This window comes from Lysinibacillus sp. AR18-8, from assembly GCF_001705465.1.
Classification (GTDB): domain Bacteria; phylum Bacillota; class Bacilli; order Bacillales_A; family Planococcaceae; genus Lysinibacillus; species Lysinibacillus capsici.
This window is the reverse complement of the sequence record NZ_MDGU01000009.1, coordinates 115,343-173,013: the sequence shown is the minus strand read 5'-3', so window position 1 is coordinate 173,013 and position 57,671 is coordinate 115,343. Positions and strand designations below refer to the sequence as shown.

Genomic DNA, 57,671 nt, shown 5'->3' with positions numbered 1-57,671 from the left:
CACCCCTGTTAATTCTTATTTAAATAACTTTCAACTAGTTCGTATATTATATCTGTGCCTGGTATACCATAAATATCTTTGGAATAAGCCCAATTTAATACCAATTCCTATATTCGATACAATTAATGCTTCAATATAATACTTATATAACAAACTTAATAATCCATATAAGTGATTATTTATTTGTTAAAATTGAAGCTTTCACTTATTAATTTAACTACGTTTTTAACTATGTCTGAATGCTACCAGATGAAATTCAATGACAAAAAAAGCCAAAACCCCTATATATCAAGGGTTTTGACCTTCATTGATTTCCATTAAAATCCGATGTATAGAGACGGCGGGTGTTCAGTCTACAAAACAGAGAAACCTTATTATATCAACGTTTGAACGGCTTTTTCAAGGGTCAAAAACAGCTCTTACAAAGGAATTAATAAGGTTTAGTAAAAATGCTTACGGAGACTTTAAAATCAAACTATTATCTCACACGTGTTGATTAGCGAAATTCAAGTATCACATTTTTGATAAATGAGTCGAGCTGCGGCTAAGATTTCCTCAAGATATGTTTGCCAACGGAAATCGAGCGTATACCAAAGAAACAGGCGTGCTATTATCTATTAAAAGGTTGTGTCTAGTTTTCCATCTAACTAACATATTTTGAACTTGCTCATCTATTAACTGAAGATTATATAACTTATCATAAAAATCTCTTGTCTCTTTTTGCATATCAATTTCAACTAACTTTGGATACAAATTTTATACTGTGCATAATACACAAAATGCATATTTCACACCATATATCGCAAAGTATAAACCTTAGATCCTTACAATGCTAATGAAATGTTTACTTGCTAACCTTAAGATAACACACATGTTAATTAAATAAAATGTTTTAATAAACACGTGATACATTAGATAGCTCCAAAAAAGTAATCGTTTCACTATGGCTCGACAAAATAGGCTGAATGTTTTTGCCGTTTTGAACGATGCGTAAACAAATACACCGCGATACCCTTGTTTTCGCCGTATGTGAAATTATATCAATTGTTTTTAATCTTATTGACTATGAACAATAAGTCTTCCGCTTTAATCGTAGACAATTCCTCACACACTGGATTTGTAATATTTATCACTCGTCTTGCATGATTCATAACCAAATCATCATAAAGATTTCTTACCAACCTACCATTTGCAAAATTTTCATCCTTCGATGATGTTTGCTCCTCAAAATACAAATGAATTTTTTGTTTTGCTTCGTTATCCAAGGTATAATCATTATTCTTACACATAGAGGTCAACATCTCACATAGTTCATTTGAACTATAATCATTAAATTCTATAAAAGTATTAAATCGAGATTTCAAGCCTGGGTTAGACTCAAAAAATTTATTCATAGGCTCCGTGTATCCTGCCACAATAACAACTAGATCTTCTCTATAGTCCTCCAAAGCCTTCGTCAATTCTGTCAAACATTCTTTACCATATGAGTCAGTTTGATCATTTTCTGTGATACTATAGGCTTCATCGATAAACAGGACACCACCTTTGGCTTGCTCGATTACTTTTTTCACTTTGAGTGCTGTCTGTCCTTGATATCCAGCAATTAAATCCGTTCTTGAAACCTCAACAAAATGCCCTTTTGAAAGCAATCCTATTTTCTCGTAAACTCTTCCTACAATTCTAGCTACAGTTGTTTTTCCTGTTCCAGGATTTCCGGTAAAAGCAAGATGTAATGTATTTTTTGCAGAATGAAGATTTTTCTCCCTACGCATTTTCTGTATCTCTTGATACACAATCAAATCTTGAACTTTATTTTTTACTTTTTCTAAGCCTACAAGAGCATTCAGTTCATCTAACAAATCCTTAAGCGTTCTTGTGTCCTCGTCTACTACCGTAGTTGATTTGCAAATATCTTGTATAGTCGAATAACCATAGAACTCAATCAAACTGCAATTAACTATCCGTGCAGTATGTTTAACCTCAATTTTATATTTATGATTATCAACAGTTTCCGAAATTTTTTTAAGAAGCGCAATCGTAGCTGCTTTACTGTTTTCTTCCACAATCACAGTAGCCAACTTTGTGATTTCACCACAAGCGTCAGTAACGGCATCCAATTTGGATGCATTATTTATTAGTGCTTGGCCGTACTTGTCCATCATATCACCTTCGTAAGAAGCAAAATTAACTCAACAATTGCTAGCCCTGCAGAACCTCCGGCAATCAAATACGCATACTTTACCTTTTTGGTTAAAGTATTAACAGTAGCATTGGTTTTCTGCACCGTAGCCGCAATTTTCTCATCTACTTCTTCCTTATTTTTCTGAATAGTAGCAGCAAGTCTTTCATCCCTTTTTTGAATTTCAGTAAGCTGCAATGTATATTTTTCAACATTTCCCCATATTATATCTACATCTTCTAAATGGGAGATACCACTTAATTTCTCTTTGTATAACTTCAAATGATTTATGTCACTCACATTTGAATCGATACGTTCAAGAATACTAGCATCTGAATGCTCTAATTCATCCAATTTATTTGCGTGAATTTTGCCTGCCTGTTCTAACCTATTTATACGAAGTTGATGTTCTTCATTTTTCCCCCAAATTTCATCTACTTCCATCAAATACTTTACCCCTAAAAGTTTTTCCATAAAAGTAAGAAATCTATTTATATCCTCTTGATTTTGGGACATCATCTTCTTAATTGAACCAAATTCAACATTAATATTACCAATAGAACTATGGATGGAAGATAATGACTTCCACATTTCATCAACGTCTTTCAAATGTGTGATCTGCTCTACTTCTATTGTAAAAGCAATAACGGAATCCAACTTTTCAATCAGACCATTTGACTGCTTAGACAAATCCTCAATTTTCTTTTCAGCAATTGTTAATGCGGTTCTTAGCGCTTCAACTCTTTTTACATTCTCTTGACTTCTTTCATTAGCCGCTTTTATAGACATAGAAAATGAATCGGATACGACACGAACTTCATTATGAATTGTTTTACAATCAGACCACATTTTATCTATATCTGTAAGATGTTTAAGACCATCAAGTTTTTCTTTGAATGCTTTTAACACACTAACAGTCTTTTTTATATTATCAACAATTTTATCGATTTCGCCCTGATGTGCATCCAATTTATTTTGTTGAAGCTGTTGTTTTTTATTGTGCTGATTCAATACTCCTTGTTGGATTCTAACATCATTGCTTGTTTTTTCTATAGCCTTCACAGATGCAACAATACTGGTTATATAATCTTTATCAAGGGCATCCAAAGCATTATATATTTCACGAAATTCTTTGATGGTTTTGTTATTTGTTGTATTAATATCAATTAAATGCTTTTGAATAGTTTCCATTCGATTATTAAGTTCATATCCAGTGACCTTGTGATCGCCCAACCCTAAAAAACCACCATCTGTTCTTACCTTATCAATTTTTAATTCCGCTTCTTTTTTCTCTGAAAACTCCTTCAACCGATTTTTAGCCAGTTCGAAATTATGCTTTTTAATTACTATTTCATTCATAATCTTAGCTCCTATTTTAGTAAATCATTTAATTCATCTGAAACCGAATCCAACTCACCATTATTAATAACAGATTCAGTTCTTTCCGCCATGTTCCACTGGCTCAATATCTTTGTAAATGTTTTCAAAGGCACTATTTATAATGTTTGAAGCTTCCGTATGTCTATCATGAATTGAATAAGCATTTGAATTCTTAGCGTCCATAATCTCTTATGTAATATTTGGTGCAGATACAAACTCCTGTTCAAAAATATTAGGTTTTACCCCATCATTTTCTATGGATTGATTCTTAGAAACATTAGATTTACACTTTTTATTAATCTAGTAGGCCGCAATACTCATAGCTACTTCTATCATTGAAGCATAATATATAATTTTCTTCATCCTCATTCTCTTTTCTATCATAAGTCATTAAGCAGTTTATCTAAGTCGTCGCTTACCTCACCAATGACACCATTGATTTCTACGTCCTTTTTATCAATTACAAGAACATCATTGTCATTAGATGATGGAATATTAACAAAATCCTCCATTATATTTGTAAATGACTCTGCCATTATCTCAGCTGCATCATGGTGTCGATTTAAAATATTCGATTGAACCTTTGTTTTATCATCCTCTAATTTAGCTTCTGATATTATCTTCTGCTGAGCCTGGATGCTTAGTGCTTTATTTCCTTTGTTTATTGTGGCCTCTTGTACTTCTTCCTTTTGCTTTTTAGCTATCAACTTGTCAAGAAGATTGATTGCAATGGCACCAATTATACCTGCAACAACAGCACCAAGAAAAATCCCCAAAATGTTTGCCAAACTACCAAGCAATGGAATCTCAAATGCAAAGATTGGAATAGCCATTAAACCTTTCTCAATTACTTCACCTAACAGCAAAGCACCCGCACCCGTTAATCCAGCCATAATAATCTTGCCAACTTCCATCATAAGGGTACTTACAGGCTTACCTTTATTAGCAGGATCCTTAATATATTTAACAGCACTTTTAAGCGAACCCCATCCTTGTTTCAATAACATCCAAACTTTTTTGATTGTCCCAAAAACAGGCCCTATGATAGCTGTAGCTATGGTTGAAAACACTGTATTTCCCGCATTAATCATATGGGTTTTCATTTTCCCGATAAATAAATGAATAGCTTCTTTCAAGCTATTTAACAGGCTGTCTAATGATTTTTTTGCAGACTTAAACCATTTAACCAACTTAGCAATAATTTCACGAACAAATTCAGCGAGTAACTGCATAAGCACTGCACGAAGAGCCTTGCCACCAATACGGAATGCCTCTTCTTTTTGAGTTTTACGTCCTTCTTTCTTTAGACGATCTTCTCCCTCTTTTTCTTTTTGTTTAATGTATTCTTCAGCTTTCTTGTCTGCCTTTTCCCAATGTTTATTTTTATCATTTTCACTCATCTCACCGGATGACTTATCGCTTTTTCTATTATTTCTCTCTGCTGTCGTATATCCTTGCAGGTTTTCAGGGTTATTTATTATATCAGCTAATTCTTTGTCACTATTTGCCATTTGAAGTGATGGATTTTTGTATACCTCTGCTGATGGCTTAACATGCTCTCTTTGGGCAGCCTTAGGATTATGTTGTCCGTTTTCTAATTTTGTATCAGTTGGAATCTGTCTACCAGTATATATATCTGTAACTGTGTCAATACCTTCCTTTTTTAAATTTCCAGCTCTTTTTAATGTAGCATTCATCCCTGGGTCTACATAATTATCCCGAAACTCTTTATGAGGTGTGTTCTTAAATCTATCGTAGTTTTGCTCCAATTGCTCTTTGCTTTTATAGTTGTGTGTAGCTATGTTACCTTTAGCAAAATTCTCAGGAGTTTGAATGTGCGCTTCATTACGTAAATCAAGGGTAAGACCATTATTCTCTTTAATGAAATCCTCACCTGCAACGACAGCAATTTGATTGGTAAACTGTTCCCAAATAACATCCTTAATTACACTACCTAAGTTTTCTGGATTTCCTATTTTTTCTTTTTCTTCTGCCAGAAACTGCATATCTGCAAGTTCCTCTTCCAATTGGCTTTGAAGTTTTTCTTCTAACTCATCGAAATTAAACGATTCCGTCAATTCCTCGTTTATCTCTTCTTCCTTGCCAAAGATAGCATTTTCCTTCGCCATAATTTATTCATCCTTTCGATATGCTTAGAAATTCTTCAGAGCTGAAAATGTGCGGTACATATTCATTTTGATTTTCTTTATATAAAATAAATAGTGTTGTACTTTTTAAACTTATTTCATATTTTTCAACTCTGCTTTTAAATCTAGTGGTGTTATTACTTCGACATGCTTCCCCTGACTCAACACCCACAGTTTAATGCCCTTCCCAAACACCTCAGCCTCAAAGATGACACCACCAACAAATCGCTCTACTATTTTAACGGTTGGCAGTCGGTCGAGTACTGCTTGTGGGGATGGGCCTGTGAATTTGAATTTTACGGTCATTAATTCGCCAGGGTACATGAACTGGACGCGCTTACGGAATTCGCCTTCTTGAAATCTTTGTTCGTATGGAACTTTGAATTGAGCGCTCGTCTGCTCAAATTGTTCAATTCGATTTACTCTGTACACAGCTGGATACTCCTTTTTACTGTCAGATGAATAGGCAATTAAGTAAAAGTAAAACTCAGAAAATATTAGTCCAACTGGCTGCAAAACGCTTCTTTTAGCTTCATCGTCAAATTCTCGTTTATAATCCACATATACATACCTTTTACTTTGAATCGCTAATGATATTTTCCAAAGTAGCTCAATCAGTTCTTTCTTATGCTGAAGTTCGACATATAGATGCTTTTCACTTGCCATCATCTGCTTAATGATTGGTTGATCTTCTTTTCTTGCTAATGAGGTTAATGAATCAATTAGGCTATGCATTTCAGTTTTTGGAAAAGCTCGCGGTTCGATTAGCACTTTCAAAAGGGCAAAGATATCTTCATTTCGAAGCCATTTTGGTGTCATTGTATTTAAAACATACGCTTTAATTGAACGATCATAATCCAAATATTCATTTGTATTATCCACTTCAAGAAAATCTCTTATGCTTTTAATATCACGCTGGATTGATTTTCGCTCGTTTGGAATCGCGCTGCTTCATCCTTCTTCACAATTTTTTCACCATTTTTAAGCGTTCATACATAGACAATTCACGATATATTTGTGACTCTCTCACATTGCCCATAATGTCACCCCTTGCTGTCTATTCTACATTTTCACCTGGACATAATATGACCTAAACAACACTTTTTTGTATAACATTCATACTAACATCATACCATTTATATACACTTTTTCGATTGTAAAGTTTATAATAAACTCACGTCTGTTGATTAGCTAGTATTTACCAAAAAGATTAATAAAAAAGGGAGATTTCATGTAAAATGTAAGTTACTACACAAACTTTTACGAGGAGGAATCCCTCATGGCTAAAAATACCGTGATTTCCACGTTACTTCAAAATTTTATTTCTCAGGAAGGAGCGCGGTTGGTATGCATCTACTTTATCTGGTATATATAGCTGCATTCCTTCGGGCGGTAAGAAATTTATGCAAGATGCTATCTCATTTGCAGTTATCTTCTCCATAAAAGTGATCTGAAACCCCGCGCAGCTGGCCGTTCTATCTGCAATGTGCAAAATAAAAGCAGCAACACTGTTTTCCAGATTAATGAATCCAGAAAGCAGTATTGCCACCTTCACAAACTTAGACTTCCACCATCGTAAATTCCATTCCCTTTACCTTCAACTGATTAAATAAATTCCCTAAGGCAGTTTCTCCAACATTACGATACTTGCCTAGTAGCACAAGTTCTTTCGGGAAATCTTTAACATGTAAGAACCCTTGCTCCTGTAACGAATTTAAAAAGCTTGTTTGACCGGGAAAGTTGTCCTTCGTTAAAGCAACATTTCCTAATGCTTCCGTTAAAATAACAAAATCAGATTTTAAGAATAACAGAACTTCTCCTCGATATTGCTCCATCAATATTTTACGCTTTTGTTCTTTTTCAATGAATAACCGTAATTCCTCAAAGAAGCATTCATCATTTGTTTCTTTAAAGCGTTTTATATGCGGATGTATACCCTCTAGTTGATACGGCAGTTCACTCATAATACGTGCTTGTTGTTCGCCATTCAAACGAATTAAAAACGTGGTTGATTTTGGGAACCGTTGTGGCAATAAGAAAGCATCACGCAAAAAATCCGGTATCTCAACAAATTGATCTTTATAGTAAATTCTACGGCTAACCTTTTGCTCGGTTACAACATTTTCTGGCATCGACTCTTTTTGCACAATCTTCTGCATTAATGCTTCAATATGTTCAATTAAGTATTCACTATCGGCCGCGCTTTTCTCAGGAACTGGCTCAATGTACGCTGGTGTTTCGATAAACCATGTCAAAATCAAATGTTGATACTCCCAACAAGTTAATGCTTCTCGAATTAACATTTTGCGCGTACCATCATGACTTGCTGTATTTCCTTGGCGACGAACGAAATGAATCGCATTATCCGTTGTTGGGGTAACAATGCCTTCATTTTTCAACTTCTTTTGTAATTCACCGAAATTGAACTCGCTATGTTCAAGCCCTTCCAATTGTGCAACTTGACGAACTAAGGTTTCCGCCATTGTTCGCGTTGTTTGCATCGCTGCTCTAGGTGAAACAAAAAGGAGCTTTTCGATATCTTGTGTTAGCTCAGCTAAACTTGGATTAATTCCTGTATAAAATTTCTTGTAATTTTTGTGACACTATTTCACACCTACCGACTTTAGTTTTTCAATTAAATATGGAATTTTTTCTTTATACTTGTCTTTATTTGCTAAGCGTAAAGAGTACTCTAGCTTTTTCAAATGATACATTGCATCTTTTGGTAATTGTTCGAGTATGATGTTGTTTTGATGTAATAATAGATTCATTTCCACTTCCGATGAGTATAGCTGTACTTCTTCAAGTGCTTGTTCAGTCCAAAAATACGCTCTTACTTGGAAATCATAATAATAACCTGTGATGATTTGTCCATTTTCACTTTTCAGCTCATGCTTAGGAGGAATATCTGTATGTTTTCCTTTTTTATCAAAAAAGCGATATTGTGTATCGGTTGCATATTCAAACTGAAGATTAGCATTCGAATCTTCCGCTTCATTTTTTACGATAGCAAAAATAATTTGTATGTGGTTTTCCCCGATTGATTGTGCAAATCGAACATCACCAACACTTGGATCTGCCCATGAATCGAACAGCTCATCATATGGATGACTATGATAATATGCTACAAAATCACTCGTCGTTACTAGCTTTCTCGCTTCTTGAAGCATGCTATTTACATATTCATCTGGCATTACACTATCTGCTGTTTTCTCAATGACATTCCCAATTGGAAACGTATATTCACCGATTAACTTTTCATTTTGTTCACCAAATATTAAACCAAAACATTCCTTTTGCTGACCACGCTTTGGTTAATGGCTAATGCAGTCAAATAACATGGTTGTTAATTCTAAGTGCATAAAAATTCCCTCCAATATATTTATAATGAAAGCGTATCAGTATAAAAACATGATACGCTTTCTTATTGTTATATTTGATCTAATAATCCCTTTAACGCTTTAAACTCTTCCTCCGACAACGTAACACCTTTCCCCATTTTTTCACGCCCTGGCGCCCATTCGCGGATGTCATATTTCGGTGCATTGCCATTCCAGCTGATGCGGTTTAGTTCTTTCTTCCAACCCTTCACTGATTCTGAAAGTACTCCGATATGTTCTACAACTTCGTATTTGATTTCTGCCATTGTTCTTTATACCCCCACTAATTGTTCCATTTTAATTTCTTCAATAATCTCTCCTCTTGGTACATAAATATAAATTAACCATTTAATTCTTTAATCCTCTAAAATAAATTGCTCATCCATTGCTATATAATATCTACACGTATGAAGTCGGCGGGTGTTCTATCTATCAAATAAGAAAACCTTGTAATATCAACGTTTACAAGGCTTTTCTAACCATCTGAAATTGCTCTTACAGTTTTAGAATTCTTCATTCAATAATTCAATATGTTCAATTGCAACGATATTGAATCTCTTAGCTAATACACTAATAATTAATCAATATCTAAATTCTATTCTTCCTAATTTTCAATTAAACCATGTTTTTCTACACAAAGTATTTTTTCAACCATCCATCCCCATTTACTTCTTTTCTTGTTAAATTTCTTCTTTTTAATATAGGTAATTTCGTCATAATCATCAATTCCATGTTCCTTTACTAAAGCAGGAGAAATATACGCATCATCTACAAAGGCAAATGGATTATTATTTCCTTTATCTACAGTACCGAAATCCTGTTGTATGAAATTATCAAGAAAGGCTTCATTTCCAGGCGCAATTTCATATATTTTAAATAAATTGGGCCTTTTTGAATCTGTTACCATTTTTACCTTCACAGTTTTTTCGATTAACCAATCACGCTCATCTTTAATAGAATCAGTATAGAAAAAGCCTTCTTTTAAACTGAAATTATTTTCAAAGTATGCAAAATTAACTACACCTTTTTCTTCGTTAATATAAGTTACATAAATATCCACGAAAGGAAGTGTACGATATAAAATCTCATCAGCTTTGTTTGCAAATTCTTCAAGGGCATTTCGATTTGTAACAGCATTCGTTTCAGTATACCAGCTTTCATTTTTCCATTGTTCTAATTGTTGGGGTATTCTTCCACAATTTTTCATTCGTGTAGAAATTAATTCATCTAACTCATATTTAGCAAATGTGAACATTTTCTTTTCGATAAAAAGAGCAATGATTTTTTTTTGTATCTTCACAATTAATTCTGGTTTTGCCTTACAAAGTAATGCTTTACATAAGCAATTGAATTTTTCACCGTCATCTACTAATTCACTAATTAAATCCCAAATCCAATATTCTTTGCTTTTCATTCTTGCAAATGAAGTAATCACTTTTAGTGCTTCTACTTTTCGATTTACTTTAATCAATAACTTTGTTTTATAATAAGGAAGCCATTCATAAGTAGGATTCTTTTCTATTTGAATATTCAAGATATCAATAAAATCATTAATTCTTTGTTCTGTTGCCACAAATTCATCACATGACAACAGTTTATTTGCATGTAATCTCATCATCTCTTCTACTAGGGGTTTTGCTTCACTTAATTCCCCATTTAAATTTGTATACGTCGATGATTCAAAATCACATTGACTAAACCAATCGAATCCAATAGCATCCATAAATTTAAAATAATTCATATTGTTTAATTTTTTTAATAGTTCTTTCAAAAGTAATCGTGAAGATGAAAGTTCATTATTATTCCATCTCTTTTCAATGAACTGCGAACTATTTCCACAGAATCTCATAAATTCTAGAAATACTTTATTAGCTTGCAGTTCTCCTTGCATTACAACCCTTCGAATAGACCATAAATAGTAAGTTACTAATGTTAAAAATTGATTGTTAGTAGAAAATAATTCAAGATAAGCTTTCTCAAAAGATAGAGTTACGAAATTATTAAATATACCTAAATTATTTACGTAGGTTTCAATGTTTTCTTCAGAACCCTTCAAATAATCATACATGATCCAACCAAAGGTAATAATAGCATCTTCATCATCTATGTTCGCTTGTAAATATGGAGCGATAGTATTAAACGCCTCTAGATTTCTACCCGCTTTTCTTAATTTAGACGCTATATCAATTGGATCAGGGTCTAGTTTTCCACCATTAAGACGGATTTTCTCTAAAATCCTTTGAAGCTCAGCTAATATTTGTTGAATCTCATAATTATCTTTTCTAGTCTTTAACTGCTCCACAAAATTTCTTTGGTCAATACGTCTATTTATAAAATCTTGCAATAAATTGTATTTTACATAATAGTTAGAACAGATATGATACAAATCTTTATTTAAATTTCTAGTAGTATACATTCTCGTGCCTCCATTAGCAAAGAATATAAATTTCTTTAATCAATTCCACAATTTCAAAGTAAAGTTCATTACTTCCTTCATTATAAAGGAAGTTTGAAATCATTCCATCGTTGTTATACCAAATTTGGACATTTACATCTATTTTATTTTTAGAAAAATTGAAAATCAAATTCCATTCATGATACTGAATAAGCTTCATTTGAATATCATAAGTCCTAAATAATTCAATTAACTCTTCGAAAAAGGATTTCATAACACCTACTTCATTTGGAATCGTATTGGAAGCTGGTTTTAATAACTGTAAAATTGTTTGATAATCCTCTTGTGTACCTGACTTAAACCTAGGTACCTTTATTTCACCTCTACCATTATAATCAAAAAACAATTCAACATTTCGATTATTCATTTCTAACGTGACAATCTCTAAATATGGTCTAGGATTTATATTTATAATAGATGCAACTCCATTAAGCTGCATCTTCAAATAGCTTTCTACTTGTTCAGTACTTGATTCTTCTCCATTCGAGAGATTGAGAATGACGTCTTTATTCACTCTTACGTTAGTTCCCTCCCGAAATTCTGTTCTCAAAAATGGAGAGATTGGTTTCCAATTAATCAAGTTTACATTATGTAGCCCAACGGATATCCCTGTATAAATCCATTTGAAATATTCTTTATTCGTTCTGCCACGATTTTCTTCTTGATCTGTATTAAAGAAAACTGTATCGAATGCATAGGCCATAGCTTTATGTACCGTCATAGCCCAAGCATACTTCACTTTCGAAGCATTTAATATTTTCCAATATTCGCCATTTGGATTATTCAGTTTCCTCAGTAATCGTTTTCTGTATTCTTTTTCATAATGAGTTAGCTTTCTTTTATCTTTAGGATTTCTATAAAGTTGTTTTCCCTCCTTTTCAACCTCCATATATTCGTTAGGATGTTGCATCATTTCTTGAAATTCAAAACTACTTTCAAAAGGTTCTTCATCAAAAATTAATTTTTCATAATGCGATAAAATTATTTGAATTGCTATCGTTTCTTCCTTTAGCAACTTATTTTGTGTAGATTTTAAATAATTCTCCAATACTAGTGTTTCAATGATTGTTTCATCTTGTAGTTTTATTTGGCAAGGGGTAAATCGTAATATTACTTTTTCTTTATTTACATCCACATGTTTCACAATTGTCTTATCAAGATTTACACTAATCACTTCGCCAAAATAACCATTATCAACCCTTTTAGGTTCAGTTAAAGAAAATGGCTGAGATAAATTTTTAAATGGTGAAAGATTACTTTCGATTAATGTAGGTCCATACGCATTAATTGTTGAATTAAAGACAATATGATCTTTTGCAGCAAGTTCATTACCATTTCGAACTAAATTCTTCTTAATCCAATGGTTTATTTTAAAGGCTTGTTCATTTGTAAAAACTAGAATTTTATTGTTGTATGGATTTCGAACAGCTTCAACTAATGCATTTCTACTTTCTTTTTCATCCAAAACGTATATTTCGTTATTTGAATGGATTATTAACTCATTGTATTGATTATTTCTTATATTCTTTGCAATCGTATTACATACTTTAATTATTTCAGAATCCCCTTCAGAATACGGTAACTCTGTAATCATAACTTCTGAATGAAGATTTTTATTTTCAAGAAGTGTTTTCAGATGTACAGGATGTAAAGCATTTTCATTTGGAGATCCATAGCTTAATTTATTTCTATCACCAATGAAAATAATTTTCCTGTTAGGATTGGCCGCTAAATCAATTTGATTTAATATATCGTCTAACAAGTGACCAGATCCAAATTTCAATAAATCTGTATCAAAATCTGTATTTGAAATAAGTTGACTGTCATCAATAATATAAATCGCTTTTTCTTGGTCATGGATTTCATCATTTCCTCTTAAAGGGATAATCTTCCTGTAAAACTCATCGATTGCTTCATTATTAAAATCAAAAAAGGAATTAAATAAAGACTCCACTTCTTCTAAATTTGGATGTTTTTTTAACATCTTTCTTCTCAATCTATTAGAATATGCAAATACTGGGACATCAGTAAAACCTGAATCAAATGCTAATTCTCGAATATCAGGAATTAACGCAGTCTTACCACTCCCCGTATTTCCAATTAAAGTCATGATTTTGCAATCCGATTCTAAGAATTCTCGAATTTGCTGTAACACATCTGTATTAACTTTACTCGTTTCAACAAGTGGTTGGTTTGTTAATTCAGATTCGACATGAACATCAAACAAGTATTCATCTACATTAAACAAAGTTTCTATAAAAACTTTTTTACTGTTTTCAGATAAATAATTAATACGTTTATTTTCTAAAACATCCATAATATCAACAATTTTATTAAGATAATTAGTTGAATCGACGACGGAAAAGCCTACTTTAAATTCTCTTGGAATTTCACCGATAATTTCTACTTTATTGTGAAAACAAACCATCGTTGAAATAGACTTGCGGTCAAAATCATGTAAGCGATATTTTAATTCATCTAACAACCTAACTCGTTGTTTACCAAGTTGACTAAATGGATTTGGAGAGCTACCTCCTTTAACTGTTACATCCCCATTTATTGTCCACCTACCAAATTTAAAATCTTCTTCTATTGGTAGTTCGAGTGTTCCACTATAATCTTTAAAATCAATTATGATAATCTGATTTTCTGTAACTAGTAAGCAATCAATTTGCAAATCCTCTCGAGTATTGCATTCTGGCATACCAAGTAAAATACCATTCCATTCTCTTTTTTCAAAAACTTGTGATAATTCTTTTGATAATTTTCTAAAAAATTCATTCTCATAGGACTTGGAAGACTTACCTTTACGAACCTCTAACACTTTTCACCCTCCTTTTATGTCTTTAATGACGTTTTTAACATCCATCTTTAATATAGTCATCCACTTCGGACTTTTCGGACAGCCCATATAAAAAATAGGATTAATTAAAAATATCATTCAATATATCGTCAGCATTCTGATGTTTCACTGATTTTTCAATGAATTCCTCAACCTTTACTTTTTTTTGAAGTCCTGAAAAGACAGGACTTTGCTCATAAATACGTTTTTGCAAGTAACCTAGCTTTGCTTCATTTAGCATGTAGCGCGGTTCGATTTGTAGGCCGACTTTTTTGTTAAAGCGACAGTGCAGACCGTAGTTTTCACTGTTGCTTAGTCGCCATTTTGCCGCAAGTGAAATCGGTTCATTTTGTTCGTATAAAACACCGAATAAAACAAATGAATGGCGATTTACGTCGGTGAGATTATGCAATGAAAATAAGCGTTCACTAATTTCCTCGTGCGTCATGGAATCATAAATGTACAAATTTTCGTATTCGATTTTCCCGCTTGCTAATTGGCGATAGAATCGAGTTGAACCTTTTATTTGTAAATTGAACTCCTGTAGCTTTTTTAGCACTTCTTGTATTTTTTCAGGTGTATCAACAGCGAAATCAAATTTGATCATCGTTGTATAGTTTTGTGCATGGCTGTAGTTTAATTTACGATCAATAATTGATTGGCAACGTTTAATGTCTTCCTGTGCATCCGATTTTCGATAAGCATCGATTGCTTGGGTAAATTTACCGAGCCGTTCTAATTTCTTTCCTTCTTCGAGCCATTCTAACGTACTATTAATTGTTGGAACGACTAAATGATCTAAACTTACAATTTCAAAAAGCTGAGGATTATCAAACAATTGGCTTTCTTGTTCCTCAATAAAGACAATTTCGTAAACAGCACGGGATGCAGCCACATAAAAGCTATGGAAGAACATACTTAAAAACGGTGTGTTTCTCTCTTTAGCTTCTTGCACATATTGTAACAAGTGATAACAATAAACTCTCTTATACTGCAAACCTTGTACTTCTTTCATTGTAAAGACTCGTTGAATCCCTTTTCGCAAGAAACTAATCTTATCCTTAATGGTTGGTACTATAAAAATTGATTCAATATCATTAGTGATGCGTGTATATGCATCGTCTGATATTAACTGTACTATGAGCTTCGGCTTTTCGGCAGGACGAATAGCAATTTCATAAAGTGCCTCTTTATGAGGGTCTAACTCCATTTGTAATGCCTTTAATTCATTTAAAACATATATTATATGGTCGCCAGAGCGGAAGTTTTTGTTCATTTGGTTCAAGCTATACATCATATGTGACCGTTTGAATGGATTCGTTAATTCCGATGTATTGAATAAATAATTGGACAACGCTTGATAAGTATCACCTAAAAATAACGCTTTTACTTGGTTTCCAATTAGCTGTTGGATAACGGCTAATTGTTTTTTTGTAAGCTCTTGTATTTCATCAACAATGATATAACGATTATAAGGAATGTTTACCTTTAACACAAAGAAGGCAAGATCATTTAAATCAACGTATTGATTTTGAGCAAGCCATTTTTCATATTGTCTGCTAATATGATACACTTCTCGTTTTGTTACGGTTGAAAGGTTACTATCTAATTTTAAATATTGTGACTCGGTCAATATTTTTTCAGTTGTAGCACCTTTTAAAACGGTGTAAATTTCTGCATATAGTTCTTCTGGTAATAATTCGTCATATTCTAAATGTTGCAGCCAATGGTAAAAATCTTCCTCGTAAATAACCGTATAAGATTCATCTAATAGGTTTTCAAAGAACTTGGCTAACGAATAAAAGCCAACATGACAATTCTCGGATTTAATGAATTCGTAGCGATGCTTTACATCGTTCATTAAATAAGGTGAAAACGTTATATAATCGACAGACTGATGAAACTCCTGTAGTAATTGAATTTTCCGTAGTGCAATATTGGTTTTCCCGCTGCCTGCACACCCAATAATAATCGTTAATGTGTCTTGATTTTGAAGGCAATGAAATTGCTCGCGTGTGAAAATAACTTGCTCTTTCGCTAATTGTTCATCTTCAATCACTAATGTAATGTATTCATCTTCATGCACTTCATTTTGTTCCATTTGAATGAGTTTGCTCGTTAATTCGTATTGAGCATAGTAATCGATTATCTCGTCGATTGTTTCGTTTTCATACTGATCGAAATTAATTTGTACATCCATGACGCTCTGTTCCACTGTCACTTTTTTAGCCGAGCGAATTTGGGTATCGTGTGTTTCAAAGCTTAAATAAGTAACGGTGCCATCTTCATTAAAGGTAAATAATATACGGTCTCCGCTATTGACGCGAAATTTATATATATTTGTTCCAACTACTTTACGAATCCAAAAACCTTTTGGGATTTCGTGAAAAACATTTGCATCTTGAATAAGCTGTGAAAAGCTTTGCAGACGCTCTAAAACAGCTTGTTGTTTTTCGCGGGGAACATGTTTAAAAAAGTCTTTCGTAATTTTCATATATACCACCTAAACGAGTGAGTTAATATAATCTGTCGCAGCGTCTACGCATTTTTTATCGTAAAGATCTATTTCTTGCATTGTCGGTATTTTAAATTTGAGATTTTTCGCTGGGGCGATTTGCTGTAAATAAAATTGTACAATATGTTTTTCTTCAGGACTAACGGTTTCATCGAGTAGTGCGTGTCCTAAATGATGCATTGTTTCTTCTACTTCATGCTCGGATTGGAGAGCGGTACGGTATGATTTCGCAGCGGCACGATAATCTCCTAAAATATATAGTACTTTGCCTAAGTTATAATAGGCAACGGATCGAGTAGGGAGTAGACGAATTGCTTCGATATACGATTGTTTTGCCTGTTCATATTGACCTGCACGCTTTTTGACAATCCCTTGATCGAGCATGGCCATATATTGGGTTTCAAGTGAAGGTCCTTTTGGTTGCTTCAGTCCAAGTATTATATGGTACATATTGCGAACTTCTTCAAGCAGATGCTGTGCTTTTTGCTTGTATTCATCTTCCTTTAAAATGTTCCAATTTTTGGTCTTGAAAAATGTTTTAAGCGCTTTTGTTTTATGCTGCTGTGGAAATGGGATTATTTCTGCTATTTCCATCGGAGTTATTTTGGACAATGGTGTATAAATTTGCACATGGGGATGGATGTCTAAAAATGCATTTGGTGCCAGTTCCTTCAGAGTATTCGGTATTAGCAATTGTTTTATGTGATAGCAGCTTGCAAAAGCGGAAGCATGAATCGATTGAATCGTTTTCGGAAGAATCACATGGCGTAAAGCAACGCAATAGGCAAAACTATTCATATAAATAGCTTCAACACCTTCCGGAATCCATACGAATTCTAACTCAGTGCATTCTGAAAAAGCGGCGTTTGCAATAAAAGTTAGTCCCTCTGGTAGTTCCACATAGCGAAGAGACGTTTCAGAAAATGCAAAGGCGCCAATATGTGTAAGCTGCTTTGGAAACTCCACGCGAACGAGGCTTGCGCACTCATTAAATGCATAGCTATCAATTACTTCTAACGATTCAGGGAATTGTATAAATCTTAAACTATGACAACCATTAAAGACATGCTTACCAATCTCAATAAGCCCTTCGTTTAATTCGATATGGATTAGGTTCGTACAATCGGTAAAAGAACGGTCTGCTAGTTGGGTAATCGTTTCCGGCAAAAAAACTGCCTGTATAATTGTATTATTAGAAAAGCCGCCTTCCGCAACGCCAATTACTTTTTCACCATGAATAGTTGTTGGAATTTTGACAAATGAGTCCTTGCCGATATATCGAACAAAACCTTGTTCGATTTCAAATTGATTTTCTGCCGTTACAAAATCTTCATCAAAGCTAATTTTATAAGGCGCATTTTGATAAATAGATTGTTTTTGTTCATTTACATTTGTGATGATTTTCATTAATGAACGAAACATCGTTTTCGGGAATTCCGAGATATAAATATATTCTATTTTTTTACATGCTATTGGGTCAGGTACGGTTTTTAAAACATGTTGTAAAGCCTTTTTACCTTCATTTGAAAATGTTTGAGCGACCAGTTTTGTAATCTCATTTTCTAAGTCGTCTATCATTTTTTCTAATGTATCGTCTAATTTTGCCATGCATAAATGAAGAACTTCTTCATCTAATACGCGTATGACTTCTAATAGTTGATCACGGGATATTGATCGAGTATTTTTGATTCCTTTTTTCTCACAGCATTTACGATACTCTAAGCCAGAGCCACAAATGCAAGGTGCTTTTCGTGGATTCATAGTGTAGTCCCCCCCTTTATACTAGATATATTTTCGAAATATTGTAGTAATAATTGACTGTTCGTTCCAAGAGCTATATTTTTCGATTTCCTTATTCAAAAAGGTTCATTAGATAATTCCGAATTATATCCACTCAATGTTAAATTTCCAATAATATGAATATACTTTGCATGAGCATCTTCAAAATCGCTACCTAATTCCTGTTTCCAACATTCAGTTAAAGTTTGTGGCATAATATGTTCAATTGTTGCCTTCGTTAAATCTACTTTCTCTTTATGACCAAAACTATCTTCAAGAACGCTTAAAATAAACTTACATTTTTCTCTCTTATCTCCGCCCCCATACAACTACGTTAAGACTATTCAAACACAAATTTTGTCGTCTTATCGAGCATCTTCTTCCGAAGTTGATCTTTTGTTTCATATCCCATATTAATATTTTCTGCTTTGATGATGGACGTGAGTATACAATTTAATTCCTCTTTTGTAGAAGCATTTTCAATTTTTTTATTATAAGAACGTACTTTATCAATTAACTTTTCAATTTCTTGATATGGAATTTGTGACAGCTCAGTTGCCTTTTGAGCCAGCTGCTTATTTACGTTTTCGTAGTACGCTGTTTGTTCTTTAATACTATCCTTTAACCAATAAGAGAAAGTGAAAAATTGTTTTACTTCTTGTGCATGGTCAATGAAATATAACAGACCAATACTAATAACCCCTGTAAGAAAAGCACTTAAAAAGATGGCAAGTGAATCACTAACATCTTCTAATTGACCGAGTCCTGGGATTTTTAAAACCGCCTCATGAATCAACGTTCCAAGTAACACAGTTGCAAGACCGACTAGAATCTTTGCGACAGCTTTCATCTTTTGAGAAAATGTCGTATGCTCGTCACTGAAAAATAGAATTTTAGTTATTTCAACAATGCTCGCCCAACATTCACGAATCACTTGTACGACACGTTTTGCTGTTCCTATAAAAATATTAACAATCGTCGTCGTAATTGAAGATAATATCCCTACAATCAGCCCTTCCTTAAACGTCTCAATAAATTTTTTATACTTACTGATGACGTTTTGAATAGTTGATTTAAAAATATCAGCGATGGCCATGAAAAACTCTTTGATTTGGAAGTTTTGTTTCATTTTTTGAATTAAATTTTTTATTCCCTTGCGAACAGACACCCAAATCTCTGTAAAAAGCAGACCTAAAACATGACGTAAGCCCATTTTATAGCCTTTTATTGCTGCATCTTTCCCAGCAGATTTTAAAAACTTGTCACTAGCATAATACGCTTTTCCAAGCTGTGCATTATAAACTGCTCGTGCATTTTTATCGGCCTTTTTCATTAGTTCAAAATCAGCTTTCAACAGATTTTCATACTTCTCAACTTGCTTTTGCTGTTCCGGTGTTGGTTTTTTGATGCTTTTTAACTCTTTTAGTTTATTCTCATTCGTTGCTTGACGTTCTTGTAGCTTGACAACTGCTTCATCCATCTTATCGGCCTTTTTACTACGGTTAATGGAAAAATTAGTTGCGTTCAAATTGGAATCTTGGTTCGCTAGCTCGACACCATCTAAACTAGCAAGTACCCGAGCCGGATCGTCGTGAATTTCTTTTGCTGATATGACATGATCTAAATCGAATTTCCCGTTTAATAATTCACCAGTATATGCATCTACTAGTGTCCCATCATCACGCATTTTGCTTAAAGTTGCATTTTTAGAACCATAGCCACTACTTTTACCACCGCCATGATAGTCGTTACTGTTGTACGTAGAGCGATTGGCATAAGCTTGGCTTGCTTGCTCTTCTTTAATGCCATACTTACGAGCTGTTACTAGTGTATCAACGTTGCCACCATCTTGATCATTAAATAATACCGGGTTTAATCCAAACGCTTTAAAAAGTGACGATACGACAAGATGTTCAAATTGCTCCATAATGGATTGGCTCGGTGGTTGGCTTTCATCGACTGCAATTGTATCCATTTGTTTTAAATTATTTGCTAGCATCTATAACACTTCCATTTGCTATTTACTATTTAACAAAGAACGATAAAGGTGATATCAATGAAACCTATAACCTATATAAGGTTCATACTGTGTATACTAATAACCCATGTGTAAGGTCGATTGCATACAGACGATTGTTATGGTATAAAATTTCGTGGACATTTGAATTTTCAATGCCGATTTCAATCTCTGCTACCATTTCATCTGTATCAAGATTAAATTCTAAAATTCGTTGCTTACAACTTATACCTTTATGACTTCTGAAATCATCACAAAGTAAGCGATATTCCCCCGTTTCAGAATAATAATCTAACACAAACATCCGCTTACCAAAAATCGTAACTTTGTTAGCTAAGCCGAAACCTAAATATTTATATAAATAATTATCACGAATTAAGTTTGAATCTTCATTATTCGCATTGAAGGCAAAGTTATTAATATATTCATTAACATTCTTTTTATCTAACATAACCTTTGCCGGTGCCTGTATAGATACCGCTTCGCCATTTTTGACGCGATATAATGCAATTGGTTGTTTGCGTTGATTTGTATACGTGTTGTCAATAAACGATCGCTCAGACGCCATATAAACAAAGCCATCTAGCTCATCGCTTGGCTCAATATGAACAATCGTTTGATTCTCCTCTAATGCATTTAATACTTGTAACGTATTGTCCCATAGCTGTCCACCTTCCTCTGTTAAGCGACCGTTTTCATAAATATATCTGTTATAGTAAACATTTTGCATTCTACCTGATAAGCAGCCAAGTAAAATGATTTCAACACGATTTTCTCCTACCGGGTGAATAGCAGCGCTTATTAATTGATAGGCTGGATCAAAATAATTGAATTCCCCTAAATTTAAGTCAAACTGTGCTGACTTATTGTTTTTCGCATCGTAGATTACAAAACGGTCAAAGCCAAACGTTTTCCCGATTGTTACAATCGAATATCTGCCAGAATGATCTGTATAGATATCGTGGTTACTATTAACTTGGTTAATGCTTGCTTTCCAGTAATCTTTATCGAAGGGTACAAAATATTCATAAGCATCTGTAATTAAGCTCGAATGTCTATAATCTGCAAAATCCTGATCATAGCTTTGTCTTTCAGAAACTAACGAATAGCTCGTTGCATTCCCATTATTAAAATGACTAGGATAACCTACTAATACGTCCTCAAAAGCACGTCTTACACTACGACCGCCTGTCATTTTTTGAACACTTACTAAGGCACGGTCTTCAAAATTAAGCGATGTATAATCATCATATTGCTCCTGTAACGAATTTAGCCTCTCAGCACCATAGCTTTCTATTAAATTATGCTCCAAATCTGTAATGACTTGGTACGCTATATCCGTATTTAACTCATTACCCTGCTCTTTCGAATAAATTGGCGTATTTAACAGACGTACAGCTAATGCAACCATTTTTAATACGTTATCAATTATTAAATCCGCACGCTCATCGTATAACTCATAATCTGTTCCATACACATTCATCACATCCATAAACTCTTCAATTTCGGAATCTAAAAGTACTTTCGTTTTAATGATCTCACTATTTAATGAATGCGTTAATTCATACAGTTTTGTTAAACCATGATTAATTTTTTGTACGTTGTGGATACAGCTCACAACTTCGCTCATACATTGATTGACTTCTTCTGTTAAAGATTTTTCACGTAGCTTTAAAATAGCTGATGTAAACGGACTTTGTTTGAACAGCGATAACACATTAAAATCATTGTCGTAAATTTTTAGAAGTGCTGAATCTAATTTAGAAAAGTCTATCCCTTGACCATGATCAATCGCCAATTTTACATTTAACTTTGTTTCAATACTTTTCAGCTTATACTCTGGTTTGTTATGTAATTTCTCAAACTCAGATGCAAAGAATGCTAAGCTATTACGGATATTTTGACGAACTATTCCGCCGTTTTCAAATTCAATAGCTACTCTACGCTCTAACACTTCTTTATCATCTAACATGCTATTTAACTCGTTTACTTTAGCTGTTAAATTCGCATCTAAATCTTTTATACGTTGTGCCGACAACCTTGCCTCACTACCTGGGAATAGAAGACCTACTAGCTTATCAGCTGGTGTATCGCTCAATCGATATTTTAACTGGCTAATTGTACCTGAAGGATCATGTCTTAAGTCCGAAATGGAATCTTTCGTATCTCGCATTTTCCATCTAGCTTCAAATAATGCATTTTCTTTTATATGATCCACTTTGTAATACGTTTTCGTAAAACCTTCTTCTATTTTGTCTTTCACTGCCTTTCCCGCTTTACTAGCCTTCCATGCTACTTCGTCTTTAACAGAACCCAACTTATACCAAATACTCATTTTCACCATACCTACTTTCAAGTATTTTAACTCTCAATAATCAATTTCCGAGTATTTCTGTTTGATTTTCTTATGTATGATTGTAAATTCATTTCGAAAACTTTCCGGTCCCAACACTTCCACAAACTCCCCTTGACTCAACAGCCACATCTTTATCCCCTTACCAAATACTTCAGCTTCAAAAATCAAGCCATCGTCCAGCTTTTCTACAACTTTTGCTGTTGGTAATCGGTCAAGAACGGATTGCTTTGAAGGACCAGTGAACTTGAACCTTACATTTATCAGCTCACCAGTATACATAAACTGCACGCGCTTTCGAAATTCACCTTCTTGGAAACGTTCATGGTACGGCACTCTGAATGTAATAGATGTTTGCTCAAATCGCTCAATTCGATCAATCCGATAAATCGTTGGATAGTCGAAGTCTTTCCCGATTGGATAAGCAATCAAATAAAAATAGTACTCTGAAAAAATAATGCCGACTGGTTTTACGTTTCGCTCACTTGCTTGCTCGTCAAATTCGCGTTTATAGTGCATAGTGATGACTTTTTTCGCCTGAATCGCTAATGATAGTTGCCACAACACATCAAGCAATTCCTTTTGATGAACCAACTCGACATACAAATACTTTTCATTCGCCATCATTTGCTTAATTATTGTTTGGTCTCCTTTTTTAGCAAGATGAGTTAGCTTATCAATTAAGCTGTCCATCTCACCTTTAGGAAATGCTCTAGATTCAATTAAGACTTTTAGGATAGCGAAAATCTCTTCATTTCTTAGCCAGCTTGGTGTCTTCGTTTCTAAAACATAAGCTTTTTTCGAATGATCGTAATCGACATATTCATTGCTTTTTTCTAATTCGAGAAAGTTACGGATACTACCAATATCTCGCTGAATCGACTTTTCACTTATTTGGAACCGCGCTGCTTCTTCCTTTTTAATAAGTGTTTCGCCGTTCATAAGACGCTCATACATAGACAAAATACGATGAATTTGCGGCTCTTTCTCTTGGCTCATTGCATCACCTCGTTAAATCTATCTTACTTATGTAATTGGACATAATATGACCATCCAAACAAATAAAACTATACAATCTAATTATGCCATTATTTTCATTTTTTATCATGACATTTTGCATAGGTGATTAAGGGGATATTATACTATAACGGTACAGACACAATTTAAATACTATTCCAATGATATTGATATAAATATTACTTTGGATATTCGGCTGAAAGTAATAAATAGGGGATTTGGTGAGGTTCTAATGTAGAAAAGCTATTTAAAAGAACGATAAAAGTTCTTTAGACGGGTGTTCTACCTATCAAATCAGAAAACCTTATTATATCAACGTTAACAAGGCTTTTCTAACCATCAGAAATTGCTCTTACAAAGGAATTAGCAAAATTTGTTAATAACACTTACGGAGACAATTACTTCAAAATATATTCCCATAAATATAAATTTATAGTTAAATGTAAGTTATAAATACATTATCTAGGAGGTTACAATGATTTGGACAATAGTTGCAATAGTATTAATTGGAATTTTAACAGGTTTGTTTTTTAGAAATTTATTACATAGTTGGATTTTATCTATAAAGTTGAAAAAAATCCCTAGTTGGATAAGCCCTAATTCATTGTTAAATATAGTGAGTGTATTATTAGCAATTTTATCTGTTGCTTTCACGATAGATGTATCACTTATTGAGTCAATAAATACTCACTTTACAAACAATGGTCAGATGTATTTAATAATATTTCTAATTACTTTAGTCATAACTTTTTATAATATGAATATTAAAGCTGATAAAATTCAATATCTTGAAAAACAATTAGATTCTGAAACAAAGAAATTATGGGAAAATTACGCTGAGTTAAATGAGTTTTATAGACAAAAATCTTTATTTAATGCGATGGAAATTTTTATAAACTCAACCCCAACAGTAGTCTCTATACAAAGATATAAGTATCGAATACTAAAAAACCATAAATTCTTAAAAATCATTATTAATGGTGATCATACAACCGTTAGAGAAGGGGACGATTTAAATCTTGTTTCACAAGCATATTTTGAATTCAATCTTGAGGAAATTAATGCAATAATAAGTGCATATTTAAAAGCTACTGTTAGCTTTAAGACTTATAATGAAAAAGACGATGACATAGAAGAATTAGAAGATATCTATTTAAAATTGCTTAAAGAATTAGACAATTTACCAATTGAAAAAATTAATAATTCTTATACTTATAAATTTGAGCTAGTTAAACTGTTACATCCTTTGTTAGAAAAAAGCATGAATGTAAACTTTGATATTGAATTATCTCAAGAGAAAATACAAAAACTAAATGGACGTAAGTCAGGTATTGATATTGCCATGTTTTTACTTAAAGACTATATGTCAATTAAATCGAGTCTTGACCTCTTTAATTACAAAGGTACTTCTGATTCGAAAAAAGCAAGGATGTATTCCAACTTACAATTAACAAACAACCTTGGAGAAAATTTTGTATATGTCATAGCCCATCAAACAGATGACAATTGGACTCAAGATAAAGTAATTCAAAAAATTGAAGAAGACACAAAAAAATTCCTTGAAATAATAGATGCAGAAGTCCATTTCATTTCATAAAAATATGATATCATATCCTTAGGAGGTGTTTTGTATGAGTCATTCCATTTTTAATGTCGAAAAAGCAATTAATGCACCTGTAAATCCATCCATTCAAGAAGAACGTCGCAATCGTTTTAAGGATAAATACAAAAAAACATTCAATTCTGATTTAAATATGGTTACGAATCCGATTTCTGCCCCTAAGCAGGTAGTTGTAAATGTATATGGAATTAAATCTAAATGGATTTAACTCTCCCTCTTTACCCATCCTTAACAAAATAAGGATGGGTATTTTATATAAGAAATAACTAAAATTTCCGGAATGATTTGCATATTACATTCAGTAAACTCATAAATGTTTATGAATTTTTCCCCAATGTCTTTTAACTTGCTTCTTAATCAAGCTCTTCACTGGCAACTGACACATTTTATTATGAGCCTTATAGGCATAGGTAACAAAATTTCCACGCTTTTTATATTCAAATCCAAGATGCGTATATAAATCATACAATGACCTTTTTGGTCCTGGTCGTTCTGTTGCATATTCAATACGTTTGACTGTTTTGGCTTTGCGATATGCTCTTGTGTAATAATTAAAAAGGCTTTTTTCCCTTAATTGAATCATCTGACCATCAGTTACAAATCCTAAGTAATCTAATTTAGATGGCTTTAGCTGCTCATCTAGTATATTGTCACCATTCCATAACCGTATTTCTGTTTTTTTCTGTTGCACATCTAAACCATCACTTTTATATTTATTAATGATTCCAAATAATTCATTTCGAATTGTTGCGAATTCATTTGTACTTTGTTTTTCAAGAGGGATAATTACAATTAAGTCATCACAATACCTTCTATACATTGCATTTGCGGACTTTTGCTTGCACCACTCGCTTATTTCTTTATCAAAATCAATTAGATGTACATTAGAGCAAACTGCACTCATACTTGATCCTTGCGGAATTCCATAAGAATCCAAATTAGGGTTTGGCTTTAAATACTTCTTTTTAGATTCCCTAAACTCACTAGAAGTCATGATTCGATTAATTTGATGTGTCTTGATTTTTTTATTTAATGTTCTTCCATATTTCTCTTCTAAAAACTTATCAATGTCTTCCCTATTTACATAAGTAAATTGTGTAAGGTTCTTAAACACTTGATACCAATCTCGTTCTAAGGTTTTTGCACCTAAAACCCTTCTTATATTCCGCTTCAATGTTTTATGTGAAATATTATCGAAATACTTAGTAAAATCACTTGAAATGACAACTGCATTTTCAAACTTAAATAGATGATCAAATATTTCAAATGCAAAATCGATATTATTTTTTCCTAGTTTATTATTTCTATAGGCTACGACATTATCATCAATTTCATTTTCAGATGCGTAGATATTATAAGCATTGTTTAATAAGTCGCCGTAATATTTATAAATATAGCCATCCTTATGAGCAGAATAAAAAATTTTACGTTTTTTAGGTTCCCCTCGTTCTTTTCTTTTAGTTACTTGCCCCTGCTCATCGATCTCTTTAATCGTTACAAATCTTTTAAAATTCATTTCAAAATGGATAAATGGTAAAAAAGCATATGAAGCTACCCAATCCTTATTCAAGAGGTTAGCTTTCATATGCCCTATGTGTATTCGTTCATCAAAATGTAAATAACCTTTAGATCTATACTTCTCCCAATTAATATTAGAAGAGCTAGAGAGGTTATGTAATTGTTGTGGCCCATTACTCCATTTCATAACAGAAAACCTCCTAGCCTAATTTGGTGTCATCCATCCGTAGATGAATGCTCTGCTGACCACGCCCTCCCGCATATAACGGAATTCTTACTCTTAAAACATTACACTATACTCACCCTATGGAGGTAATTACAATGTTGCTAAGTTTGTCTAGCAATCTAGAAATCCAGCTAGTGCTGTTCTTGATAGAAGTTACTAGTTTGCTTGTTGAGGTTCTAAATATTTATAACCTTGACAAGCGTGAAACTTAACACTTCTGCAACTATTTTCACAGAACAATTATATTATCCTATTTTATTAAATAGAAAGCAAATTTTTCATTTTCAACAATAAAACCCCAATTTTTCAATCACTATTTTTTTAGCGATTCCATAATCACTCGTATTAAATTCACCAATACGTTTTTTTAGTTGCTGATAAATCGCTTGATGAATATTCCTCGTTAACCAGCCAATATCATCAACCTCATTATCCAACTGGAAATCGTAGCGAACTTGTAATTCTGTACCTTTTTTATCTAATTTACTTTGTACAAAGAAATCTTCAATTTTTATATTTAGCCATGTAATGTACTCTTTTCTTAGACCTTGTGCCTTTAAATAGTCTTCACCTTCTGAATAATTTACTTGAATATTTTCATTAGCTTGTGCTTCTTTCTTTTCAATTAGCATTTGTGCTTCTTCCTCTGAAATTGTTCCTTCTTCTTGTAATCTATGGATTCGTTCTATTTGAGCCTTTAAATTATTTACCACTTCATCATTCGTAGCTTTTTTGGCCGCTAAATATCGATCAAATCCGTCAGTTGAAAATGAATCTTCATTTCCAATTCCTTTAGAAGAGTATTTTGTAACACTTCCTAATTGCTGTGGAACTACTACTAGAATATCTTCATCAATGCCTATTTTAGACTTCCTAGAAGATGACCTTGCCTCTACAAACCCCATCTCTTCTAGCATATTAATTTGGACACTCATACTTTCTCTTTGGGATTTAATCACTTCTGAAAAGGATTTTTGCTGTTTGTAATACTCCCACAACTTTTCAAGCCCCAGTTCCTTGTGATATATGACATTACAAAAGTTATCTAATTCGGAATTGGCATTATGAATTTTTCTTAAGCCCCTACCTATCGCTTGAGCATATGGCGTCAATGATTTAAATGGTCTAAATATAGAAATAATAGAAATATCCGGATTATTATAACCCTCTCCAAGCATTTGAATACTAACCATCACATCATATTTACCTTGTGCAAAATCTGTTAAACGAATATCGTTCTCTCTTTCATTATTAGAGTTAGTACTTACATAGGTTGCAGTTAAACCTGCTTCTTTAAACCATCGGCAAATTGATTGGGCATGTTCGTCATTACAAGTAATTGCTAACACGCGATGGTTAGGATAGCTTTTTCTTTTATCTATTAGTACTTGCTTTGTTTGTTGAATGATTTGTTTGGAACAAACTTCTGACAATGCTACGGATTTGTTTATCCAGTCATTATTTAATTTCTGCTTTGCTTCTTCTAACGTCAATTTTTGACCAGTTTCATTATGAACAAATTCTAATTCTCCCGGGATTTCAACTTCTTTTATTACATCTTTTAATAATCCATCTTTAATAGCTTCACCTAATGTATATTCATAAATTGGATCCAATGGATTGTTTGTAATCTCTTGTTTATCTGCTCTAAACGGCGTAGCAGTTAACTTAATTACTTTTGATGCTTTAAAATATGCCAATGCCTCTTGCCACATGGGTGCTGCAACATGATGAGCTTCATCAATGATAATCATATCGAAAAAATTCTCATCAACTAAATTCATTAAGTTAACTTCATCACTACTGCTGTTTATTCGATGGATATTAGTAATAACTATATCTGCTTCTTTTAGCTTTCGAATAGCAATACTTCTTTCCTGTTCACTACCCTTTTTAAAACCTTGATATAGTAAAGCTTTCGGAAGTCGATCTGACTTTAAAACAACGTTATGTTTATACAAAAATGAATTTTGAGGATTAAACACTGTATCAAATTCATCAAAAACCGTTCTTCTAACAACTTTTCCTGGAGTAATTAATAGTACTTTTCCTTTACAATTAGCAAAAGGTAGAATAGACATTAAACCAGTTTTACCAGATCCAGTAGGCATAACAACTAACACTTCTCTTTTTTCAAATTCCGGAAATTGTTCGTAATAATTTTGAACGGCCTGATATGCATCAATTTGAGCTTGATATAGTTTGCTATTTTCTATAATGTTTGCGTAAGTAGAATTAAAAATTACCATAATATACCTCCTCTTTAATTCTATAATACCATATTTATACCTTTAGATATTATATTGTTTTAAAATTCCCAACTTTCTGCTTTACAATAACGAACAAAGGTTTTATATAATCTTAGATTAATAAAAAGCAAGGGAAAATCCCCAACTCATGAAGTGACTCACACTGTCACTTTATTAGAGTTGGGGGTTTTTTGCCTTGAGTAAATTCATATTAATAAAACGTTAAACAATCAGTAAAATGACTGCTTAACGTCCATGTATTAAAAATAAATTTTAGTAATAGTAGCTTTTCCTCGAATTACGTCTTCCTTCCCTTTCGCTTGACGAACAGTTTTCTCTAACTCTTTAATGTCAGTCGTAGTAGCATCGCCAGCAAGTTGCAAATCAAAGCCAACGAAATTTGAAGAGTAGCCCTTAGCCTTCACTAACTCTTTTAATTCAGTTAAAAAATCGAGATTAATAGCATTGTGAGCAGAGTTGCGTTCTTTTGTGCCATCTTCTTGTGCTTCAACAATTGTACTTAACTGAATTGTAATTTGACCGTTGTACCATTTATGCATTTATAAGACCTCTTTCATTTTAGAATCAAGTTTTAATCCATCCAGAAAGCCAACTAGATAAATTTGCTGCAGAATATTATGCTGATACTCAAACACTAAATCATGAATTTTTTCTGTAAATTCATCCTTTGCCTCTTTATTCAAGGATAAATTAGATTGATTTAGCAATTTATCGATACTCTGCGATAAACCTTCTTTTTTTACGTTTGAACTGATTTCATACAATACTCCATCAACGCGTTGATTCAAAAATTGTTGCATTGCTGCATTAAAATTATCGATAATAGCCATCTCCTTTTATGCAGTTTTTTATAATTCTCAATAATAGTATAAATCAATAAATATTGATTGTAAAACGGAATAATTGTACGCTTAAACTAATTAATTAACTGGAGTTGATAGGACGATGAATGCGGTCTCAATCGGACGTACAATAAGAAGTTTACGAAAACAAAACAATATGAGTATGCAAGAATTAGGCGATAAGGTCGCACTATCTCAGGCCTCAATCTCGAGACTAGAAAGCGGTGTCACTGATATAAACTTTGCACAACTATCAAATGTATGTGAAGTATTTGAACTTACACTAACTGAATTTTTTGCTATGGTCGAGAAGCAAATGGACTTAAAATTAAATGTCTCTCCTGTAGAAGTTAAAACAATCGACGACAAATTAATTGATATCATCCAACAGTTATCAGATGATCAAAAAAAGGGGCTGTATGTTTTATTACAACCATATGTAAAATGAAAAAATCGCTACTTAGAATCTAAGTGGCGATTTTTTAGTTTCAAAACACTAAATTTACTACTAAAAAAAGTAAAAATTGAATACGCAAAATATACTCAAAGCCGAACTATTTAAAAAAATCCTTATTTACTCTAAAGACTGTTTAATATTACAATGACAAAATGGAAGAGCAGCGTTAGAAATTGAGCTTATTCCTTTACATGCTGTATATAGAGTTAAAACTTTATTTACTATAGGTAAAACCAAATGATTGCCTTTAGGAGAGACTCTTAATAGTTACCAATAGTGGTTACCATTACTGGCTCTTTTATAGTAACCAATAGTTTCAATTGATCATATTAAACATATTGCAACTTGACTAAACTGGTCATCCCCCCTTTATAGAAGGGATTCTGAATAGTCACCAGTAATGGTTACTATAGCATTTTTTATAGTAACTATTATTAGTTATCATATTGGCAAATAAGTACTTTCAATAGTATCTATCCGATATTTAGGATTTCAAATGAAGCGGTTTCTCTAATTATTAGGGATCTAGCTATCTGTTATGATGTAAATATAATTACCAATATTTTCCTTACATATTAAATGATAGAAGGCAATAGCGATTTTTAATAGTGGCAAAAATAAATTATCCATTCTCTTCATAAATTGAATAACTCAAATTTATATAATCATCTACCGTTGTTCCTTCTTCTGGATTTTTTAATGCCCATCCAAACTTCTGATACTCTTTGCCTCCATCCACAAAAATCGAGCCACATTTACAGTACCTAAAATCATAATTATTCTTAGATTTAATTATGTCATTACATTTTTTTCAACGTACTTTATTGCGAATGATTATTTTCATTAATTAAGCCTCCATATTATAATTTTTTTTATAAATTTCTAATTTCTTTAATCTATTCAACCATCGTTTCATACACTTAAGGGGGTATAGCTAAGTATACCCCTTTAAGTGTATGAACGACTTCATAACCCCAAACCTATATAAGGCCTTTATACGTCTATGTTTCATACGTGCAATTACATGGCTTCCGAGCAGACAAATATCTCTGGAAAACCCCTATAATGATCAAAAAAATTTATAAGTCACTTCACATTTTGGGGGACTATTTTGTAATATTTATAGCTTTAATCAGAGTCTTTTAGTGACTTCAAATACCTAAGAATTAAAGGTATTCTATTTCTCAAAGGCACTTACAATTTAGGTATTTATTATTTTATTTATTTTCACTCTTCTTTAACTACAATAATATAAACCACCTTTTTAGCAAATGCTATCAACTTTTATTCCAAGTCTCTTATAAAGTGAATGTTCATCCCCTAACACATCCTGCGACATTTCTTGTTGGTGCTGTTTTGATAAAACGAAGTAAGTAAGGATTAATGGCATGTTTGGCTAATAGTGGTTACATAGAATACAATGGTCCTAGCAGCACTGAAAAAAAGAAAAGCAGTTACTAATCTCTACACTCCGGATTACCGAATGACTAAACTACCAAACAACTCCTCCAACTTATCTATAACTCAATGTTTGCAATAGAACGATCTCTTTTTAAATTCAAGAACCAAAAAAAATTCAATTCAAAGTACTTTGTATTACCTAAAAAAGGTATTTATACAGTTATTTAGAACCATTTTACCGTTTCCACCCCGTTTCCTTCTTGAATAAGGACTTAATAACTATTATCATTTCATTATTATTAATTACTTTAGAAAAAGAGGTCTATATAATGAATGATGACATCTTCTTAATATTGTTATCAACAGATTTTAAAGACATAAAGTCCATTACTCATCTAGCTCATAAGTTACCTTTTAAAGGCGAGTATATAAGTATGGAAGATTTTTTTCCTTTGCTTTATAAACTACTTCCTCCAGAAGATCTGAAAAATATCACAGATAAACTTACAGTTGAAAACTTTATTTTTATGTCTTTTAATAACGCAGGATTCCTAAATAGTCTAACTAATGAAATTAAAATGTTATTAGATGACTTAAAAAAGAAAAGTACATCTGGAAATGCTATAAACCGAATATATAGCTTGATTAACTCAGAGATTTCTGTTGTTAATCCTTAACTGCAAATTGTACCAATACTTACAGATGCTTCACCTATACTTACTTTTAAATTTAATACTGTACGAGAATATCTCTTTTTTATTACCGCTAAATACATCCACATGAAAAAAGAATATTACATTTGTAGCTTCTGTAAAGAGCCTATTTTTAATGTTACACCAAAACAAAAAAGTAATTTAAGCAATCATAGAACCATTCTCCATCCTCACTGCCGAGATGAATATAAAAAACAAAAAGATCGTGAAAGAAAAAGAAAAGCTTCAGAAAAACAAAAACTAATTTTGAACAAATAGGAGTCTATAACTATGCTAACTAACAAACTCATTCAGGCTGATATAAATAGAGTCATTCTTAATCCCAAAAATCCTAAAAAGGACCCTAATTTCAAATCAAAAGAAATGAAACAAATTCTTAAGACTAAAGGGTTTGAAGAAGCTATCGTTGCTTATAAATCTGGTCCTTTTTATTGCATACTCAGTGGTCACAGAAGATGGCAAGCGAGTCAGTCTCTTGAGATGAATATTAATAAACAAAAAGATCGTGAAAGAAAAAGAAAAGCATCAAAAAACAAAAACTAATTTTGAACATATAGGAGTCTATAACTATGCTAACTAACAAACTCATTTGGGCTGATATAAATAGAGTCATTCCTAATCCCAAAAACCCTAGAAAGGACCCTAATTTCAAATCAAAAGAAATGAAACATATTCTTAAGACTAAAGGGTTTGAAGAAGCTATCGTTGCTTATAAATCTGGTCCTTTTTACTGCATACTTAGTGGTCACAGAAGATGGCAAGCGAGTCAGTCTCTTGGATTGAAAGAAATCCCTATTTATTTAGTTCCAGAACCTAAAAACACCTTGGAAGAATTAGAAAGATTGGGATCAATTCAAGGTAATCAAACTGATTGGAGTCCATATGAATGGATTACGCACACTATAAATTTATTTGAAAATGATTTAAATTCTAAAATCGAAGATATTGCAATTAAATTAAGTGAGTCTATTCCCACAATAAAAAAACGCATTGCTGTGGGTAAATTTTACGAGAGAAATGAAATTGAAGTTCAGTTAAACAATAATACCTACTCTGTAAATATGTTAGATACCATTCGCCTATGGTGTTTAAGAGTGAAAAAATTCCATCCTAACTTGTACCATGATTTAGGCGAAAAATATATTAAAGAGATAATGCTTAGAAAATTTGAAAACAAGTGTCTACACAGTGAAATTTTAAAGGGCAATTATATAGAAAAGGCTACCCAAAATGAGTTAATGACTTTTCTCTTTGACCCAAACAAGAAAATATCTTCTTTTATACAGGAAGTAAATTTATTAAATAACACAACTAAAAATTATGATGTCAAAACAAATGTATCCATCATAAAAAAGGCGACAAAAAACATTAATGGTATTAAATACAACAGAAAAAATGAAGCATCAAAAATACTAGAAGAAATCAGGAACTTAGAGAATCAAGTTGAAACCTTATTAAAAAAATTAAATTCTAATTAATAACAGATAGGAGTAATCAAATGACACGTTTACATTTAAAATTTATCCCTATAGAACAAATAAAACCCAACCCTTTAAACCCCCGCAAAGACTATAAAATTGACTCTGAAAAATTACAACGTATTCTTGAAAATCGTGGATGGGAAACTGCTATCACTTGCTATCCGAAAGATGGAAAATATATTATTTTATCTGGTCATCGTAGACATTATGCAGCTAACCAAATTGGAATGAAGCAAATACCAGTATATGTTGTTTCTCCTCCTGAGAGTATTGAAGAAGAATTAGATAGACTTTCTTCAGCTCAAAGAGGTAAGGAGGATTGGACTACCTATGAATGGGGGAAATATATTTTTGACCTTTCTAATAATAGTACAGAAAATTGGACTATGAAAGAGCTTGCATATAAAACGGACAAAGGAGTGAAAGTTGTACGAGAAGCTTTAAAAGTTTTTAATTATTATCCTCATATGGATATTGAAGAAAAACTTCAGAAAAAGAATCTTTCCATTACTATATTAGCAAGAATAGTAGATTTTATTGGGCAATTAAAACAACATCACCCTGATATTGTAGAGGAACTTTCTGAACAAATGATTCGTGATAGTTTAGTTAATAAAGCTGAACATAAAAGAATTACTTCTAATCATTTGAGATCAGACAAATTGTTAGAAAATGCTCCTAAATCCGTTCTAAAAACATTTTTTAGAACACCTAAAATGAATTATATGGAAGTATATTCTTTGATTGAAGAAGATGAAATAATCATCGATTCAAAAGTTAAAAGAGAGATTAAAACATTACAAAAAAGAACTACCGAAATTTCTCAAATGGACACTAATAATACTGAAGACTCCATTAAATTGTTTAAAGAGCTAAAATCACTAGACATTTTTATTAAGTTGAAAAAAGAAGAACTTGAAGAATACTTAAATAAATAACTATATTTGTACATGTGCCAAATCTTTAAAGGCATATGTACTTTTAGTCAACCCTTTAATATATCCTTCTTCCTTCGTAACACTTACTGGAGGCCAGAACCGATGAATAGGTAATTAGGTTATCTTCTTACACTTTATTTGCTTGTAGCATATTTTCTTCTTATATATATTTCTTTATACTAGAGTAACACTAATTTAAGCCCTCCCTATCAGCCTTTACTAACCTTAAATCTCAACCTTTGTAAACTCCATTCCCTTCACCTTCAACTGATTAAATAAACTCGCTAATGCCGTCTCGCCGACATTGCGGTACTTGCCTAATAGGACTAGCTCTTTCGGGAGATCTTTAACATGTAAAAAACCTTGTTCTTCTAACGAGTTAAGCAAGCTCGTTTGCCCAGGAAAGTCGTCCTTCGTTAACGCAACATTTCCTAATGCTTCTGTTAAAATAACAAAATCTGATTTGTAAAATAACAAGACTTCTCCACGATATTGCTCCATTAGTATTTTGCGTTTTTGTTCTTCTTCAACGAATAATCGTAATTCTTCAAAGAAACATTCATCATTAACTTCTTTAAATCGCTTTACATGCCGGTGCATACCTTCTAATTGATATGGCAGTTCACTCATAATACGTGCTTGCTGTTCGCCATTCAAACGAATTAAAAACGTTGTGGATTTTGGGAAACGCTGTGGTAATAAAAATGCATCTCGTAAAAAATCAGGTATCTCAACAAATTGATCTTTATAGTAAATTCTGCGACTAACCTTTTGCTCGGTTACAACATTTTCTGACATCTGCTCTTTTTGCACAAACGTCTGCATTAACCCTTCAATATGTTCGATTAAATATTCACTATCAGCCGCGCTTTTCTCAGGAACCGGCTCAATATACTCAGGTACCTCAATATCTGGTGATGCATATGTTTCGATAAACCATGTCAAAATCAAATGTTGATACTCCCAACAAGTTAATGCTTCTCGAATTAACATTTTACGCGTTCCATCATGACTTGCTATGTTTCCTTGGCGGCGAACGAAGTGAATCGCATTATCCGTTGTTGGGGTAACAATTCCTTCATTTTTTAATTTCATTTGTAATTCTCCAAAATTGAACTCGCTATGCTCAAGCCCTTCCAATTGTGCAACTTGACGGACTAATGTTTCCGCCATCGTTCGCGTTGTTTGCATCGCTGCTCTAGGTGAAACAAAAAGGAGCTTTTCGATATCCTGTGTTAGCTCAGCTAAACTTGGATTAATTCCGTATAAAATTTCTTGTAATTTTTGTGACACTATTTCACACCTACCGACTTTAGTTTTTCAATTAAATATGGAATTTTTTCTTTATACTTGTCTTTATTTGCTAAGCGTAAAGAGTACTCTAGCTTTTTCAAATAATACATTGCATCTTTTGGTAATTGTTCGAGTAAGATGTTGTTTTGATGTAATAATAGATTCATTTCCACTTCCGATGAGTATAGCTGTACTTCTTCAAGTGCTTGTTCAGTCCAAAAATACGCTCTTACTTGGAAATCATAATCTTTATAATAACCTGTGATGATTTGTCCATTTTCACTTTTCAGCTCATGCTTAGGAGGAATATCTGTATGTTTTCCTTTTTTATCAAAAAAGCGATATTGTGTATCGGTTGCATATTCAAACTGAAGATTAGCATTCGAATCTTCCGCTTCATTTTTTACGATAGCAAAAATAATTTGTATGTGGTTTTCCCCGATTGATTGTGCAAATCGAACATCACCAACACTTGGATCTGCCCATGAATCGAACACCTCATCATATGGATGACTATGGTAATATGCTACAAAATCACTCGTCATTACTAGCTTTCTCGATTCTCTAAGTATGCTATTTACATATTCATCTGGCATTACACCATCTGCTGTTTTCTCAATGACATTCCCAATCGGAAACGTATATTCACCGATAGACTTTTCATTTTGTTCACCAAATATTAAACCAAAACATTCCTTTTGCTGACCGCGCTTTGGATAATGGCTGATACAGTCAAGAAGCATGGTCGTTAATGTATTATTGATTAGTTCTAAGCGCATATAAATTCCCCCATACATTTATAATGAAAGTATAAAAACACCAGACTCTAAAACTTTGAATTGATTTGTATTTTTACGCCAGAAATTTATTTTCTCTCTATAATTTCCCCCAGCTAAATCTTGAAACCATTCCCTTGATGTAACACCAATATACCCCTTCATTTAAATCAATATATTCATCATTTATTTAAACAATCATAACAAATCAAATAACTGATAAGCTATATTTTGTTAGATTATTCAAATAAAATTAAAAACCGTTCCTTAACTTCATGTTAAGAAAAGATTTTATTCTCCAATTAACCTGCGTACTAAGGAGACCGAATTTAAAATGCATTTGCTTTTATACACATTATATTATCTGCTACAGCAAATACTTCGAAATGAATAATCAACCATAAGATTTCCAATAACAAAATAAAGCATTAAACACTTTTTAAAGAAAATATGACATTTTCAAGTTATATTGAAGCAAAAAAATGCTTGCACTTTATTATTAACTAAGATGGGGATACTGTGAAAAAGTTACTTTAGCTTCCGCTTCCCTACTATAATTTTCTCTTGCTATATCAACATTTATAAGGAATTTATAATGACGTAGATGTTTGGCAGAATTATAAAAACACTTTATAATATGTTTTACAAATAGCTTATTTTACTACCCATAAATCTCTTTCTTTCTTAAATTCAACAAACTATTTAAATTTATCCCACAAAACAGTAAAATTATGCAATAATAATAACGTTGTATAACTTTCTTCTTAAATAAGGGAGGGTCTATTTGCTTAATTTAAAGGAAATATTACACAGAGCAGACGAAATAACAATTCAAGAAATTTTAGGTACTCAAACTTTAAAAATACTTAACCTAATGAGTAATGAAGGTATTTATATTGGAGAGATTAAGAAAATAATTCTAGACCTCCATTCCGAGGAAGAAATGCTCTCAGATAGTAACTTCAGAAATTTAATTTTTGATTTACTTAGACCTGACGAGGCAAAAACATTAGCAAAAATATTAGGAGTGTATGCCCCTCAAGACAGCACCCAAACCATATATAACAAACTACAGAGCTTAAACTTCCGAAAAAACTCTGAAATTTCAAATACACTGTTCTCAATATTTAATGTTAAAAAGAACGTCATTGTTCTTCCTGACCAAGAGCCAATTCAAAAAATAATTAATACACACTATGGCCTTTTCGAACATCAGCGTATTGCAGCAGCTAAGGTTAAAAACATTTTTAGCTCAGGTGGCGATAGAGTTTTATTACATATGCCAACAGGATCGGGCAAAACTAGAACTTCCATGAACATTATTACTGACTACCTAAGGGCAAATGAAAATGCAACAGTTATTTGGCTAGCAAATACAGAGGAGCTTTGTGAGCAAGCTGCACAGGAATTTGAAAAAGCGTGGTCTGCGTTAGGTAATAGAGATATTACTGTCTCTAGGTTTTGGGGAAATTACGAACTCGATATTAATAATTTAGAAGAAGGCTTATTGGTAACAGGTTTACAAAAGCTAATAAATAATTCTAAAGGGATTGTTGGTCGAAAGTTTATGGCTAATTTAGCTAATAAAGTCTCATTTTTAGTATTCGACGAAGCTCATCAATCTGTAGCACCTATTTATAATGATATGGTAAACATATTACTTAATGTTGGTCCTCCAAAGAAACTATTAGGGCTAAGTGCTACCCCTGGACGCAGCTTTGGTAATATTGAAGAAGATATGGTACTAGCCAACTTCTATCATCGTAAAAAAGTGAGATTAGAAGTGAAAGGTTATGATAACCCAATTGATTATTTGACCGACTATGGTTATTTAGCAAAAGTGAATTTTATTTCACTTAGCCATAAAAATAAAAACTTAGTAAATTTACAAACTTCTTCAGACAATCTAAATTATAGAAAAGAATATCCAAAAGAAATCTTAAATAAACTCGCAGAGGATGAGCGACGAAATTTATTGTTAGTCAATGAAGCAATTCGACTAACAAAACATCATAAAAGAATTATATTATTTGCCCCCTCTGTTGAATGTTCCAACGTGATTTCGTTTATTTTACAATCTAAAGGAATCCACTCTCGTTCTTTAACAAGCAATACTGACAACACAACTAGAAAAAACATCATTAGTGATTTTAAGAATGAAGAAGAAATTCCTAAGGTTCTTTGTAACTACGGCGTTCTAACGACTGGATTCGATGCACCTAAAACAAGTGCTGCAATTATTGGGCGACCAACAACATCATTAATCCTTTATAGTCAGATGGTAGGGCGGGCAATTCGTGGTATAAACGCTGGAGGTAACCTAGATGCAGAAATCATCACTGTAATTGATGAAGATTTACCTGGATTTAGATCTATTGCGGAAGCTTTTGTAAATTGGGAGGATGTATGGGAATGACAAATTCAATGACAGATAATCAATCATATGTACCTGCACACTTAGCTATTGAGGCTATGCGTGACAATGGATATAAAAACACAGCATATGCGGTGGCCGAATTAATTGATAACTCTATTCAAGCTAATGCGAATTACGTACAAATCATTTGTAAAGAAAAAGAAGTTGCTGGTACTAATCGTACCTTATTAAAACTTCATCAATTAGCTGTGTTGGATAATGGTGAAGGTATGCCTTCAGATGTATTGCAGCTATGTTTACAATTCGGAAATGGTACCCGTTTAGAGCGTAATAAACGAACTGGTATCGGACGTTTCGGAATGGGCCTACCAGCTTCATCTATTTCGCAATGTAAAAGAGTTGATGTCTGGAGTTGGCAAGATGGTGTTGAAAATGCACTACATACCTATTTGGATATTGAGGAAGTAAAAAATAGACACTTACAAGAAATGCCTGCGCCAACTAAAAAAGAAATTCCGGCAATTTGGTTGGAACAAGGTGCAAATTTTGAAAAGACTGGTACATTAGTAGTTTGGTCTGAACTTGATCGTTTCATGTGGTCAAAAGGGCAAACTTTAATTACACATTCAGAATTAATCATTGGTAGAATGTATCGAAAATTTTTAAATGATAACAGTTTAAAAATTGATTTTACAACGATTAATGAAACTCGTCTATTTGATGGTGCTACTCATCATTTTGCATTACCCAATGATCCACTCTATCTAATGGAAAAAACAAGTTGTCCAGAGCCGTATAACAACAAACCGATGTTTGAGCCTGCCTTTGGAATAGAGAATTATGAAAAAGAATTTAACGTTACATTTAACGGTGAAACTCATCCTATTTACGTAAGATTTTCTCATGCTACTGACGAGGCAAGAGATGGAATCAATACAGGGGCCAAACCACATGGGAAACACGCAAACTCAAATTTAGGTATCTCAATAATTCGAGCTGGCCGCGAACTTGATATGGATACTACATTGGTCAACAGCTATGACCCAGTTGAGCGTTGGTGGGGTATTGAGATAGAATTCCCTCCCGCATTAGATGAACTAATGGGTGTAACTAATAACAAACAATCAGCACGTAACTTTTCTGATGTTTTAGCAATAATGGATAATTTAAAAAAGGAGCAAGAAAAAGGGACAACACTTCTTGATATTATTGAACAATATAAAGAAGAAGGTGACCCCCGTACTCCATTAATAGAGATTTGTGACTTCATTAATCGACAACTAGTTCTTATCCGTAAAATCATTAAAAATCAAAATCAAGGCAGTCGATCAACTGTTACGTCTATAAAAAATGAAAAAGTTGAAAAACAAGCTACCGAAATCACGAACCAACGTAAAGAACTAGGCTTTATAGGCAGTAGTGATGCGGATGAAATAAAACCTGCTGAACAACGTAAAGAAGAAATTACTGAAACACTTATTGCAAGTGGTGTTGATAACGCAAATGCTCAAATTGTCGCTGAGCATTCTGTTACACATAATTCTAAATACAATTTTATCGAAAATGCTTTTGAAGGAAATGCCTTCTTTACAGTTCGAACTAAGGGTGGAGCAATTAATATTATTTTAAATAAAGACCATCCTGCATTCGAAAATTTATTAGAAGTACTAGATGAGGATTGTGCTGATAATAGTACATCAAGACTAAAAGAACGTTTAGAAAAAGCCTCTTCAGGAATCAAGCTGTTATTGGCTGCTTGGGCGAGATATGAAGATGAGACTCCAGATGGTATTCGCCGTGATCAAGTTCAAGCTGTTCGTGAAGATTGGGGTAAATACGCAAAACATTTCTTAAGATTAGAAAAATGACACAGCAAATCTTACATTCAAAAGAAATAATGCCTTTCCTCAGGGGTAAACTTGTAAAAGTTTCAAATCAACTTATTGTTGTTTCAGCATTTGCGAAAATAGAAGCTTTAAAAGAATTAGATGCACATTTAACAAATCGTCTGGAGAAGATTCTACTTGTTCGTTTCAGAAAAGGAGATATTCTCTCTAATAGTACAGATATCGAACTCTATGATTATTGTGTTAGTAATGGATGGAAGATGTACTTCAATTTCGATTTGCATTCAAAAATATATGTATTTGATAAACAAACATATTTTATCGGTAGTGCGAATGCTACATTATCTGGCCTAGGTATAAAGGAACATTCAAATATTGAGAGTGGCGTTACTGGCACCTGTAATCAAACAGATTATACAAAAATACTCGAGGTTTTTGATAATGCGATACTGATGAATGCATCTCTCATGTTAGAATTTAAAAATCAAATTATCGAAAAAAATAGAGATATCATTTTCCAAGAATGGTTCTTACAAGAATTAAATCTTACTAAAACCTATTCTATAAAAAATCTTTGGATATGTGATTTTTTAATTAGTTCCAACACGTTCGATATCAAGAGTAATGATTTAACTTTACTTGGCTTAACGCGTGAAGAATCCTATGATGCTCTGAAGCTTAAAAAAAGCTTCAGAGCATTAAAGTGTTTTAAATGGCTCATTAACGTAATTGATGACGAAATATATTTTGGGGAATTATCAGCAATGTTGCATAATGCATTAATTGACGATCCTACCCCATTCAGAAGAGAAGTTAAGGATATATTAGCTACCTTACTAATTTGGATTCAAGAGCTTGAAATTGATGAAATAATAATTGACCGTCCAAACTATTCACAGCGAATAAGGAAAAATAAGAAAATTTTATAATGATAGTTATTTGGCATTATTTGTTTTTCATTTGAAAGGAGTCGCTTTATTTATGTCTATAGATTCTATTAATAAAGCAAAAACTAAAAAAACCGGAAGTGGCTCTAATGCACTAAGTATTTTAAATGCAGGTACACTTGAGAATAACCATAACCGTAAACATGTACACGTAGCAATGTTTAGCGGAGGAGCTTCCTCTGCATATGTTGCCTATCATATTGTTCAAAAATATGGGAAGGAAAACTGTGTATTATTCTTTACTGATACACTTTGGGAAGATATCGATAATTATCGTTTCATGGAGGAAGTTGCTGAATATATCGGTATGGAAATCACTTATCGAACAGATGGTCGTACACCTGAAGAAGTATTTCATGATGTACGTTTTTTAGGAAATTCACGTATGGCAAAATGTTCTGAGGAATTAAAAGTCCGTCAAACACTGATCTATTTAGAAGAACTGCGTGACGAACATAACTTAGAACCAATTCTTTATTTTGGTATTGGTCCACATGAGTCTCATCGTGCGATTAACCTACAAAATTTCTACGAGCATAATCCAATTGAACCGATTGCAACACGTTTTCCAATGATAGAAACATTTACAGAAGACCTTGATACGAAAAAAATCATTCGAGATGAGTGGAAAATTGCCTTACCACGCATGTATGGCTTGGGCTTCTCGCACGCAAATTGTGCTGGACGTTGCGTACGTGGCGGACTAGGTCACTATGCTCTACTTTATAAAGTTTGGCCAGATCAATATATGGAACAAGAAGCTATGGAAGAACGTTTCCGAAAGAAATTCGATAAAGACGTTTCAATTCTTAAAAGAAACAGTAAAGCTTTTACATTACGTGAGTATCGTGAAATGATGGAACGTGATGGTATTGAGAAGTATTTGAGTGAGAAAGATGATACTATTCCTTGTGTTTGTTCTTACTCTTGAATATATTCCCAAATCAAATTAATGAAAAGATAATTCTAATTAATACTTTCTTTAATAATTGAAGAGGTGGTATGAAAAGTATTTTTTGAGGGTGCTCATTTTGATACGACTTTCTCAACAATACTTTCAGAGATACATTTATTAAATAGTAAGAGGGTGTCCAAGAAATTCCCCAACTTTCGGACACCCTCTTTCCCAATTAAGAAGTAAAGAATTTAATATTTCTTGATGAAAATGAAAAATTTATATTTCTCATATTAAAAGACATATTCAAACTTTTTATAATTACATTTTAAATTAGAAAATATGATAAAAAATATGACCTTCTAAATTACGAGTCATTTTGGAACTTTAAAGTTTTTGAAGTAATTTGAATAAAATATACTTCACTTCTTCTCCATTCATAGTACGTCCACCAGCATTTACAATCCTCTGCAACTGATTGTAAATGGTATTTCCTTTCACTGAAAGCTCCATTTCTTGTATTGTCGTAATAACTTGATTTCCATCTACTAAGCGAATTACTTCAGTATTAGAAACAGTTAAATACTGATTAAGTGTTGTGAAATACGAGTTATAAGTTACATCTGACCAATTCTCTAACCTAATCCCTACTACTTTTAAAATAACTTCATTTATATCTTCTGTTTGTTCGAATAACGTAACAATTTCTTTAAGCTGTGGTGAATTTTGAATTGCATCATTATGACGCTTTCGAATTTGTGCAATTTCATCTACATTGAATAAAGACAGTGTTTCTCTATTAATTTGCTCTTTAAATTGCTCACAGAAATTTTCTAAGTTATTTTTCATTGATTCTAAATTTATTTGTGATAACTGCATCTCAAAAAGCTTCTTACTTGCTGCTAAAGGATCTGTTTCACTTGCACGAATAATTTCCTTAAGTTTGATTATGTCATCACCCTGCTTATTCGAAATTTGCGTAAAACGAGGCAAGCTTAACAACCACTTGTTCAACTTCTTAAATAGTATATTTGGATGAATTATATTTTCATCCTCAAAAAAGATTGTATTCGTCGTTTTTAGCACCTGCTGTTCTTCATAAGCAAGTACATAAATTTCATATTCATAAAATTCCGCTTGCTGTTCTATGATTTCATAAAGCATTTCTGCCGTTATAGATGTAATACTAAAATCCTTTGAATAAAAAGCCATTTGATTCCACTTGTCTTTTAGTAACGACACTACAAGTAATGGAACAAGTGGTTCGCGAATCCCAAATGGTTCATCTAATGCTATAGAGAATAAACGATAAATAGTACTACGACTATTAGTATTTAAAAATTCTATTAATCTACTACGTAATTCTTTTAACTCTATGTTTATTTGTTCATCCAAGTTTTCGAAGTTGAAATTTAAATTTTTAAATGTTGTTGCATATATTAAATAATCAGGGCCATAACCTGAAACTTCAAAATCCCCTACAAATGTTGGGTCCAAAATTTGATTTAACAATTCAATTGAAGATTTACGTTGTATTTTCATTATATTTCGTTTGTTGAAGCTTTCGTTACGTACTTCTGGTGTTAATGGATATCGTTTAAACATCCACCTATCTAGGTACTCATCAAAGTTATTAGTGTTTGAAATTAACACAACTTCATTATTTATATAAAACGTAATATAGTCTTGATTAAATTCCTTTAAAGGTTGCAATTGTTTTTGGATACGGTATGATACTGCATCAAGTCGAATTAATATTTCTTTCTTTAAGTTGGCATCCTCATGTAATATCTCTGGCATGAACAGCATTTTATTCAGCAATACATATTGATTTACATGTTCTAATAACTTGTCCAACTCTAAGTCAACAATTCCAAATAAAACATCCCCTGAATTATAGTGACTAATTAACTGTTTGACTTGTTCCCGCTCCTGCTCATTTTTCGTAAAAATGTACATTAACGTTCCATCTGCTGATGTATTAACCTTAATATCTTGAGTAGCAAAAGCAAATTGTGTTTCAATGTAACGTGTCATACTTTTCGCAGTATTATAACCTATCGGCAAATAATATTTTTCTCCGTATATTTCTTGAATTGCTTCAATACGTAATTCATTGTTAATTATTACTTTACCTTCAACATTTTGATAAAGATCTTCAAATATTACCAAAGAACCTTCGTACAACTCATAAGCATTTACAAACGGATTAAAACGCAATAATTTTACATTTAAAAGTTCTTGCATGATTTTATCTGCTTCGATTTCATCAATGCCTAATGCAAACTGAATAAAGTCTTTTGATAGTGTAAAGCGATTGTTGATAAGGTTTAATAACGTCCCTAACTTAACAAGACGCAGAGCATTTTCTGACAACTTATAATTAATCGCTAAACGATAATATTTCATTGAATCCAGCGTGAAAATTAATGAATCATCTGGATAGAAATAATCAAATAGCTGATCTGCATAATACCAAGAACCTTCGTAATCTTTCTTTTTAAACTGATTTAAAAACAAATATAATGTTCGATCATTTTGTCCAAGTAAATTAGACATACTTGGTAAGATTTGAATCGCTAAAGGATGGATTGGCTGGCATCCTTCTAAAATGAATCCAACTATTTCTTCCGTAGTCATCTCAGGGAACATACTGTACTTTAAAATGTTATACTTCAAATGATCAAAGTCAGTAGCTAAAAACATATCAGATTGTGACACCTTATTTAAAATCTTATGAGCGGAACGATAAAAAATTGCTGAGTCACTTTCTAAACGATGCTCAAAGAATCGCTTTTCAACACGTTCTAGCTCATTTTTCGTTAACATCGTATTTTCGTTTGCATACTGCTGTAATCCAGTATGTGTAATCATCAGTGCAAATGCATTCTTCTGTCTATTTACTAGCTCAGCTAAGTCTTGAATTTGCTGCATTGTTTCATAAATTTTCGCATTTGAAATCGTCTGTAAAAAGCGACCGAATTCATCAAAGACAATGAAAATACCAATTTTCTTTTTTGCTAACTCGTCAAATAAAAATTCAAGTTGCTCAACAAATTCAATTGCATTTGGATTATGATACGGCATTCCAAATGCAACTTCTGTATAGATATTTTTGAACATTAACATGGCTTGTTCATCATTCTCTTTTATTCGTTTAACAAACTCGTCTATTTTAAAATCATGTCTATTTAATATTTGCTCAAAGTTTCGAATCACTTCTGGATGTTTTTTTTCCCAAAGTTCGATTAATTCATTGATGTAAAATGCATCGTTCTTCAATGTAAAAGGGATATCTAATTCCTTTAATTTTTTCTGGATGCTATTTAAAATTACCGTCTCAAAACTACCGCTTTTCCCTGTAATTGTGACTGGTATCCACTTGATTTTATTCTCGACAAGCGCACAACGCATACTTAAATTTAATTCAGGACTAACTTTATACACGCTTTCAAAAAACTGATTGTATTCTTTTTTATTTGTTTTTGATTGAACAACTAAAGTAGTAACCATAGCCCCTACTAAAGACTTACCAGCACCATAAGGGCCGACAATTAAATGTGCATGTTGTTCATTTTTACATACGTTTGTTAAGATTGCATTCATAATATTTAATTGATTGATATTTGGTACGTAATTTTCAAAGAGCTGCATCTTTCCTATGTCATAAGAAATATTAATACTTGGTTGGAAACTCATCATAAAATGACCTCTTTTTCGTATATCGCTTTCAATTCATCAAGCCACTCGAATGTTTTTTCTATTCGAATTACATCTAAATGATTTGTTCGTGTAAACTTTACCGGATACTTCTCTTGAATTACATCTATATAAGTTAAAATTGTATCCCTATCTAAATTAAATACACGCCCCCATAATTCTTCGTTATTTACTAGCTCACTCAAACTAATCTCATTTACTTCATGCTTTTCAAAATATTTGAGTAACGTAATATAAAGAATCGACGTACTTGGCTTATAATTTAGTGGAGATTTCATATAATTTTGTCCAGTTGTCATTTGAATAAGCTCCAATGCCTCAAAAGGACTTTTAATTACGTCTTCTGGCGTTTGATTATTATAATCTTTCACTGTATATAATTGAATTAAGCAATCAATATCCTTTTTTAACGTTGATGTAGAAACTTGCTTTTGAAATGATTCGGCAACCCACTTTGATAATTGCTCAATAAGCATAGCTTTAGTAAATACACGTTCATTAAAAATATTGAAAAACCAATACCACGTAGTCGCCTCATTAATTTCCGTTACCAGTAAATAATGTAATAAACTTAATGAGAATTGATTTTTAATATATGGATCATTCATAGATATAACTTCAGCTAAATCAGTCGGGACTACTTCTATTTGTGTAGTTCGAACTTCTTTTGTTAATTTCGTCGCACTCAACCAATAGCGAATTGATTTCGCCATGTTTTTACCTACGCCGAGAACTTCAAAATGATTATCCTCGTAGAAAAATCTCGGTCTACCTTTAATTTCATTCAACCCTTTATTTAACCATTGTTGACGCAAATAAAAAGTTTGATGTTGCCCAAAAGCCATCTGTGCTTGCCACCTTTATAAAATAGTAAAAATCTACTTGTTAATATTTTACCTCAAAAACTATAGTATTAGGGGATTATTATCTAATGATTATTAGTTGTAATTATTAAAATTCACTTATATTTAATTTTTTCTTAGCAATAAAAAGCCTTTTTCTAAGTATATCTAATCTTTCACTTTAACACCCCACCACATCTAAAAGAACTATTGTAGCAAAGGTATTAAGTTTTGGAGAACATCTCTACTCAAGAACAGCTTATTCAGCTCCTTTCTTGCCTAGAGCCAGATAGGAACTACAAAGCGTATGCTCTATTCACCTTACCAAAATTTAGCATAATACCCAAAGGTGAAGCATTAGCCTTTAAATGAAATGACTTATACTTCACAACAAATGAACTGTGCATTAAAAAGGTCTTTCACGAGGAAAAAGATAATCAGCTAGATGTAAAGTCTACGAAAACAGGTGTTGTACGTACAATCAAAATGGAAGATAAAACAATGGCAAAATAAAAAAACATGGAAGTAAAAGCAAGTTTATTTATTGTTTGTTTTCAATACAATGCAGCCTAAACAGCTAATATTTAGTACTAAAAGGAATGAATATCTACAGCCTACAAAGACACATAAATGGATTATGCATGTGCAGAACAAATTTAAGCTAAGTACAATTACAACACACGGTTTACGATACACATTCTTTATTATACACGTGCATAATAAAGCCAGCTTTCTGAAAAAAACTAAGAAAGCTGGCCATTCTTCGTGCGTGCCGGAAGGTCGCTTTTTTTTTTTGAATTCGGGCTTATCTGTTACGAGCTTCTGTAACGGTGCAGTGGCTTCAAAATCGCGATTTAATAAATTCGCGGCGATCGCGTAAGGTTGTCCTGTTCGTTTCCGTTTTTTGACTTTCACGCAACATTGCCAACCATATTTTTGCATGATATGTTGAACAACTTTATGATTCATACCCATTTCTTGACACAAGAGTGCTGTGATTTTTCTGTAGCCCATAGCGAAATTTATATGCACGACAGAGTTCGCCGATACGTTTCTCTATTGCTTGACGAGACCTTGCATCTGTAGATGCCTGTTTCCAACGATAGTAGGTAAATCGGGCAATCCCAAAGTGTAGACAAATGTCCTTTACAGACATCACGCCTCTTAGTGATGTAACTAACTGTACAGCTACTTCTCCAACAACTTTCTCTCCAACTCTGCGTCCTTTTTTAGCACCTCAATTTGTTGCTTTAAATAACGGTTTTCCAATGCTAATTTCGTTTGTTCGTTGTCCGGTTCAGGACCTTTATTAAAGATATATTGTTTACCTAAAGGTTGTTTTAAACGATTGACTTCGCTATTTCTATACCAACGCATCCAAGTTTAGACCTATGTTTTATGCCGTATATTTAATTCCAATAGAATCTGTTTAACAGGTACACCCGCTAATCGCATCTCATTCGCTTTCATTTTTACTTCATATGGATACCTCACTCTTGTTCCCATAAGAAACACCTCCAAATTGAAATTTAAGTATCTATACCCGAATTTCAATCGAAGATGCTTTTTTTGTCTTTACTATTGGGGGCCCTTTTTGCTTTTTACTGTTCATTACAAAACAATTTCCACAACCTCCAAAAAGATACTTTAGACCTATAAGAATACAAAATTTCTAAAGATATAATAATTTGCGGATTTGAAACGATTAACTGGAATTTTATTACAATAACTTAATGAATTTGAACAAGAAGGAGAGGATGACACTGCCCCCTTTTAAATTAGCATTAAAAACTTTAGAAGAGCTAGGCTTTTTCCAGTTTGACTATGATGGTAAATCGGGCTGAAAAAAACTTTTAAACAAAGATAAAAAATTAACAGTAGCTATTCGAATATCGAAAAATGGCTGTTATTATATTTCCAGCTTTTATACAACATAGCTAGAATAAAGTCTTCTAGCAAGAGAAATGGAGGAAAATCGGATGCAACCACGTGATTTAGAAAATGAAGAATGGATGAATTTAAAAACCGCTGCTGAGTATTTAAATGTATCTTACAAAACGCTATTGACTTTTCGTTCAATGGGGTTAGAGGTAGCAGAGATTGGTCGTATTCGACGCGTATCAAAATCAGCATTAGATGAATTTATGAAACAAAATAGCTTTTAAATCTAGGAATTACGGCGCAAAACTAATCTCTTCAATGAAATAAAATTAAGTCTAGGAGGATATATAACATGCAAAATATTTCAAAAAAGTACCCACAAATTAAATCATATCAATTAAAAGATGGAACAACAGTATTTCGTTTTACCGTATATCTAGGCGTTAATCCTTTAACAGGTAAAGAAAAAATCGTAACTCGAAGTAAATTTAAAACTGTAAAACAAGCGGAGCTGGCAATTGAAAAGTTAAAATTTGAATTTAGTAACGGGCTAAATCCCACAAATATGTTAAAGACGTTTAAAGATGCTTATGTATTTTGGGACGAGGCATATAAAGTATCAGGCATTACAATGAGTACTTATTCTAAAACAGAGGGTTATTTTAAAAATCATATTTTACCGTTCTTCGGCGAAATGAGATTAGGAAAAATTAATGTCGCAATGTGCGAGCAATTTGCTATCGAACTTTCAAAAAAATTGAAGTATTTTCATCATATTGTTAACTATGCTTCAGATGTTATGGAAACAGCGTTTCGTCTCGGCGATATTCATAAAAACCCTTTCAAGTTTGCACGAATTCCAAAGGAAGCACCGCATACTCAAAACGATAATTACTACGAAGTAGAAGATTTTAAAAAATTACTTCAAATTTTACCCGAACTAGATTATAAAAAACAATGTTTATTACGTCTTCTTATGTTTACAGGGATGCGTAAAAGCGAATCATTGGTTTTAACCTGGTCTGATGTAGACTTTGATAACGGACGACTTTCGATTCATTCAGCATACTCTTATTCAAAATATAACAAAGGGGAAAATGTTGGGCTTACTAAAGGGAAAATTAGAAGTATTATTCCTTTAGACCATAACACTTTAGAGATGTTGAAAACATGGAAAGAGTTACAAATTGGACAGTTGAAGCAATTGGGTCTACCTCGTAAATCGGATAACGAACAGATAATTTTCAATAACACAGTCAATAAATATTTAAAAACAAGTTCTCCAAATGACTATCTAACTGAAGCTATTGATAAAGCTAATATCAAGTATGTTACAGTTCATGGTTTACGCCATACCCACGTGACACACCTTCTTGAAGCCGAAGCAGACTTTTTTGGTATTAAGGATCGTGTAGGACATTCAAAAAAGGAGAATACGACTCATATGTTTTATTCGCATGCTACAAATAAAATAAAACAAAATACTTTACAATGTTTACTTGATTACTATAAAGAATTTGATATCAATTAATCAGGAGGAAAACAGATGAAAAATGAAATTTAAAAGAAAATACCGGACTTAAAATGTTACGAAGAGTGCCTCTAAGGAATTCTCATTCGATGACTTTCCACTCTGCACCTCCCGATATCTAATCGAATAAATATTTATTTAATACGCAATAGAGCATCAAAACTCTATTGCGTTTTTTGTTGTCTTACAATGTCTTATTTGCTAAAGCGTCGCCTATCACATAAACTGAAACTGTAGTACTAGTTACTACAACCTCTTTGTCTCCGTAAGCACGAAACAGGAGGAACATATGGTTAATATTAAAAGTTACAAACTAAAAACTAATGAACTCCGATATAAATTCCACATTTATATTGGCACAGATCCATTAACAGGCAAGGAAAAAACAACTACTCGTAGCGGCTTTAAAACAAAGAAAGAAGCTAAAGAGGCTTATTATGAGTTGCAACAAGAAATTAAAAATGGTACTTTCGGAAAAGTTTCTAAAGACACGTATCAAGAGGTCTATGAATTATGGTTAGAACAATATGAAAATACAGTAGAGGATAGCACCCTACTAAAAACTAAACGTATTTTCAGCAATCACATTTTAACTGCCTTCGGATCATATCGAATTGCTAATATTGATGCCGCAATCTGTCAAAAGCATGTAAACCAATGGGCCAAAAAACTAAAGCGCTTCAAAATGGTGAAGAACTATGCAGCTCTTGTTATGAAGTACGCTATGAAACATGGCATCATTGATAATAACCCTTTTGAATTAATCGAAATGCCTATTATCAAAGCAAAAATTTCAATTGATGAGGACGATGAAGAGTTTGAAAATTTTTATTCGCGTGAGGAGCTTGTACAGTTCTTAACCCTTTTACAAGAAGACCCTAATATTAAAAAGCGAGCTGTTTTTCGTTTGCTCGCTTTCTCTGGAATGCGTAAAGGGGAAATTTTCGCTTTAAAATGGAAGGATATCGACTTTGATACTTTTGATGTTCGAATTACTAAAGCAGTGAAACGTGGCGAGAAAGGGCTTTATCTTGGACCAACAAAAAATGGTAAACCTCGAACAATCAAAATTGATGAAGAAACCATTGAGATTTTAAAATTATGGCGAAGTGAGCAAGAAAAGATTTTTGCTGAGAAAGGGATTAACACTAATAAGAAGCAACAATTAGTGTTCTCTAATATTTACAACGTTCTTCAAGACCCTAATAAAACTGTACAATGGCTTTCAGACTTCCTTGTAAAACACAGTTTGGAGCATATTACGACACACGGACTACGTCACACACATTGCTCGTTGTTATTCGAAGCGGGTGCCTCGATTAAAGAAGTTCAGTATCGTTTAGGCCATAACGATGTGAAAACAACATTAGAAATTTATGCCCATGTTACGCGAAAAACGAAAGAAGGTACTATTAATAAATTTACAGCCTTTTTAAACAATGAATCCGATTAATTTCTAACAAAGGTTTAACAAAGGTTAATAAGGTTTTTAATAAGGATTCAATCAATTTCAGTACAACTCAAAGTCATAAAAAAAGTGTCATAAACGTTGGTATATCAACGTTTATGACACTCAGTGAAATTCAGTACATTTCACAGTATGGAGACGGCGGGAGTCGAACCCGCGTCCAGAAACTCCAATACTTCAGCTTCTACGCGTGTAGTTTGCCTATTTACGATTCACGTAACATTATGCCGACAAACAGGCGTCCTGTACGCTAACCTGGAAATCTCTTGCCGATGACTCAGGTGGCACCATCGACCGTATCCCACTAAAGTTGGGCCCTACGTTCTCTACATGGGCGATAGAGAGGCAGAGCGCTTAAGAGCTTACGCTGCGAAAGCTAAGTTTTGTTGTTTGCCAGTTATTATATAACTGTCGTTGATGACGGAGCCGAGCCCTCCGACGCGCGACCAAAGCTTGAACCATCCCTGTCGAATCCGTAACGTCCCCGGATATAATCCGGTTATAAACCGTTCGGACAACGCTGCACAAGGCAGGTTGTAAATGAACATCGTATGAGTAGATGCTCACTGGCATGTAGTACTATTATAAAATAAAGAGCTTAAAATATCAAGTAGAGACACTGAATAAGCTAGTTCACCAACTAAAACATTCTGATTAGAAGCCTAGGAAAAGTTGTGCATCTCTACTTTTCTAACACTCTAGTTTATCGCGATTTTTTTTCCTTTGAAGAAGTCTTTCCTCTAAATTGCTTGTGCCGATTATAACGCCTGAAATAATAATTATACTGCCGATAAATTGTTGCAGTGTAATGATTTCATGTAAAAATAAGGCCGCTCCAATTAGTGCGAATATGGTATTGAAATTCACAAAAATAGCGGATTCCGCTGCACCAATGTGTTTTATACATAAATTATATAGTGTATGTCCGATGGAAGTGGCTAAAATGGCGGACATGAAAAATACGAGCCATATGAACGGACTGAAGGATAAGAATGTCCCGTAGCTTCGGAAGCTTGTAGCGAATGTGAAAATTAATAAGAGTGATGAGCCTATGAGAAGCATCCAGCCTGTCATCAGCATGGGAGAGATGACTTCCGTGGCACGGCGAATGGCAAGAAAGCTAAAGGCCTGCAAAAAGAATGACATAAAGACGAGAAAATCACCTAGCTGTAAATTCGTTAGCTCGGTAATGTCGTCCACCACTGCGAATAGCACGCCAACTCCACCAAGTGCAAAGCCAATTAATTTAGATTTTGTCATAACCGTGTCTTTAAATAATACGGCAATAAGTGCCGTGAAAAGTGGACTTAAGCCACTAATAATAGCTGTTTTCATGGCTGTTGTTTGAACGATGCCATATGCTAAAAAGACATGGTGACAAATGACCCCGAAAAAACAACCAATGAATATGTACTTAAATGGCATCCCCTTTATATAAAGCGGCTGCTTCGTTAGCTTTAAAATAATAAAAATCGTAATAGCTGCAAGAAAAATACGCGCCGTTTGTATCGTTAATGGATCGCCATTGGAAACAATTACTTTCAACCATGTAACATTCATGCCCCAAAGAAACATAACGAAAACTAAAATGGAATAAACCTTTGCATTTGCCAAGTCATCACCTCCTGTTTTATTCGATCGCAAGATAAGAAGCCTCTCTATGTTCTATGAGACAACAGGCTAACACCTGCAGCAGGACCCAAATTGAAATTTGCCTCAATAAAGGGGCTTTTATAATAAGTCTAGTAGACTATTCATAGGAAAGTAGGCCGCCAGGAAAGACATCGCCTTCCAAACAGCCTACCATACTTCATACTCATCCTTAAGCAGTTCTCACCTTTTGATAAATGTATGTTCCATCTTTCATTTCATCAAGCTGTACGGGGTCACCAATTTGGACATTTTCTTGAATGCGCACTGTTAGCTTGGCTGTGGAATCCTTTAGCTGTACTAGTGCCACAGTATACGGTGCCAAATGGGCATATTCTGCTGGTGCAATATGAATGACCGTAAAGCTGTACACGGTTCCCTCATCTGGGACTTCTCGTTCATTTTTAATTTCTTGGCGGCAGGTGCTGCAATACACTTTTTTCGTTACTGATTCTACACCACAGCATTCATAAACCTTCATCTGCTACACCCTTTCTAATATGTGGACAACCGAATAAGAACCAGTGCCACCTAAATTTTGTGCAAGTGCTAATCGCGGTCGTTTTTCTAGCTGGTTTGGTGCGTGTCCGCGTAATTGTAGTACTAATTGGTAAAACTGCGCCACACCTGTTGCGCCAATAGGATGTCCTCTTGATAAAAGCCCTCCGCTTGTATTGACAGGCTTTTCTCCGTTCACGCGCGTTTTTCCTTGCTCAATAGCCAGCCAGCCTTCTAATTTCGGGAAAAAACCAAGCTCTTCAATAGCCAGCATTTCTGTCATAGAGAAGCAATCGTGAATTTCCACAACATCAATATCCTCAGGACCAACCCCTGCTTTTTCATAGGCTTGCTGACCTGAAATGCGGATCGCTGGTAATGATAGTAAATCAATGGCATCCTGCATCATTGTCGGTCCTGAAGCCTGTGCAGATGCTACTATTTTAATATCCGATGGCTTACGAGATAACACAACTGCTGCTGCTCCATCTGTAATCGGTGAACAATCGAATAAGCCAAGTGGATCTGTAATCATGCGTGCGTTCATTATTTCTTCGAGTGTTGCTGGTTTTTGGAATTGGGCTAATGGATTTTGCAATGCATTTTCACGGTTTTTCAACGCTAATTTTGCTAAATGGGATTTATTTGCACCTGTCTCATGGAAGTAGCGGTTTGCGACTACGCCAAAAAATCCTGGGAAAGTTAGACCCGCATAACGTTCGTTTGTCGTCTGATCCATTGCAGAGTTAATAAATTGCGTGACAGTGGCGGTTGGGGCATGCTTCATTTTTTCTACACCAACAACTAAAACGCTTTCATATTCGCCACTTAATATACCTAAAATACCTTGTCGTAATGCAATACCACCTGATGCACAGGCACCCTCTAATTTGGCTGTAGGGATGGGTCCGAGCCCTAGGTCATTTGCTACGATCGCACCTAGAATTTCTTGATTGGCTAAGCTACCTCCCATATAGTTACCAACAAAAACCGCATCGATTTTTAAGTCTCTTGCCTCATCTAGCGCCTCTTTACTAGCAGTGAGCATTAAATCCTTCAATGAAGCATTTTCATTGTTACCGAACTTCGTCATACTTACACTATGAACATATACCGTCATTGCGTCACCTCCATATGCTGTTTTACTAGCTCACGCTTTAATATTTTCCCGTAGGAGCTTTTTGGTAGGGCTTCAACTACGAAAATTTCTTTTGGCTTTTTAAAGCTTGCTAAATGTTGCTGGCAAAGCTCGATTAAGGCAGCCTTCTCAATTTCCCCACGGCCGTTTGGCACGACATAGGCGACAATGGATTCGCCCCATTTGTCATCTGGAATACCAATCACACATGTTTCCTTGACGAATTCATGCTTGTTCAACACTTCCTCTACTTCTCGCGGATAGATATTTACACCACCTGAAATAATGACCTCCTTTTTACGGTCCACGATCGATAGGTAGCCATGCTCATCTAGCTTGCCTAAATCGCCTGTATGAAGCCAGCCATCACGCAATGTTTCTGCTGTCGCCTTTTCGTTATTCCAATAGCCCTGCATAATAAGCGGGCCCTTTGCTGTAATTTCGCCTATTTCTCCTACTGGACATTCATTGCCCTCAGCATCCACGATTTTCACATCAACAAAAGGTCCAATTCTACCACATGAATCAAGGCGGGATGGTAAATCTTCGCGTGGCATCATCGAAATGCACATCGGTCCCTCTACTTGACCATAGGTTTCTACAAATTTTGTTCCTACTTTATCTAGTGCCTCTTGCAACTTAGCAGCAGCGATCGGTGAGCCTGCCATATTAATCGATTTAATAGTACGAAGCTTCTGCGGGTCGAACTGATCGTGCTGAATCATAAGGTTGACCATCGTTGGGACTAGGAAAATGATTGAAATACGGTCCTGCTCTAATAAATGAACAAATTGCTCTGGCTCAAATTTATCGTAAATAACTTGTGTTAAGCCATAGAGCCATGCCACATGACTTAAAAAATTTGCCCCGTGTGTCAGTGGTGCGACGTGACCGAGCATATCCGTATAGTCAACTTCACACGCTATTGCTAAGGATAGGGCTCCACTAACCATATTGCGATGTGACAGCATAACACCTTTCGGATTACCTGTCGTTCCTGAAGTATACATAATGGCCATCGTATCATTTTCTTCCACTTCATTTTCATGGGACTGCCCTTTAAACTGTTTTACTACTAGCTCATACGGTTCTCCACAATAAAGAATAGGAAAGTCAATTTGTAGCGGATCAATTAATGATTTTTCACCAATCATCAGACTCATACCTGAATCATTCACCTGATACTCATGTTCTTTCGGATGCAAGCGGTAATTAAGTGGGACTTTAATAAGACCATATAAAGAAACAGCTACATCAAGCTCTATATGCTCTAATCT

At 33.4% G+C, this 57,671-nt stretch carries 45 protein-coding genes, 1 other RNA gene and 1 pseudogene (1 of these 47 cut by a window edge); 15 read left to right on the top strand and 32 right to left on the bottom strand.

The genetic code is table 11. From position 1 onward, the window contains the following. Window positions 1-1,040: 1,040 nt before the first annotated feature. From BFM98_RS08785 to BFM98_RS08710, 16 genes are all read right to left on the bottom strand, one after another. Complete coding sequence (locus BFM98_RS08785; protein ID WP_066037142.1) at window positions 1,041-2,159, bottom strand: AAA family ATPase; 1,119 nt, start codon at window positions 2,157-2,159, stop codon at window positions 1,041-1,043. After that, a complete protein-coding gene (locus BFM98_RS08780; protein WP_066037141.1) occupies window positions 2,159-3,538 on the bottom strand; it encodes a coiled-coil domain-containing protein in 1,380 nt (459 codons plus the stop codon). Before BFM98_RS08780 ends, BFM98_RS08785 begins: the two co-directional genes overlap by 1 nt. Before the next feature lie 401 nt (window positions 3,539-3,939). Then, the gene (locus BFM98_RS08775) at window positions 3,940-5,688 is read right to left on the bottom strand and encodes an AI-2E family transporter (RefSeq protein WP_066037140.1); all 1,749 of its coding nucleotides are present in this window, start codon (window positions 5,686-5,688) and stop codon (window positions 3,940-3,942) included. 111 nt (window positions 5,689-5,799) lie between these two features. Further along, window positions 5,800-6,588, bottom strand: a complete 789-nt coding sequence (locus BFM98_RS08770) for a helix-turn-helix transcriptional regulator (protein WP_254660013.1) — start codon at window positions 6,586-6,588, stop codon at window positions 5,800-5,802. 424 nt (window positions 6,589-7,012) lie between these two features. Next, window positions 7,013-7,261 carry a hypothetical protein gene (locus BFM98_RS24145; protein ID WP_066037139.1) on the bottom strand — a complete coding sequence of 83 codons (249 nt, stop codon included), beginning with the start codon at window positions 7,259-7,261 and terminating at the stop codon, window positions 7,013-7,015. A 4-nt stretch (window positions 7,262-7,265) separates the two neighbouring features. Continuing rightward, window positions 7,266-8,243, bottom strand: coding sequence for a DUF4145 domain-containing protein (locus BFM98_RS08760; RefSeq protein WP_256389909.1), 978 nt, complete (start codon window positions 8,241-8,243; stop codon window positions 7,266-7,268). 66 nt (window positions 8,244-8,309) lie between these two features. After that, entirely contained in the window at window positions 8,310-8,900 is a 591-nt protein-coding gene (locus tag BFM98_RS08755) for an MPN domain-containing protein (protein WP_066037137.1), read from the bottom strand. 236 nt (window positions 8,901-9,136) lie between these two features. Continuing rightward, complete coding sequence (locus BFM98_RS08750; RefSeq protein ID WP_066037136.1) at window positions 9,137-9,352, bottom strand: YdbC family protein; 216 nt, start codon at window positions 9,350-9,352, stop codon at window positions 9,137-9,139. 338 nt (window positions 9,353-9,690) lie between these two features. Continuing rightward, window positions 9,691-11,502, bottom strand: coding sequence for a DUF7017 domain-containing protein (locus BFM98_RS08745; RefSeq protein ID WP_066037135.1), 1,812 nt, complete (start codon window positions 11,500-11,502; stop codon window positions 9,691-9,693). Between the two features lie 13 nt (window positions 11,503-11,515). After that, window positions 11,516-14,365, bottom strand: coding sequence for a nuclease-related domain-containing protein (locus BFM98_RS08740; RefSeq protein ID WP_066037134.1), 2,850 nt, complete (start codon window positions 14,363-14,365; stop codon window positions 11,516-11,518). A gap of 100 nt (window positions 14,366-14,465) precedes the next feature. Beyond that, window positions 14,466-16,877 carry a UvrD-helicase domain-containing protein gene (locus tag BFM98_RS08735; RefSeq protein WP_066037133.1) on the bottom strand — a complete coding sequence of 804 codons (2,412 nt, stop codon included), beginning with the start codon at window positions 16,875-16,877 and terminating at the stop codon, window positions 14,466-14,468. 9 nt (window positions 16,878-16,886) lie between these two features. Next, entirely contained in the window at window positions 16,887-18,659 is a 1,773-nt protein-coding gene (locus BFM98_RS08730) for a leucine-rich repeat protein (protein ID WP_066037132.1), read from the bottom strand. Window positions 18,660-18,754: 95 nt separating this feature from the next. Beyond that, window positions 18,755-19,006: an HNH endonuclease family protein gene (locus tag BFM98_RS08725; RefSeq protein WP_066037131.1), complete on the bottom strand. Its 252-nt coding sequence runs from the start codon at window positions 19,004-19,006 to the stop codon at window positions 18,755-18,757. A gap of 11 nt (window positions 19,007-19,017) precedes the next feature. Further along, window positions 19,018-20,676 (bottom strand): hypothetical protein, encoded by a 1,659-nt coding sequence (locus BFM98_RS08720; RefSeq protein ID WP_066037130.1) that lies wholly within the window; start codon window positions 20,674-20,676, stop codon window positions 19,018-19,020. A gap of 82 nt (window positions 20,677-20,758) precedes the next feature. Further along, entirely contained in the window at window positions 20,759-23,029 is a 2,271-nt protein-coding gene (locus tag BFM98_RS08715) for a hypothetical protein (RefSeq protein ID WP_139111229.1), read from the bottom strand. A 33-nt stretch (window positions 23,030-23,062) separates the two neighbouring features. After that, complete coding sequence (locus BFM98_RS08710; protein ID WP_066037128.1) at window positions 23,063-24,046, bottom strand: helix-turn-helix transcriptional regulator; 984 nt, start codon at window positions 24,044-24,046, stop codon at window positions 23,063-23,065. 493 nt (window positions 24,047-24,539) lie between these two features. Between BFM98_RS08710 and BFM98_RS08705 the strand changes: the two genes are divergently transcribed. Both BFM98_RS08705 and BFM98_RS08700 read left to right on the top strand, forming a co-directional pair. After that, a complete protein-coding gene (locus BFM98_RS08705) occupies window positions 24,540-25,661 on the top strand; it encodes a hypothetical protein (RefSeq protein WP_066037127.1) in 1,122 nt (373 codons plus the stop codon). Between the two features lie 34 nt (window positions 25,662-25,695). After that, window positions 25,696-25,893 carry a hypothetical protein gene (locus BFM98_RS08700; protein WP_066037126.1) on the top strand — a complete coding sequence of 66 codons (198 nt, stop codon included), beginning with the start codon at window positions 25,696-25,698 and terminating at the stop codon, window positions 25,891-25,893. A gap of 99 nt (window positions 25,894-25,992) precedes the next feature. Here BFM98_RS08700 and BFM98_RS08695 read toward each other — a convergent pair whose 3' ends face one another. From BFM98_RS08695 to BFM98_RS08680, 4 genes are all read right to left on the bottom strand, one after another. After that, complete coding sequence (locus BFM98_RS08695; RefSeq protein ID WP_066037125.1) at window positions 25,993-27,390, bottom strand: reverse transcriptase domain-containing protein; 1,398 nt, start codon at window positions 27,388-27,390, stop codon at window positions 25,993-25,995. A gap of 323 nt (window positions 27,391-27,713) precedes the next feature. After that, window positions 27,714-29,678 carry a DEAD/DEAH box helicase family protein gene (locus BFM98_RS08690; RefSeq protein WP_066037124.1) on the bottom strand — a complete coding sequence of 655 codons (1,965 nt, stop codon included), beginning with the start codon at window positions 29,676-29,678 and terminating at the stop codon, window positions 27,714-27,716. A 260-nt stretch (window positions 29,679-29,938) separates the two neighbouring features. Next, window positions 29,939-30,238: a hypothetical protein gene (locus BFM98_RS08685; RefSeq protein WP_066037123.1), complete on the bottom strand. Its 300-nt coding sequence runs from the start codon at window positions 30,236-30,238 to the stop codon at window positions 29,939-29,941. Next, window positions 30,239-30,529, bottom strand: a complete 291-nt coding sequence (locus BFM98_RS08680; protein ID WP_066037122.1) for a hypothetical protein — start codon at window positions 30,527-30,529, stop codon at window positions 30,239-30,241. A 115-nt stretch (window positions 30,530-30,644) separates the two neighbouring features. On the opposite strand from BFM98_RS08680, the gene BFM98_RS08675 reads away from it, so the two are divergent. Continuing rightward, window positions 30,645-30,989 carry a helix-turn-helix domain-containing protein gene (locus BFM98_RS08675; protein ID WP_066037121.1) on the top strand — a complete coding sequence of 115 codons (345 nt, stop codon included), beginning with the start codon at window positions 30,645-30,647 and terminating at the stop codon, window positions 30,987-30,989. A gap of 631 nt (window positions 30,990-31,620) precedes the next feature. Here the strand turns inward: BFM98_RS08675 and BFM98_RS24635 are convergent. Continuing rightward, window positions 31,621-31,797, bottom strand: a pseudogene (locus BFM98_RS24635) (DUF7695 domain-containing protein); the annotation flags it as partial. A gap of 931 nt (window positions 31,798-32,728) precedes the next feature. Here BFM98_RS24635 and BFM98_RS08665 point away from each other — a divergent pair. The 5 genes from BFM98_RS08665 to BFM98_RS08650 all read left to right on the top strand — a co-directional run bounded on the left by BFM98_RS08665 (window position 32,729) and on the right by BFM98_RS08650 (window position 35,531). Further along, window positions 32,729-33,076, top strand: coding sequence for a hypothetical protein (locus tag BFM98_RS08665; protein ID WP_066037120.1), 348 nt, complete (start codon window positions 32,729-32,731; stop codon window positions 33,074-33,076). A 102-nt stretch (window positions 33,077-33,178) separates the two neighbouring features. Then, window positions 33,179-33,370, top strand: a complete 192-nt coding sequence (locus BFM98_RS23885; RefSeq protein WP_175400730.1) for a hypothetical protein — start codon at window positions 33,179-33,181, stop codon at window positions 33,368-33,370. Window positions 33,371-33,382: 12 nt separating this feature from the next. Next, window positions 33,383-33,655, top strand: a complete 273-nt coding sequence (locus tag BFM98_RS08660) for a ParB N-terminal domain-containing protein (RefSeq protein ID WP_066037119.1) — start codon at window positions 33,383-33,385, stop codon at window positions 33,653-33,655. Between the two features lie 26 nt (window positions 33,656-33,681). Beyond that, window positions 33,682-34,590: a ParB/RepB/Spo0J family partition protein gene (locus tag BFM98_RS08655; protein WP_066037118.1), complete on the top strand. Its 909-nt coding sequence runs from the start codon at window positions 33,682-33,684 to the stop codon at window positions 34,588-34,590. Between the two features lie 20 nt (window positions 34,591-34,610). Continuing rightward, window positions 34,611-35,531 (top strand): ParB/RepB/Spo0J family partition protein, encoded by a 921-nt coding sequence (locus BFM98_RS08650; RefSeq protein ID WP_066037117.1) that lies wholly within the window; start codon window positions 34,611-34,613, stop codon window positions 35,529-35,531. Window positions 35,532-35,756: 225 nt separating this feature from the next. Here the strand turns inward: BFM98_RS08650 and BFM98_RS08645 are convergent, their stop codons facing one another. After that, window positions 35,757-36,824, bottom strand: coding sequence for a DUF4145 domain-containing protein (locus BFM98_RS08645; RefSeq protein WP_083225333.1), 1,068 nt, complete (start codon window positions 36,822-36,824; stop codon window positions 35,757-35,759). Beyond that, the gene (locus BFM98_RS08640) at window positions 36,824-37,603 is read right to left on the bottom strand and encodes an MPN domain-containing protein (RefSeq protein ID WP_066037115.1); all 780 of its coding nucleotides are present in this window, start codon (window positions 37,601-37,603) and stop codon (window positions 36,824-36,826) included. Before BFM98_RS08640 ends, BFM98_RS08645 begins: the two co-directional genes overlap by 1 nt. A gap of 781 nt (window positions 37,604-38,384) precedes the next feature. Between BFM98_RS08640 and BFM98_RS08635 the strand changes: the two genes are divergently transcribed. From BFM98_RS08635 to BFM98_RS08620, 4 genes are read left to right on the top strand one after another with little or no spacing between them, the layout of a single operon-like run. Next, window positions 38,385-40,016, top strand: a complete 1,632-nt coding sequence (locus BFM98_RS08635) for a DEAD/DEAH box helicase (protein WP_066037114.1) — start codon at window positions 38,385-38,387, stop codon at window positions 40,014-40,016. An 8-nt stretch (window positions 40,017-40,024) separates the two neighbouring features. Then, window positions 40,025-41,845 (top strand): ATP-binding protein, encoded by a 1,821-nt coding sequence (locus BFM98_RS08630; protein WP_066037178.1) that lies wholly within the window; start codon window positions 40,025-40,027, stop codon window positions 41,843-41,845. Continuing rightward, window positions 41,842-42,753, top strand: a complete 912-nt coding sequence (locus BFM98_RS08625; RefSeq protein ID WP_066037113.1) for a phospholipase D-like domain-containing protein — start codon at window positions 41,842-41,844, stop codon at window positions 42,751-42,753. Before BFM98_RS08630 ends, BFM98_RS08625 begins: the two co-directional genes overlap by 4 nt. Window positions 42,754-42,805: 52 nt before the next feature. Continuing rightward, the gene (locus BFM98_RS08620) at window positions 42,806-43,702 is read left to right on the top strand and encodes a phosphoadenosine phosphosulfate reductase domain-containing protein (RefSeq protein ID WP_254660012.1); all 897 of its coding nucleotides are present in this window, start codon (window positions 42,806-42,808) and stop codon (window positions 43,700-43,702) included. A 351-nt stretch (window positions 43,703-44,053) separates the two neighbouring features. On the opposite strand, the gene BFM98_RS08615 is transcribed toward BFM98_RS08620, so the two are convergent. The 4 genes from BFM98_RS08615 to BFM98_RS23360 form a co-directional block, all read right to left on the bottom strand. Continuing rightward, window positions 44,054-47,368, bottom strand: coding sequence for a hypothetical protein (locus tag BFM98_RS08615; protein WP_066037112.1), 3,315 nt, complete (start codon window positions 47,366-47,368; stop codon window positions 44,054-44,056). Then, entirely contained in the window at window positions 47,365-48,231 is an 867-nt protein-coding gene (locus BFM98_RS08610; protein WP_066037111.1) for a DUF4007 family protein, read from the bottom strand. Before BFM98_RS08610 ends, BFM98_RS08615 begins: the two co-directional genes overlap by 4 nt. Window positions 48,232-48,765: 534 nt before the next feature. Further along, window positions 48,766-49,242 (bottom strand): IS3 family transposase, encoded by a 477-nt coding sequence (locus BFM98_RS24540; protein ID WP_175400729.1) that lies wholly within the window; start codon window positions 49,240-49,242, stop codon window positions 48,766-48,768. Window positions 49,243-49,416: 174 nt separating this feature from the next. Next, window positions 49,417-49,605 carry a hypothetical protein gene (locus tag BFM98_RS23360; protein WP_083225327.1) on the bottom strand — a complete coding sequence of 63 codons (189 nt, stop codon included), beginning with the start codon at window positions 49,603-49,605 and terminating at the stop codon, window positions 49,417-49,419. Window positions 49,606-50,207: 602 nt separating this feature from the next. On the opposite strand from BFM98_RS23360, the gene BFM98_RS08600 reads away from it, so the two are divergent. The 3 genes from BFM98_RS08600 (at window position 50,208) to BFM98_RS08590 (ending at window position 53,093) form a co-directional block, all read left to right on the top strand. Further along, the gene (locus tag BFM98_RS08600) at window positions 50,208-50,393 is read left to right on the top strand and encodes a helix-turn-helix domain-containing protein (RefSeq protein ID WP_066037110.1); all 186 of its coding nucleotides are present in this window, start codon (window positions 50,208-50,210) and stop codon (window positions 50,391-50,393) included. Between the two features lie 68 nt (window positions 50,394-50,461). Then, window positions 50,462-51,640 (top strand): tyrosine-type recombinase/integrase, encoded by a 1,179-nt coding sequence (locus tag BFM98_RS08595; RefSeq protein ID WP_066037109.1) that lies wholly within the window; start codon window positions 50,462-50,464, stop codon window positions 51,638-51,640. 289 nt (window positions 51,641-51,929) lie between these two features. After that, complete coding sequence (locus BFM98_RS08590; RefSeq protein ID WP_048390903.1) at window positions 51,930-53,093, top strand: site-specific integrase; 1,164 nt, start codon at window positions 51,930-51,932, stop codon at window positions 53,091-53,093. 145 nt (window positions 53,094-53,238) lie between these two features. Here BFM98_RS08590 and ssrA read toward each other — a convergent pair. From ssrA to BFM98_RS08565, 5 genes are all read right to left on the bottom strand, one after another. Next, window positions 53,239-53,594: a transfer-messenger RNA gene (gene ssrA / locus BFM98_RS08585) on the bottom strand. A 204-nt stretch (window positions 53,595-53,798) separates the two neighbouring features. Next, window positions 53,799-54,722 (bottom strand): DMT family transporter, encoded by a 924-nt coding sequence (locus BFM98_RS08580; protein ID WP_066037108.1) that lies wholly within the window; start codon window positions 54,720-54,722, stop codon window positions 53,799-53,801. 208 nt (window positions 54,723-54,930) lie between these two features. Continuing rightward, window positions 54,931-55,239 carry a Zn-ribbon domain-containing OB-fold protein gene (locus tag BFM98_RS08575; protein WP_054549530.1) on the bottom strand — a complete coding sequence of 103 codons (309 nt, stop codon included), beginning with the start codon at window positions 55,237-55,239 and terminating at the stop codon, window positions 54,931-54,933. A gap of 3 nt (window positions 55,240-55,242) precedes the next feature. Beyond that, window positions 55,243-56,376, bottom strand: a complete 1,134-nt coding sequence (locus BFM98_RS08570) for a thiolase C-terminal domain-containing protein (protein ID WP_009373209.1) — start codon at window positions 56,374-56,376, stop codon at window positions 55,243-55,245. Next, window positions 56,373-57,671, bottom strand: partial view of a class I adenylate-forming enzyme family protein gene (locus BFM98_RS08565; protein ID WP_066037107.1) — the 3' portion only. Its footprint extends 183 nt past the window's final position; the window shows 1,299 of its 1,482 coding nt (coding positions 184-1,482); its start codon lies off the right edge, out of view — the gene reads right to left on this strand; its stop codon occupies window positions 56,373-56,375. Before BFM98_RS08565 ends, BFM98_RS08570 begins: the two co-directional genes overlap by 4 nt.

Bases quoted from the DNA above. Each gene is read 5' to 3' on its own strand.
- BFM98_RS08620 (WP_254660012.1), top strand. From the start codon at position 42,806: ATGTCTATAGATTCTATTAATAAAGCAAAAACTAAAAAAACCGGAAGT.
- BFM98_RS08705 (WP_066037127.1), top strand. From the start codon at position 24,540: ATGATTTGGACAATAGTTGCAATAGTATTAATTGGAATTTTAACAGGT.
- BFM98_RS08695 (WP_066037125.1), bottom strand. From the start codon at position 27,390: ATGAAATGGAGTAATGGGCCACAACAATTACATAACCTCTCTAGCTCT.
- BFM98_RS08715 (WP_139111229.1), bottom strand. From the start codon at position 23,029: ATGAGTATTTGGTATAAGTTGGGTTCTGTTAAAGACGAAGTAGCATGG.
- BFM98_RS08625 (WP_066037113.1), top strand. From the start codon at position 41,842: ATGACACAGCAAATCTTACATTCAAAAGAAATAATGCCTTTCCTCAGG.
- BFM98_RS24540 (WP_175400729.1), bottom strand. From the start codon at position 49,242: ATGGGCTACAGAAAAATCACAGCACTCTTGTGTCAAGAAATGGGTATG.
- BFM98_RS08735 (WP_066037133.1), bottom strand. From the start codon at position 16,877: ATGAAAATTACGAAAGACTTTTTTAAACATGTTCCCCGCGAAAAACAA.
- BFM98_RS08570 (WP_009373209.1), bottom strand. From the start codon at position 56,376: ATGACGGTATATGTTCATAGTGTAAGTATGACGAAGTTCGGTAACAAT.
- BFM98_RS08590 (WP_048390903.1), top strand. From the start codon at position 51,930: ATGGTTAATATTAAAAGTTACAAACTAAAAACTAATGAACTCCGATAT.
- BFM98_RS08680 (WP_066037122.1), bottom strand. From the start codon at position 30,529: ATGGCTATTATCGATAATTTTAATGCAGCAATGCAACAATTTTTGAAT.
- BFM98_RS23360 (WP_083225327.1), bottom strand. From the start codon at position 49,605: ATGCGTTGGTATAGAAATAGCGAAGTCAATCGTTTAAAACAACCTTTA.
- BFM98_RS08700 (WP_066037126.1), top strand. From the start codon at position 25,696: ATGAGTCATTCCATTTTTAATGTCGAAAAAGCAATTAATGCACCTGTA.
- BFM98_RS08600 (WP_066037110.1), top strand. From the start codon at position 50,208: ATGCAACCACGTGATTTAGAAAATGAAGAATGGATGAATTTAAAAACC.
- BFM98_RS23885 (WP_175400730.1), top strand. From the start codon at position 33,179: ATGAAAAAAGAATATTACATTTGTAGCTTCTGTAAAGAGCCTATTTTT.
- BFM98_RS08660 (WP_066037119.1), top strand. From the start codon at position 33,383: ATGCTAACTAACAAACTCATTCAGGCTGATATAAATAGAGTCATTCTT.
- BFM98_RS08640 (WP_066037115.1), bottom strand. From the start codon at position 37,603: ATGCGCTTAGAACTAATCAATAATACATTAACGACCATGCTTCTTGAC.
- BFM98_RS08575 (WP_054549530.1), bottom strand. From the start codon at position 55,239: ATGAAGGTTTATGAATGCTGTGGTGTAGAATCAGTAACGAAAAAAGTG.
- BFM98_RS08655 (WP_066037118.1), top strand. From the start codon at position 33,682: ATGCTAACTAACAAACTCATTTGGGCTGATATAAATAGAGTCATTCCT.
- BFM98_RS08595 (WP_066037109.1), top strand. From the start codon at position 50,462: ATGCAAAATATTTCAAAAAAGTACCCACAAATTAAATCATATCAATTA.
- BFM98_RS08775 (WP_066037140.1), bottom strand. From the start codon at position 5,688: ATGGCGAAGGAAAATGCTATCTTTGGCAAGGAAGAAGAGATAAACGAG.
- BFM98_RS08650 (WP_066037117.1), top strand. From the start codon at position 34,611: ATGACACGTTTACATTTAAAATTTATCCCTATAGAACAAATAAAACCC.
- BFM98_RS08745 (WP_066037135.1), bottom strand. From the start codon at position 11,502: ATGTATACTACTAGAAATTTAAATAAAGATTTGTATCATATCTGTTCT.
- BFM98_RS08750 (WP_066037136.1), bottom strand. From the start codon at position 9,352: ATGGCAGAAATCAAATACGAAGTTGTAGAACATATCGGAGTACTTTCA.
- BFM98_RS08785 (WP_066037142.1), bottom strand. From the start codon at position 2,159: ATGGACAAGTACGGCCAAGCACTAATAAATAATGCATCCAAATTGGAT.
- BFM98_RS08780 (WP_066037141.1), bottom strand. From the start codon at position 3,538: ATGAATGAAATAGTAATTAAAAAGCATAATTTCGAACTGGCTAAAAAT.
- BFM98_RS08730 (WP_066037132.1), bottom strand. From the start codon at position 18,659: ATGAATCCACGAAAAGCACCTTGCATTTGTGGCTCTGGCTTAGAGTAT.
- BFM98_RS08685 (WP_066037123.1), bottom strand. From the start codon at position 30,238: ATGCATAAATGGTACAACGGTCAAATTACAATTCAGTTAAGTACAATT.
- BFM98_RS08630 (WP_066037178.1), top strand. From the start codon at position 40,025: ATGACAGATAATCAATCATATGTACCTGCACACTTAGCTATTGAGGCT.
- BFM98_RS08690 (WP_066037124.1), bottom strand. From the start codon at position 29,678: ATGGTAATTTTTAATTCTACTTACGCAAACATTATAGAAAATAGCAAA.
- BFM98_RS08755 (WP_066037137.1), bottom strand. From the start codon at position 8,900: ATGCCAGATGAATATGTAAATAGCATGCTTCAAGAAGCGAGAAAGCTA.
- BFM98_RS08710 (WP_066037128.1), bottom strand. From the start codon at position 24,046: ATGAGCCAAGAGAAAGAGCCGCAAATTCATCGTATTTTGTCTATGTAT.
- BFM98_RS08665 (WP_066037120.1), top strand. From the start codon at position 32,729: ATGAATGATGACATCTTCTTAATATTGTTATCAACAGATTTTAAAGAC.
- BFM98_RS08610 (WP_066037111.1), bottom strand. From the start codon at position 48,231: ATGGCTTTTGGGCAACATCAAACTTTTTATTTGCGTCAACAATGGTTA.
- BFM98_RS08720 (WP_066037130.1), bottom strand. From the start codon at position 20,676: ATGCTAGCAAATAATTTAAAACAAATGGATACAATTGCAGTCGATGAA.
- BFM98_RS08675 (WP_066037121.1), top strand. From the start codon at position 30,645: ATGAATGCGGTCTCAATCGGACGTACAATAAGAAGTTTACGAAAACAA.
- BFM98_RS08615 (WP_066037112.1), bottom strand. From the start codon at position 47,368: ATGATGAGTTTCCAACCAAGTATTAATATTTCTTATGACATAGGAAAG.